Below are 56,591 nucleotides of genomic sequence, written 5' to 3'. Positions count from 1 at the left end.
GCCAGACCCGACCGGTGACAAGCTGGAACGGACGCGTCGAAATCTCGGCCCCTGCAGGGGCCACGCCGATAATCACGCTTTCACCCCAGCCCTTGTGCGCCGATTCCAGCGCCGTGCGCATCACTTGGACATTGCCGGTGGCATCAAAGGTGTAATCCGCGCCACCGCCGGTCAGTTCCACCAGATGGCCCACCAGATCACCCGAAACCTCGGTCGGGTTGACGAAATCGGTCATGCCGAACCGGGTTGCCATTTCGACCTTGGCCGGGTTCAGGTCAACGCCGACGATCTGATCGGCCCCGGCCATGCGCAGGCCCTGGATCACGTTCAGACCAATGCCGCCCAGACCAAACACGATCGCCCGCGAGCCGATTTCGACCTTGGCGGTGTTGATCACCGCGCCGATGCCGGTGGTTACGCCGCAACCGATGTAACAGATCTTGTCGAACGGCGCGTCCTTGCGCACCTTGGCCAGCGCGATCTCGGGCAGGACCGTGTGGTTGGCGAAGGTTGAGCAGCCCATGTAGTGCAGGATGGGCGTGCCATCGAGCATCGAGAACCGGCTGGTCCCGTCGGGCATCAGGCCCTGGCCTTGCGTCACGCGGATCGACTGACACAGGTTGGTCTTGGGGTTGAGACAGTATTCACACTCCCGGCATTCCGGCGTGTAGAGCGGGATCACGTGGTCGCCCACTTCAAGGCTGGTCACACCCGGGCCAACCTCGACCACCACGCCTGCGCCTTCATGACCCAGGATTGCCGGGAACAAACCCTCGGGGTCGGCGCCAGACAAGGTAAACTCATCGGTGTGGCAGATGCCGGTGGCCTTGATCTCGACCAGAACCTCACCGGCCTTGGGGCCGTCCAGGTTCACTTCCATCACTTCAAGCGGTTTTCCGGCCTCAAGGGCAACGGCTGCACGGGTACGCATGGTTTCGGTCTCCTCGCGAGTTTCCTGGACGTGTTTCTCGGCGCGAGACTGCGGCAATCGCGCACTGTTTTCAATATGAACTCACATGCACAGGCAAGATTCTCCGCTGCCGACACTCCAAGGTCTAAACTCGGCAATTCCCCGCCGCCCAGCCGAAACCCCGGCAATCTCCTTTCTTCCGCCGCGAACCTGCCCAATTTGTGCCGCAGGTCGAACCAACCCTTTGGGGAAGTACCTGAGGGAGATGAGGATGAACGCTGCCACGTTCGCACCGATCCACGATCATGACCTGAACCAGGAAAACCTGCGCCTGCCGGCAATTCTGGCCGGGCTTGTGCTGTTTGCAGGTGGAATGATCACACAACAGCCGTGGATGAGCTTCCTTGGCGTTGCGGCCTTCCTGGGCACCTACATGAGTGCCACCACAACGCCGCAGGCCGGGGCAGCCGACCCGGCGCGACGGGTGGTTTTCGATGGCGAACTTGTCGGTGAGGAAATCTACGCCCCGGTCGACATCACGGAAATTCTTGCCCGGGCCAACGCTGCAGTTGCTGACAACAGCAAAACCACCCCCGCACTGCGGGTGCTTCCAATCGTGCCGCTGCGTGGAGGCTTGGAAATCAACAGCTGGTTGGGTGGCAATCCCTATCTGCCGCAGGACGTCGACTGGCCCGTGCTTGATGGAGAGCCCGCGCTATTTCTTGCACAGATCAGCCTGACCCACGTGCCCGACGACATCTGGCAAGGTCAAGGTCCGCGCGATGGCTGGCTTGTTATGTTCGCTTCGCAATCGAACTTGGAACACACACATCTGCTGCACACCCATTGCTTTGGTGAAGAACGGCAGGCACCCGGTCCGCTGACCTATCCAGACATTGTGCCGAAACGCGCGGACCTACTGGAAAGGGCTGTGGGACGCCCGGCAACCATCCCGCGCTGGCCGGTCGAATTCTGCCGTCAGGACAATCAGGAAACCACACCGCTTGATCGCCCCAACAAGGCGGACAGCCCTTTGGCTCCTGTTCAGTGGGTGACCGGTCGGATACCTCTGACAGACCCTGGTCTTGTGCCGTTTGATTGGGGATCAGCCATGGTTTTGCTCGAAGTGGCGACAACAGATCTGGAATGGCAATACAGGGTGGTCTCGACCCTTGTCGAGACAGGGTCAGACGATCCCCAAGCTCTGGGCTTTCTCGAAACGCTGCGAGCGACGACGGACAACCTCCATGCCCTGCACAGCGAACTGGCGCAGGCCCGTGACAGCGGACTGCCATTTGATGACCAGGTGTGCGAGTTGATGATCCGGGGGCTTGGCGTGCTGCAGGTCGAAAGCGGTGAGAACATCGAAGAACGCGATACCGATCCGGGCATGCAGTCGCTTCTGGATCAGGACCAGATCCGGCGCGATTACATCCATTGGTTGGACCAATATGCGCGGGCGATTTACAGCGACAGACCGGATTCTCTGCCTCCGGAACACCGCGACCAGTTCGAGGAGCTATGGGCCTGGCACGCGCTGCACGAACGTGGATGGATCGGCGGGGTTATCCCTGGCACCTTCGCATCGGCCTCCAGCCACGATGCGGCGGAACGTGTCGCATTGTTGCGCCTGCAAAGCAGTGACTTGATGGGATGGGGCTTCGGCAATCAGAACGAGTTCTGTATCTCGATCGAGGTTGACGATCTGGCGCGCGGGGATTTCTCGCAGACCCGTGGCGAAGTCTCAGGCGGATGAATGGCGGGACATCGCCGGTTTTGTCGGCGGGGTGGCAACCCGGTTGAACCCGGGCACCGGTCGCCCCACGTTCGGGTATATGCCAGTTGTCAGGAGCCGCCATGCGCCGCCTTCGTTTTGCCCTTTCCGCCCTTTCTCCGGTTGTCTTTCTCGTGGCCTGCGCGCCGCCTTCGGACGTACCGCCCGTGGTGCCCTTGCCGCCGGAAAATGCCTGTGGTGCTGGGCAATACCAATCGCTGATCGGAACGGCGGTCGATGCGACGATGTTCAAGGGACATGACCAGCTGCGTATCATCCCGCCGGGCACGGCGGTGACGATGGATTACAACCCAACCCGGCTGAATGTGGAAACCGACAAAGCCGGGATCATCACCCGGATCTATTGCGGCTAAGCGGGGCGGCAAGATGGGTCTCGACTCCGATCCCGACTCGCGCCACAATAAGAACATATCATGAACATTCTTACCGCTGTCGCCAAGATCACACCTCATGTCCACCCGTCGCATCCTCTCGCTCTGGTTCCCCTGCCTTGGGGCGGAACGCCTCATCCGGCGGGACGGACTCGACCCGGACCTGCCCTTTGCGGTGGTCCGCGATACAGGGCAGATGCAAGTGCTGTCCTCGCTGTCGCCCGCCGCTTTTGCCCAGGGGCTGCGCCCGGATCAACCCTTGCGCGACGCGATGGCGATGTGCCCGGCCCTGCTCACCCGGCTGCGCAATGGCCCGACTGAGGCGGCGTTTCTGACCACACTCCGACGTTGGGCCACACGCTATTCACCCTGGATTGGTGAGGATGGCGAGGACGGGCTGATCGCCGACATCTCCGGTTGCGCCCACTTGTTTGGTAGTGAAGAGGGCCTGCTGACCCGGATCGACGAGGACACTGCGGCCTTGGGCCTGAGCGTGCGCTCGGGGCTGGCCGACACGCGCGGCGGGGCCTGGGCATTGGCCCGCTATGCCGGACGCAGCGCCGGACATGCCCGTTCCGGTGACGCGATTGACCAGGAGGCCCGCGCCACCCGCGCCCGAGCCACCAAGCGGCGGCACTGGACCCGGGGCGGCGCGGCACCCTCGGGGTCCCCGGCCACAACGCCACAAGGCCGCATCGCCGCCCCCGGCCAGACCCATTCTGCCCTTGCCCCCCTGCCGGTGGCGGCGTTGCGGCTGGATGCTCCCACGACCGAGGCGCTGGCCCGGCTGGGCCTGCGCCAGATCCACGCCCTGATCGGCCAGCCCCGCGCCAACCTCGCGCGGCGGTTCGGCAAGGGGCTGGTGCTGCGGCTGGACCAGGCACTGGGCGCGGTACCAGAACCCGTTACCCCGGCGGGACCCGACAGCCATTTCGCCACCCGGATGTCCCTGCCCGAACCGATCGGGTTGGAAAGCGATATCCTGGCCGGGCTGGACCGGCTGTTGCCGCGCCTGTGCACGCTTCTTGACGACAAGGGTCATGCCGCCCGCACGGTGCGGCTTGAAATGTTCGGCACCGATGGCAGTGTACAGGCGGTGTCGGTCACACTCGCGCGCCCCGGCACCAACCCCGACAGCCTGCGTCCGCTTTTCGCGATGAAACTGCCCGAGATCGACGCTGGATTCGGCTTTGACATGCTGCGCTGCGAGGCGGTGGTGACCGAGGCGGATAACCTTGCACATTCCGGTTCGGCCCCGACGGTCCGGCACTCGACCACCCGGCGCAACACCGGACCCGCACTTGACGACCTGATCAGCCGCCTGGGCGCGCGGGTGGGGATGGAGGCGATCACCCTACGCCACCCGGCAAGCAGCTATGTCCCCGAGAAAAGCGCCCTGACCCTGGCTGCGGGCTGGGCCAAGCCACATGAGCGCTGGCCCAAGCGCCACGGGGTCAGCCGGCCGCTACTACTGTGGCGGCCCGAGCCGGTGATGGCCCCGGACCACCCCATTCCAGCAGCAAAGTTCCGCTGGCGCGGCCGCGACCATGAGCTGTGCACCGCCACCGGGCCAGAACGCATCGCTCCGGAATGGTGGTTCGACGACCCCGACTGGCAAAGCGGCACCCGCGATTACTGGCAGGTGGTCACCGGTGACGGCGCGCGGCTATGGCTGTTCTTTGCCCATGGTGCGGCCCTGTCGCCCGGCTGGTTCTGTCACGGGTCCTTTGCCTGAGGGTTCGCGCCACTTGGGCAGCACCGGCAGTTTGAGGTTGCGCCGCTTTCGGCGTCGCCCCACTTTGCACGCGAGAGGCCTCGCTTCGCTCGGCCCCGTACGGGTCACTGGTGGCGCCGCGTTGTCGCACAGCGATACGACCAATCCGGGCGGACCAAAGCAAAAACTTGATTTCGACGGAAAACGCGGCAAACTGGCTGTATGAACGTCCAACACCCCAGCCCCTTTCCCGGGGCCCAGCAGACGCAAGTATCCTTTCACCGCACAGAGCTGAGCGTGATCCTGTCACTTTACGGACGCATGGTCGCCGCAGGAGAATGGCGCGACTATGGTATTTCCAGCCTCAGGGACTGCGCCATCTTTTCGATCTTTCGCCGTACCGCCGAGCACCCGCTTTACCGGATCGAGAAACACCCCAAGCTGCGCAATCGGCAGGGGCAATACTGCGTAATCGGCATGGATGGGCAGATCCTGAAACGCGGCCATGACCTGAAAACCGTGCTGCGGGTGTTGGAGCGCAAGCTGATCCGGTCAGTGGACTGAACACACCCTAGAAGGTCGGAATGTCCCCATCGGGGATCGCCAGGGGCGCACCGGTCACGGCCGCAACCTCGTCCACCCCGATCCCTTGTGCCAGTTCCCGCAGGGCGAACCCTCCCGCAGTGATGTCGATCACCGCCATGTCGGTGAACACCCGGGACACGCAGCCCGCGGCCGTCAGCGGCAAGGAACATTCGGCCTTGAGCTTGGGATTGCCCTTACGGTCCACATGCGTCGTCAGCACCGCCACGCGGCGCGCCTTCTGGGCCAATTCGATCCCGCCGCCTGCGCCGGGGGAAAACCGCCCCGGGATCTTCCAGTTGGCCAGATCGCCATGTTGCGAGACCTCGAAGGCCCCCAGCATCGTGAGGTCCAGCCGCCCACTGCGCACCAGGGCAAAGGACACGGCGCTGTCAAAGAATCCACTGCCGGAGATGGTCGAGATATAGGCTCCACCAGCATCGATCAGGTTACGATCAGCCTGATCGTAGGGCAGCACCGGGCCGATGCCCGACAACCCGTTCTCGGTATGAAGGCAGACCGGGAAATCGCTGGCCAAGTGACCAACAACCCGTTGCGGCAGCCCGATGCCGAGGTTCACCACCATGCCCGGCGCGATATCGCGAGCGGCCCGCGCCACCAGTCTTTGCTTAGCGTCGGACAACGGAATACTCCTCGGACAAATCGGACAGTTCGACCACGTGGTCGACAAACGGCCCCGGTGTGTGCACCGCATTGGGCTCAAGCTGACCCATCGGAACCACCTTTTCGCTTTCGGCAATCACGCAACCTGCGGCCATCGCCATCAGAGGATTGAAATTTCGTGCGGTTGCCACGTAAGCAAGATTGCCAAACGGATCGGCCTGCGCGGAATGTAACAGAGCTACGTCGGCGCGGATTGCGGTTTCGATCATCGCCTCCTGACCATTAACCTGCACCCGCGGCTTGCCATCGCCCAGCTCGGTCTCCATCGCGATATCGGTGACGATCGCCTTGAGGCCCGCACCCCCGGCGCGCACGCGCTCGGCTAATATGCCCTGAGCACAGAATTCGACCTCGAGCGTGCCCTTGTTCATCATGACAATCGCGCGGGCATTGAGCCCGATGTGAGTGGTGATCAGCCGCGCTACCTGACCATTGGCCAACAGGTGGTCGATCCCCATGCCGGTTTCGTTGGCATCGTTCTTGATCACGGTCAGGCCCGTCTGACCCTGCCGCACCAGCTCGTGGATCAATGTGAAAGGGGTGCCGGGCACGCCGAACCCGCCCACCATCACCGTGTCACCATCACGGATCTTGGCGATGGCCGCTTCCAGCTCGCAGGTCTTGTCGGGCAGGATCATGCCGGCCCCGCTTTCATCGAAACCAAGTCGCAGAACGCCACCTCTTTCAGCATCAATGGCGCATCATTGCCGCGATGCACAAAGCCCAGCCGGGCATAAAACCGTGCCGCACCCGGATTGCTGTGGTTAACCGTTAAACCCAAGTAGCCTGCATTCCAGGTTCGGGCCGCGTGCTCGGCCACTGCCGCCAGCAAACGCTGCCCCAGCCCGCTACCGCGCTGATCAGGCGAGACCCACAGGTCCTGCACATAGACACCCGGCAGGGCATAGGTGGTCGAGTAATGGCGGAGGAACAGGGCCAAGCCCTGCGGGGCGCCATCCCGCTCGGCAAGGATAGATTGGAAATGCGCCTGCGGACCGAACCCGTGCTCCTGCACGCTGCGTTCACTTGACACGAAATCCGCATCCCCCAGGTCCTTGGCCAGACGCCGCAGCATTTCGGCCACCACCCCGGCATCCTCTGGCTGCGCCAGGCGCAAAATCATACCCCTGCCCCCACGGCCAGTCCCGCCTCGTCAGCGAACTGGTCCAACGACGCGGTCAGCATCTCCATCAACTCGTCAATGCCATCCTCTGTGATGATCATCGGCGGGCAGACCAGAAAGTGATCGCCCGAAGTCCCGCCCCGCGTACGCCGTGAATAGATGATCAAGCCCCGATCATAAGCGATGTTGACCAGGCGGTCATGGGCGTTGAGCGCGACCGGCAGGGGCTCCATCGTGACCCGGTCCTCGACCATCTCGAACGCTGTTAACAGCCCCTTGCCGCGCACGTCCCCGATGAACGGGTAACGGTTCATCAACCCGTTCAGCCGCGACATCAGAACATCACCCATCGCAGCGGCATTGCCGATCAGGTCTTGGCGTTCGCTCTCTTCAATCACCGCCAGTCCAGCGGCACAGGCCAGCGGATTGCCCGCATAGGTATGACCATGGGCAAAGCCGCCCGCATCCAGCACAGCCTCGACAACATCTTCACGCGCGATCATCGCACCCAGAGGCACGTAGCCGCCCCCAAACCCTTTGGAGATGGAAATCAGGTCCGGCTCGACATCCCAATGTTCTGCCCCCCAGAAGCGGCCGGTGCGTCCACCCCCAGACATCACCTCGTCATGGATCAGAAGCACGCCATACTTGTCGCAAATCTCGCGAACCCGCTTCATGTAGCCTGCAGGCGGGACCAGCGCCCCGGTCGAAGCCCCGCCAACCGGCTCGTGAATAAAGGCCGCCACGGTCTCGGGGCCTTCCTCCAATATCTTGGCCTCCAGCATGTCGGCATAATGCACCCCGGTTGCGGGGTCATCCGCGTCCAACCCATCAAGATAGGCCCGTGGCGCCGGGATTTTCGGCATGCCGCGCATCATTGGATCAAACGGCACCGACAAAGGCGCGTATCCTGTGACCGCCAGCGCCCCAAGGGTCGAACCATGATAGGATGGTGCGCGCGAAATGATCTTGTAGCGCTGCGCCTCACCCTTGGCCAAGGCGTATTGCCGGGCCAGCTTGATGGTGCTTTCCACCGCCTCGGACCCGCCCGAGACAAAAAACACCCGGTTAAGCCCTTCGGGGCACAGCGCCGCCGTCTTCTCGGCCAAAGCCTCTGACGCTTCGGTTTGGAAGTGCAGCCGGTAGCCAAAGGTCGATTTCTCCATCTGGCGGCGCATTGCGTCCAGAACCATTGGGTTGGAATGGCCGATATTGCTGACCATCGCTCCCGAGGAGCCATCGAGGTAACGCCGACCCTCTTTTGACCAAAGGTATATCCCTTCGGCCCGGTCTAGCTCGGGACGGGACAAGCGGTTCTGATAGAAAAGTCGGCTGGTCACTGTTTCCCTCCACCAGATCGACGCAAGCGAGGCGAGTGTTACAGACCTCACCCAGCACAGCAAGCCGAACGGAGCCCGACAGTTGAAATGCTTGCCTGTTTCCGCCCGGTGCGGCAATTTGAAATCTGACTCCGTGATGCAAGGTTGGTAAGGTCCCCTGCATCAAAGAAAACGGAGAACAACCATGCGCATCACGGCAGTCCTGATGTCGATCCTGGTGTCGGTCACATCGGCTCAGGCCGACGAAAACGACAGTATCGAAACCCTGATGGGGGACCGCTGTGCCCATTGCCATGGCGAAGTTGGTGAAGCTTCGAGCCGGATTTACCCGCGTCTGGCCGGGCAAAACCGGGTCTACATAGAAAAGCAACTGCGAAACTTTCGTGATGGCACACGGGTGAGCGACGTTATGAACGACATGGCAACCGACCTCACCGATGACCAGATCAACGGGCTGGCCGCGTTCTTCAGCATGCAACCGGCCAAAACCCATCGCATCCGCAACTCGAAGAAATCTCTCGAAGCTGTCGGTTACTACATCTATCACGAAGGCAATAAATACGCCCAGATCCCGCCCTGCGCCGAGTGCCATGGGGATTTTGCGGCTGGTGACGAAAACTTACCACGCCTTGCCGGTCAGCACGCATACTATGTCGTTGAACAGTTGAAAGCATTTGAGGCCCGCACCCGGACTAACGACGCGGCCATCATGCACTCTATTGCTAAACGGCTGACCGAGTTGGAAATCAACGCAGTTGCCCTATACGTAAGCGGGCTCAAGGAAGAATCGCAATAACCAGCGCTCGGCAATCGGGCCTATCTCCTCCGCGCGCGACTGCAGACGGGCGAAGCACGCCTGTTCATCGGAATTGCACGGATGCAACCATGTGCCTAAAGTTGGAACAACACCAACTTCCTAAGCCCTCGGCACCTGAATGCAGATACGATCCATACGTCTACGTTTGCTGACAATGGCCCTGCTGCCATTGGTGGTTCTGATGCCCTTGGTCTTGTTTCTTGGCATTGCGCGCTGGTCGTCAGAATATGACAAAATACTGATCGCCAATGTCGAAAGCGACCTGAAAGTCGCCGAACAGTATCTTGGGCGAATATTGTCGGTCACCGGTGCCAACGTTCAAAGCGTTGCAAAATCGACCGAATTTCAACAGGCGCTGTTGCAAAGCGAAACTACGCAGCTCTCTTATCTCGCCGACGCATCCAAAGAACTTGAACTGGATTTCCTGTACTATCTGCCTCATGCCACAGCGCGCGAATCCGCAATCAAATGGCCTGTGGTCAACGCGGCGGTAGATGGGCAATCCACCGTTGAGATAGACATTTTTTCCGGCCCTGATCTGGCACCGTTTCCGGGCGATCTGGACCATCGCGCACGAATTGAGCTGATCGAAACAAAGGCCGCGGTCCCGACGGAACGTTCGGTCGAGGACCGCGGCATGGTGGTCCACACGGCCAGCCCGGTCGGCGTGCCCGGCCACGAAGGGGTTCTAATCGGCGGTGTCCTTTTGAACAGAAACCTTGATTTCATCGATACGATCAACGCGTTGGTGTATCTCAACGCGACCACAGGGGGCGAACGGCAAGGCACCGCCACCTTGTTTCTGGAGGATGTGCGCGTCTCAACCAATGTGCGGCTTTTCGAAGATGTGCGGGCGTTGGGAACCCGGGTTTCCGCCGTCGTTCGCGGCGCTGTTCTGGATGAAGGCAAGACTTGGCTCGACCGCGCATTCGTCGTCAACGACTGGTACATTTCCGGGTATCTGCCCATTACCGACAGTTTCGGGGCACGGGTTGGCATGCTTTATGTCGGTTTTCTGGAGGCGCCTTTTACCGCAACGAAGCGGATTGCGTTTCTGACGATCATCGGGATGTTCGGACTTGTTCTGGCGCTGACCGCGCCGATCTTTCTGCGCATGGCAAAAGGCATCTTTTCTCCGCTGGAAAAGATGACCCGCACGATGAAGCTTGTGGAGCAGGGAGACTTGGATGCACGCAACGGCGAAATCCGCTCAGCCGACGAAATCGGGCAGGTCGCAACCCACCTCGACACATTGCTGGACCAGGTGCAGGAACGCGACCAGGCCCTTCGTTCATGGGCCGATGAATTGAACACAAGGGTCGAGAAACGCACGAAAGAGCTACGCGAGGCCAATGCCAAGCTCGAAGATACCTATCAACAGCTTGTCATGTCGGAAAAGCTGGCCTCGATCGGGGAAATCACCGCAGGTGTCGCCCATGAAATCAACAATCCCGTAGCCGTGATCCAGGGCAATGTTGACGTTATTCGACAGACCCTGTCCGGTAACACCGACGCGGTCGAAACCGAGCTTTCACTGATCGACCGGCAGGTTCAGAGGATAGACGCAATTGTCGGCAAACTGCTGCAGTTCGCCCGTCCCACCGAATTTGGCACGTTTGAAGAAAATGTCGACTTGGCCGAGATCGTTCAGGATTGCCTCATTCTCGTCGATCACGTGGTTTCGAAAAAAGGCGTGCGGGTTGAAACCCGATTGGAAGAGACACCGTTCGTGCATGTGAACCCGGGCGAGTTGCAGCAGGTGGTAGTCAACCTGATCATCAACGCAGCCCAGGCAATGGACCGGGATGGCACGTTAAGCGTCACGCTGCAGCCTGACGCGCGCAATGGCATGGAAGGGGTGTGCCTGACCGTCGCAGACACAGGACCGGGAATAGACCCTGAGCATATCAACAAGGTATTTGACCCATTCTATACGACCAAGCTCGGTGAGGGTACCGGGCTGGGCCTTTCGATCAGCCAGACCCTTATTCAACGTGCCAACGGGCGGATTACCGCGCGGAACCGCCCCGAAGGTGGAGCAGAATTCTCTATCTGGCTGCCCAAGGGAGACGAAGCGCAACACATGCACGCCGTCTGACGCCAAAATCCCTCACTTACAGCCCCCAGGACGCGCATTTGCGGTCGATCGTCTTGCGTGACACGCCTAAACGCCGTGCAGCCTCGGCGCGATTGCCGCCACAGGCATCCAGAACATGCGCAATGTGGCGTTGCGTCACAAGATCAAGCGTTTCGATCGCCGGCGCACCGGTGATCTTTCCACTTCCGGAGAACTCTTCCGGAAAGCCCCCCAGAATGACCGACCGTTCGACCAGGTTTCGCAACTCGCGCACGTTGCCGGGCCAATCGTAGCGGCGCAGCTTGAGAAAAATTTCTTCGTTCAGCTCCAGGCCCGGCATCCGCAGCGCGGACGCGAACTGCTCGACGAAAAGCGCGGTCAGCTCGACAATGTCGTCTTCGCGATCACACAGCCGGGGCATTTCTATGCCGACGACGTTAATCCGATGGTAGAGGTCGGCGCGGAACCGTCCTTCGGCGACTTCCTGCTCTAGATCGGAATTGGTGGCGAAGAGTATGCGCAGATTGAGAGGAATCTCCCGTTCTGCCCCAAGTGGACGGATTCGCTGATCTTCCAACACCCTTAGAAACGCCGATTGCACCATGTCGGGCATCTGAGCGATTTCATCCAAGAACAGCGTGCCGCCATCGGCATGCAGCAACAATCCGTCCTTGCGGTGGTCGTGTGCATCAACTTCGCCGAACAGTTCACGGGCGATATTGTCGGACGATATTGTCGCGCAATTGATCGCAACGAAAGGGTTCTCGGCCCGGTCGGACAGCGAGTGCAGCGTACGCGCAGCAATCTCCTTGCCCGTCCCACTGGGGCCGGTGAACAGGACCGGCGTAGGAAGCGGTGCCAGGCGCTGCAGCATGGAGCGGACCTCGCTGATGGCAGGCGAACTGCCCAAAAGCCGGCCGCGCGCAACAGTGTTTTCGGCAGACAGCTCATGTTTGAGAAGATAGTTCTCACGCCGAAGGTTCTTGCGGTCCAACGCCCGGGCCACCGCATTGAGGATCTGGTTTGCGCGAAACGGTTTGAGCACAAAATCCGCCACTCCGATCCTGAGCGCCTTGATCGCCGTTTCCAGGTCGGCATAGGCGGTGATCAGGATGGTATCGGCAAAAAGTCCGACCTGATTTTGCTGCCGCGCCCAATCGAGCCCGGTCATTCCCGGCATGATGTTGTCCAGGATGATCAGGTCAAAATGCGCCTGGTCAAGGATGGCCGACGCCTCGATCGCCGATGCGGCCTGCTCAACCCGTTTGCATCGTGGCGTCAGGGTCTTGGTCAAAAAGTTCCGCATCCCCGGTTCGTCATCAATCACCAGGATCGAGGCACGCGCCAGATTTTCACCGAACTCGTCGGTGATTGCGGGCTTGGTCATGGTTACTGTCATCGGCTCACTCTCCTGCCCGTGTGGCCGACTTGAGATATGTAATCAGGTCGTCACGGTCGCTGTGTGCTGCAATTCTCTGCATCGGCATCTTTGACCCCGGAATATAGTGATCCGGCCCAAGATCGAACAACGCGTCAATGGTGCCTTCCGACCAGACGATATCAGACCCAACCAGGATCGGCGAATAGCGGTATCCTGGCACCGTGCCCGCGCGCCTGCCGAACAGCCCGTGAAGCGTCGGACCCGCCTTGCGCGATGCCCCTGCCTCCAATGCATGACAGATCGAGCATTTGCGCATGAACTGCCGTTCCCCGTTTGGCATCGTGTCCGCCGAACGTAGGAAACTGCGCTCACCCGACATGGCCGGTTCGTGTTTGTCTATCAGTGCGACGGGCCAGCCATACGCAACATCATCAAGCCCACCCGCGTAAATCGTTTCCCCTTCGGGTGAAAAGGCCAGTGCCCAGACGGGGCCGTGGCGTGTGGCGCGGAAATCACGAGTGATTTTCCAGGCATCCGTATCGATGATCATGATATAGCCCTGCCCGTCCCCGACAGCCAACTGCGACGTTTCGGAATGATAGGCCATGGCAAGGATCGGCCGGCGGTCGAGGGTGAAGTCTCGAATAACCTCTTCCGTGTTCATGTCGATGATGCGTGTAACCCCGTCCACCGCTCCATAGGCAAGCCAGCCCCGCGTTTCGTTCAAGACTAATTCGTTGATACCAAAACCATGAGAAACGATCACACGCGCTGTAGTCTCACTCAAAACGGCGTCCCACATGCGGATCGTTCCGTCCGCCGAGGCCGAGTAAAGCCGGCCCGCGTTGTCAAAGACAACGGCGTTCACACCCGCTGCGTGGCCTTTCAGAACCACCCGCTCGGTCGAAAGGCTCTCTTCGTCTGCTTTCCACACCTGCTCTATTCGACGCACGGCAACCGTTCCATCCCAACTGGCCGACGCAAAAAGACCCGCGTTGTCGTGATAAGCAACATCCGTGACCTTGCCTTGATGCCGGATCAGTTCCAACGGTTCCGTTTCAGGCCCCGACAACGGCCAAAGCAACACGCGAAAATCATCACCCCCTGATAGGCCGAACTCGTCGTTAAGCCACACAGTATTGACCGCCGCATCATGCCCTTCAATCCAGTACGGTACGCGCCCCGTCCACAGCCCGACCGAATTGTCAAAACTGGCGGTCACGATCTGTCCTGTGTCCGATATCGCAATATCCATGATCGGCCCACCATGCCCCTTGAGCGTGGTGAAGTCCTGCGCCAGCGCTACACTGGCACCGAGACTGAACAAGATCGCAAGCGCCGCGCGCATCGCGTTATTCAGCGGGTTTTGGATCATCCGCCAGCGTATCCGCGACAAGCTGTGCAAGCCCGATTACTTCGAACTCGTCTTCGCGGTCCAACTCGAACAACCCATCCTCGAACACACCGCGGCAATTGGCACATGGCACCACGACCGCTTCGATCTCGCCCAGCTCTTCGATTTGCTTCATCTTGTTGCCGAACGCGCCCACCATCAGCTCTTCTGCACGCGGGTTGGCCGAGACGCCGCCGCCGCCGCCACAGCAATAATTGGTGATCCCGTGATCCTTCATTTCGGTGAAATTCGAGCAGGACTCGTCCAGCAACCGGCGCGGCTCATTCAGCAACCCGCCACGGCGAACGATCTGACACGGGTCATGCATGGTCATTTTGCGGCTGTCGCGTTCGCCCTTGGGGATACGCCCTTCGGCGCGCAGCTGGTCAAGCACTTCCAGAATATGCATCACCTCGAAATCGAAGGTGCGGCCGATCATGTTCGGACCGGCCCAGCGGATTGCGCCATAGGCGTGGCCGCATTCGGGACTGATGACATATTTCACTCCCAGCCGCTCAGCCTCGTCAACCACGCGCTGCACCAACTGTTTTGCCAGCGGACCTGAGCCGATCTGAACTCCGACATTTGTAGCCTCATAGGCCTTGGTCGACAGGGTCCAGCTGACCCCAGCGCGTTCAAAAATCTTGGCATAGGCGCCCATGATCTCCGGGCTGGCCATGATTTCATGCGACGACAGCAGCGCGAGGTAATCGGCGCCTTCCACGTCGACCGGGATCTTCAAACCGGTCTCTTTCTCTTGTTTGCCGACCTGTACCAGAAGCGCTTTTTCGGTCACGCCCATTGGGCTGCTGGTGCGCTCAACATTCTTGCGCGCCTGCTTTAGACCGTCAGGATAAATCTCAGCCGCTGCATAACCCTCGCGCATCTTGCGAATGGTGCCTGCGATATCAATCCCCATCGGGCAGACAAGCGTACAGCGGCCGCACATATTGCAGCTGTCATAAACCAGCTCTTCCCAGTCACGCAGTTCCTCCTCGGTGATTGGTTCCGGCCCACCGAATATCTGCGTGACCCAGCGCAGCGGAGACTTGTGCTGCTTGTACACTTTGACCAGCGGCATCAGCTTGTAAGTTGGCGTGTATTTGGGGTCCTTGGTGGTCTCGTAGAAATGACACGCCTCGGCGCATTCGCCACAATGCACGCAGGCCTCGAGATAGGAGGCGATGTCACTGTCGATCTGGTTCACCAGAGTGTCGACGGCGATTTGGGCGGTATTGGAAGTCTCGCTCATGGGTTCATCCCCTTGCGGCCATAATTCGCACCGGTTGCCCCGCGCGACAGGACAAATGTGAAAGCATGCATCAGGCGGCTGAACGGGAAGTAGATCAGCCAGATATTGACGCTGAACATGTGGATCGCCCGCAGTCCATCGTGCGCCTCTTGCAGCGCGAGACAACCTGTCAGCATGGCAATGAAGGTCAGCCAGCTTCCGATATGGTCGTCCCAGTCGGAGATCAGCCGCATCACCGGGTCAGAGAACCGGCGCACCCACAAAACGATCAGCCCGGCAAAGGCGATTTCAGCGGCGATGATGAAGCCCCAGCGCGGCAGGGCAGGCCAGCTGAGCCCGGTGAATTTCTCGATGAACAGAATATGGGGTGCCGCAAAGAAGAACAGCGCGAACAGGCCAAGGTGAAAACCCCAGCCACCCAGCACATGCATCCAAGTGCGTTGCGCAAACCCGGCGCGTGGCAGAAAGTGGCGCAGGTTACCCTTGATGAAACCCATCGCGGCAGACCCACGCGCCGGGGCCAGGTCGGGCTTCTTGCCGATGCGCAGGATGCCGATCACCCGCACCAGAGCTGCGGCGACGAAAATCGCGACCGCGAGGTAGAACATCGGCCCTTCAGTGAATTCCAGGAACGTCATGCCGAGCCCTCCGCCGTTTCGGCCGCTTCGGGCTCGTCTTCATGCGTCACCTTTTTGCCGGTAACCTCTTCATACCACAGATCATGGTGCTCCTTGGCCCAGTTTTCGTCGACCTCGCCGCGCAGCATCGAATCCAGTGAGCCTTCCATACCGATTGAGCCGACATAGGCGTGACCCAGCGCGAACGCGATCATCAGGATCGCACCGCCTGCGTGCAGAACGGTCGACAATTGATGCCAGGCCAGCACGTCAGTGATCCACGGAAACAGTAGCAGCATGCCGGTGGCCGACATGATCAAACCAACGATCACCACCACCCAGTACCAGGTCTTTTCCCCGAAATTGTAGTGGTGTGACGAGGCGTGACCCCATAGAAGACCCCCGCCTTTTGCGATCCACTTGGCGTCTGCCCATTGGAAAAAATTGCCCTTCATAAATTTGAAGATCACGATCAGCAGCGACAGGATGAACACCGGACCGAACAGGTTGTGCCCCTGCAACATCGCGCTGGTAAGAACCGCATTGGCGTCCTTACCGATGAGAGGCACTAATACCGGACGTCCCAGCAGGATTACCAAACCGGATATCGCCATCAGAATGAAGCTCGCCGCCAGGAACCAATGGGCGATGCGATGCGCCATGGAAAAGCGGAAAATGTACTTGCCCGAGCGCCCATCGCGGATCTTGATCCGGCCGCGGACGATGCCAAAGAGCGCAATGAGCGCCAGTACCGCGACCAGGACCCAGCCCGCATAGGGCAGGATATAATCGCGACGCAGCAACCGCCACTCCTCGCCCAACACCTGCATGACGCGGGGCGTTCCGGAGGTTGCGCTGGCATCACGTGCCGGGGCGGTGATTTCTTTCCAGAAGGTTTCGGCCACGTTATCCGGGCGTCCCGGGGCCATCGGCAGCGGTATGTCGCCTGACGCAGACGGGGTACCGATGCCGCCCTGTTTCAATTGCCGCCAGATATCGGCATCCGACTGGCTGCCCAAGGGCGCGGTCAGGCCCTGGTTCACGGCGTTGTCCGGCGGGCGCACGCTGCTTTGCGCGTCGGCCATCGTAGTGCCAAGCGCGAGGCCGAGCAACATGCTGAGCACCGCCAGCAACCGGATGAAAAACGGCTGCGAGGAGGTCATGGTCATGACTGTCCCTGACTTTTTTGGTGTAGGGTGACAGGCCGCAAAACGCGGCCTGCCTTGTTTTCAAATCATAGGACGGTGATTAGCCGTCTTTCTGATCATAGGCCGTGCCCCAGCCCCAGGCGCCCGAGCCGAAGCCGCGGGCGACCACACGCTCGCGGTAAATGGCCGACACAACGTCGCCATCACCAGCCAGCAGGGCCTTGGTCGAGCACATCTCGGCGCAGATCGGCAGTTTGCCTTCAGCGATCCGGTTGCGGCCATACTTGGCGAACTCGGCGGTCGAGTGGGTCTCTTCCGGGCCACCGGCGCAGAAGGTGCACTTGTCCATCTTGCCACGGCTGCCGAAATTGCCCGCCTGCGGATATTGCGGCGCGCCGAACGGACACGCGTAGAAGCAATAACCGCAGCCGATGCACAGGTCCTTGGAGTGCAACACGACCCCTTCTTCGTTCTGATAGAAGCAGTCGACCGGGCACACCGCCATGCAGGGCGCATCCGAACAATGCATGCAGGCCACGGAAATCGAGCGTTCGCCCGGTTTGCCGTCCTGGATCGTCACCACGCGGCGGCGGTTGATCCCCCAAGGCACTTCATGCTCGTTTTTGCAGGCCGTGACGCAGGCGTTGCATTCAATGCAGCGCTCGGCGTCGCAGAGAAACTTTGCTCTAGCCATACTCTTTTCTCCTTATGCTGCACTGATTTTGCAGAGAGAGACCTTACTCTCCTGCATTTGAGTGACCGAGTCATAACCGTAGGTCATGGCCGTGTTGGCGCTTTCGCCAAGCACGTAAGGATCCGCCCCGTCGGGATACTTGTCCCTGAGGTCGGCACCCTGGAAATGACCGCCGAAGTGGAACGGCATAAAGGCAACGCCTTCGCCCACCCTCTCGGTGACCATCGCCATGACCTTGACCTTGGCACCTTCGGCACCTTCGACCCAGACCTGCGCGCCGTCCCGCACACCAAGGTTGTTGGCGTCACGCGGGTTGATTTCGACGAACATGTCCTGCTGAAGCTCGGCCAGCCACGGGTTCGAACGGGTCTCGTCGCCGCCGCCCTCGTATTCGACCAGACGGCCGGAGGTGAGGATGATCGGATACTCTTTCGAGAAATCGTTCTTCTGGATCGACGCATACATGGTCGGCAGGCGGTAATGCTGCCGGTCTTCGTATGTCGGATAATCCGCTACCAGATCGCGCCGCGGCGTATAGAGCGGTTCGCGGTGCAATGGGATCGGATCCGGGAAGGTCCAGACGACCGCGCGAGCCTTGGCATTGCCGAAGGGCGCGCATTCATGGTCGATCGCCACCCGCTGGATCCCGCCCGAAAGGTCGGTTTTCCAGTTGGTCTTGGGCCCGGCCACCGCGTCGATTGCAGCACGCTCCTCATCGGTCAGCTCGCTGTCCCAACCAAGGTCCATCAGCATCTGCATGGTGAATTCCGGATAACCGTCCTGGATATCGGAATTCTTCGAGTAGACGCCTTCGGCCAACAGGTTGTCGCCATCACGTTCCACACCAAAACGGGCGCGGAAGGTCAGGCCCCCCTCAGAGACAGGTTTGGACATGTCATAGAGGTTCGGCGTGCCCGGGTGACCCATCTCGGCAGTGCCCCAGCATGGCCACGGCAGACCGTAGTAGTCACCATCCGCCGGACCGCCCACCGCCTGAAGCGTTGTGCGATCAAAGGTATGCTGATTGGCCATGTGCAGCTTGATCCGGTCAGGATCCTGCCCAGTATAGCCGATGGTCCACATGCCGCTGTTGATTTCGCGCAGCACGCTTTCGGGGTTGGGCGTGTTTTCGTCTTCCATCTCGATATTGCGGAAGAAACGATCACCCCAGCCGAACTTGTTGGCGAACATCCCCATGATTTCATGGTCCGGTTTACACTCGAACAACGGGTCAACCACCGGTTCGCGCCACTGGAAGCTGCGGTTCGAGGCCGTGACAGAGCCACTGGTTTCGAACTGCGTCGCCGCTGGCAACAGGTACACCCCATCGGTGCGGTCATGCAGAACGGCGGAAACGGTCGGATACGGGTCAACCACGACCAGCATGTCCAGCTTTTCCATCGCCGTTTTCATTTCCGCGCCACGGGTTTGGCTGTTCGGGGCGTGACCCCAAAGCACCATGGCCCGCACGTTGTTGGGCTGATCAATGTTGTCCTTGTCTTCAAGAACGCCGTCGATCCAGCGCGACACCGGAATACCCTTCAGGTTCTGAAGGCTCTTTTCCTTGCCATCCGCGCCTTTGAGCATGTCAAACTGACCGTTTAGCCAATCGCCATCTTCACCCCAGACACGTGCCCAATGGGCCCAAGCGCCTTTCGACAAACCGTAGTAACCCGGCAGGGTGTGGCTCAGAACACCGAGGTCCGTTGCACCTTGCACGTTGTCATGGCCGCGGAAGATATTGGTGCCGCCACCCGAGGTGCCCATGTTGCCAAGGGCCAGCTGCAGGATGCAGTAGGCACGGGTGTTGTTGTTGCCGTTGGTGTGCTGTGTGCCACCCATGCACCAGATCACGGTGCCGGGGCGGTTGTTGGCCATGGTGCGCGCCACGCGGCGCAGCTGGCTGCCCGGCGTACCGGTCACACGCTCGACCTCTTCAGGGTTCCATTTGCGCACTTCGTCGCGAATCTGGTCCATCCCCCAAACACGGGTGCGGATGAACTCTTTGTCTTCCCAGCCGTTTTCAAAGATGTGCCACAGAAGACCCCAGACCAGCGCCACGTCGGTGCCGGGCCGGAAGCGGACGTATTCGTCCGCGTGGGCCGCCGTGCGGGTAAAGCGCGGGTCACAGACGATCAGCGGTGCATTGTTCTGCTCTTTCGCTTTCAGAACGTGCAACAGCGAGACGGGGTGCGCCTCGGCCGGGTTTCCGCCGATGATGAAAATGGCCTTGGAATTGTGGATGTCGTTGTAGCTGTTTGTCATGGCGCCGTAGCCCCATGTGTTCGCAACGCCCGCAACCGTGGTCGAGTGACAGATACGCGCCTGGTGATCCACGTTGTTCGTGCCCCAGTAGGCAGCGAACTTGCGGAACAGGTAGGCCTGTTCATTCGAATGTTTGGCCGATCCCAGCCAGTAGACGCTGTCAGGTCCGCTTTCGTCGCGAATCTTCATCATGCCGTCGCCGATCTCGTTGATCGCCTGTTCCCAGCTGATGCGCTTCCACTCGCCACCCTCTTTCTTCATCGGATATTTCAGGCGGCGTTCGCCGTGGGCGTGTTCACGGACCGATGCGCCCTTGGCGCAATGGGCCCCAAGGTTGAACGGGCTGTCCCAGCCGGGTTCCTGCCCGACCCAGACACCGTTTTGAACTTCGGCCACGACCGTACAGCCGACCGAGCAGTGGGTGCAGATAGTTTTCACTGTCTCCACGGCACCAGCGGCCGCCGTTGCGGCATTGGCGCGCCCGACCGTTCCACCGGTGGCGCTGATTGCGGCAAGGCCACCAATGGCCAGACCGCTGCCACGCAAAAACGCGCGGCGGTCGACGCTCGTCGAAGCGGCGTCAGACAGGATACTTGTCCGCTGGGGGCGTCTCGCTACCCCGTTGGTCTTTTTCCTAAGCATTGCAATTCCTCCCTTTGCGCAGTCTTTGCTGCGCGGAGTTGACGAAATCCTCGGGCAGTTGGGCCAATCGCAACCGGTCGCCCTCGGGTGACAACAGCGCCTTTAGAAACGGGCGCTGTCGAAATACGCACGGGTGTGCGCGGTGTCCTGCATCTTTTCCGATGTCAGGTCGGGTTCTGCGGCTTCAACCGCCCCCCCGGTGGTCGCAACAGCCACTGCAGCAGCAGGGGCGGTTTTCGCGGCCAGTTTCAAAAAATCGCGTCGGCTTGTGGCCTCTTCGGTCTTCTTTGCCATGTGAGAGTCCTCCTCTCCTTCAGGTTTTGGCGGTTTCCCGCCGGTGAGTTGCGGATCGCTCCGCCTGCATCCACCGCGCACCCGAGGGCCCGCAGCGGTATTCAGTTTATCCGTCTCCGCTCATGCGGAACGCCTCGGATTCAATCTCCATGAACACCCGGCCTACCTGGCCAAGGGCCGCGTAAAGAACCGAGTTCTTGGCGCCTTCGAGGTCGGTGTAGAAATGCCGTGCCCAGGGGGCGATGTGACGGTTGAAAAAGGTCTTCTGATCTTCAAGCGTTGCCGGATCACCGAACCGACCGACGATCAGAGCACCCATCATCTCCATCAGCGAGGCGATGTTGTCTTCCGGTTCATAAACATTCTCGGCCCGGGTCAGCCCGCGCGCGGCCATGTCCCGGCGCAAGGTCGCCAGTGGTTTTTCGTTCAGAAACCCGGTCAGGTAGTAGCTAGCGTAGGGAAGCAATTCGCCCCGGCCAAGGCCGATGAATAGCTTGTTGAACTCGCGTTCCGCGGCTTCAGATTTGGTCAGCGCGGCGACCTTGGCCAATGCGGTAATCCCCTGCCCCAACGGGCCGTCATCGCCGCTGAGACCCGCCGTTTGGCTGAGCAGCATTTCGCCCGGCGGTCCGGCCAGCATAACACCGAGATAATTGTAGAGATCGGCGCGCAGGCGGTCTTCCTCGCTCACCTGCGGTGCTGTGGTTTGTTCGGCCAGTGCGCTCATCGCGTCTTCCTCATTCATGCTTCTGCACCTTCGGGCTCGAACCGGAACCGCATGCGACGGATCGGCGAGGGGGCTTCATCGGGCTCATGTTCCGATGCCGACGCCTCGGCGGCAACTAGAATATCTTCGGGTTCTTCTAAACGTATGGGCTCTGGCCCCGCCTCCGTGGCCCCCACTTCGACTTCGGCTGAAAACTCGTCGTCGACATCATGTTCACCCACCTCATCCTCGATCGCTTCGGACTCTGCCGCCTGCCGGGCCAGTTCGTCGACATGGGCGGTCATGCCCTTTCCAACCTGATAGGCGGTCTGCAGGTTCTCGATAGCGCATGCCGCATCGGTAAAATCCTCGCCATAGTCGACCAACCCATCGACATTGGCCAAGATCGGGTTGCTGCCCCACAACCGGCGCAGGGCACGGGTGCGAATACGCGCCGGCACGGTTTCGGTCAGGAAGACCTTGAAGTCGTCCCCCTTTTCCAGCGTGTCCGGATCCGGCAGGCCCAGCTCTTTCAGGATTTCCTCGTCCGGGCGTTCAGCCAGTTCGGTCTCGCGGGCCTCGGTGGCGGCGGCTTCTTCAAGACGCTGCTCTTCGAGCGTTTCGGCCTCGACGGCGGCACGGCGCCGGGTCCAGAAATCGCGTCCTCCGCTCATTGCAGCCGCTCCTTCTTGGCCTGCACCGGCGAGCGATAGACATCGGCCATCTGCGTGATCCGCGCATCGCCAACGCCGTCCTCGATCAGTGTGATATCCTTTCTGTCGCGGCGGCGCTTCTTGAATTCTTCGGCCTTGTGATGGGTCTGGGTGAAATCATGCAACCATGCAATGACAGCCGGTGGCATCGCCACCTTCTCGACAATGTCATCGCCGGTATCGGCATAGTCCTGAGCCTCGTAGGGTGAAGCAGTCACCAGATCGACGTCAAGCGGATGGTCCTCGTCGTCGTTTTCCCGCAGGATCACGTAGAGACACGGCACTTGCGCGCTCATCCCATGCAGATAGGCCTCTGTCTCAGCCCCGTGAAGTTCCAGCATCAAAGTTGCCGCGTGGTATTCGGTGACATCGCCATCCTGGCGCAACACGACCCAATCTGCCGCGGCCGCCCCCGGCAGCACACCAACCGCATTCCACACCCACTTCGCCCACCGGGTCGCTCCCGGAGCGCGGCGCAGCACGATGCCCATTGGCATGGTCTCGAACTTCTTCGGGTTTCGGATCACATCATCCCCAGGCTGCAAACTTCTCCACCAGACTGCCGTGACGCTATGGCAATCGCCAAGCCCCAATGCCCCACCCACGCATCTTTGTTTTTATTTCGGTCAAATTGGGCAGATCGCCCCCCGGAACAGGCCAAGGTGGGACGATTTGTCCAATCTGACTAAAACAATCAGCTATTTAGCTTCCTGTTCCGGCGCCCGAATCACTGTCGCCGAATCACCCCGAGCCGCAACTTCCCGCCATCAGAAAACCGGTTTACTGCCCGCTGGAATCATGCCTAGTTGGCACGATCCAGGCGGACTGTACCGACTGAAAAATTGCCGAATTCGACAGGAGACCAACTTGGCCAAGCAATTGATTCTATGTGATTGTTCGGGATCCATGGCACTCGACTCCAAGGCCCTTGAAAAGGCCACCGGAATTGCTTGCTCAACCTGCCACTCTAACCTCTGCGGCACCCAAGCCGAGATTGCAGCCACCGCCATCGCCAAGGGCGAGGCCACGATTTGCTGCACCCAGGAACAAGCTTTTTTCGAGGCTCTGGCCGACGAAATCCAAGCCCCTCTGCCGGGGTTCCTTGACCTGCGGGACCGCGCCGCCTGGAGCACGGACAAGCGGTCAAAACTGCCCAAAATGGCCGCCCTCGTAGCTGATGCGGCCATTTTACCCGCGCCGGAAAAGATGCTGGACGTCATTTCTGAGGGCCAATGCCTGATCCTTGGAGGCGATCTGGCAACTGAGGCCGCCGAGCAATTGCACCCTCATCTGGCCGTCACCGTGCTCCTCGATCCGGATAGCGAATTGCCCCTGACCCGAAGCTACGACGTCATTCGCGGCCAACTGCGGAACGCCACAGGGGCTCTTGCTGGCTTTTCCGTTGTTATCGACCAGTTGCAGAGCCTTGAACCCGGCGGTCACGGCGCATGGCAGATGTCCTCTCCTCGCGATGGCGGGCGTTCGCAATGCGACATCATTCTCGATCTTTCAGGTCGTGATCCGCTGTTCCCGGCACCGGAAAAACGCGAGGGCTATCTGCGCGCCGATCCCGGTGATCCCAAAGCGGTTGCCCGGGTCGTTCTGCAGGCCTCGCACTTGGTGGGCACGTTCGAAAAACCGCTTTATGTCAAAAGCGAACCGGTGCTCTGCGCCCATTCCCGGGCCACCCAGACCGGTTGCACCCGCTGTTTGGATGCCTGCCCCACCGGAGCGATCACCCCGTCCGGCGATCACGTGAGCGTCGATCCGATGATTTGCGCCGGTTGCGGGGCCTGCGCGGTGCTGTGCCCATCGGGCGCCATCACATATGACGCCCCAACCACCGATCACACAATCCGCCGAATCCAGGTTCTGGCCCAAGCCTATCGCGACGCCGGAGGCAGCGCGCCACGCCTTCTGGTCGTGGATGCCCACGGTACCGAAATGATCGGCCTTTCCGCCCGGTTCGATGCCGGTCTGCCCGCAGATGTAATCCCGCTGGAACTCTCTTCGCTCAACAGCTTTGGCCATGCCGAAGCCTTGGCGGCACTGGCGGCAGGGTTTGCCGATGTATTTATTCTACTGGCACCCAAAACCGACCGCGAAGTGATGGAACAAGAGGCGGGCCTGACCCGCGCCATCGGCGGCCTCAAGCTCCACCTGCTGGACATTTCCGACCCTGCTGCGCTGACAGAATCATTGATGGATCACGCCGTACCAATGCCCTGTGACACGCCTGTACGACCGATGGGCACCCGGCGGCAGATCACCCGCACTGCAGCCTTGGCGCTCAACCCCGAAGGTACGGTCTTGTCTCTGCCGGATGGCGCGCCCTATGGCGCCGTTCTTGTTGACAGCGACGCCTGCACACTCTGCCTGTCCTGTGTCTCCCTCTGCCCATCTGGCGCATTGGGCGACAATCCCGACCACCCGCAACTTCGGTTTCAGGAAGACGCCTGTTTGCAATGTGGACTTTGCGCCAATGTCTGCCCAGAGCGGGCGATCTCCTACGAGCCACGCCTCAACCTTGCCCCGTCGGCGTTGGAACAGGCCGTGTTGCACGAGGAAGAACCCTTTGCTTGCGTCGAATGCGGGGCGCTTTTCGGGGTTAAATCCACCATCGAAAAAATCACAGAAAAACTGGCTGGCAAGCATGCGATGTTTGCCACCTCGGACGCGGCGCGGATGATCCAGATGTGCGACAACTGCCGGGTCAACGCGCAGTACCACGCCGAAAACAACCCCTTTACCGAGGGTGAACGCCCTCGGGTGCGCACGACCGAGGATTACCTCAGCAAACGCCGGGATCACTGATGCTGAATCGGTTTGCCCAAATCGGCCGGGGTCAGCCCGGCCACATAGGCGACAATAGCCTCGAGATCGTCCAAGGTCATTTCCACCGGCACGATCGGCGACGGCCGGTCCTGCGGAAAGGGCGGCGTCACCGCGTCCACCTGGGTAAAGGCCGGGTGCGGATTGAGCGCATAGAACCGCTCGAACCGCTCGCTCCAATCCGGCAGCGAGCGCAGCACGAAGAACGACGGCGTCGAGCCGATCGAGTTAATCCGCCCCTCTTGCGTAACCGCGTGACAGCGCCGGCAATGCTGCTGCGACACTTCCAACCCCTTGGCCGGGTCTCCATCGAAACTCAGCTCGACCTCGTGCACCACTTCCTGTGTCGGCGCAGTAAAGCCAGCTCCATCGTCCCCCTTGAAGGCGGTAATGGTGCGCAAGCCCACTTCGCTGCCGATCCAGTCGGCAAAGCGTTTCACGCCGGGATGATCGGGCTGCTTGGCGTCAAGCTTCCACTGACGCCCCAAGCCATCGAAGACCGGCTCGCCCTTGTGCCCCAGAATGGCTTCGGCCGTCTCACCCGGAGCGACAAGCGTGATGCGTGTCTGCATCTTCAGCGAAAACCGGGGCAACAGGTGTTTCAGGAAACCACTGTTCTCGAGGTCAGTCGGCACAGCGAGACGAAAGTCACGGTCGCCGCTACGCGCAGGCAGCGCAATCATCGCAATCAGACCAACTGTCACAACCAATATGCGGGCAATTGAAACCATGGGAAATGGTAGGAACAACCTCCACGTTCCGTCAATATCTACCAAAGGAGGCCAAGAATGAGCAACACACAGGCAACGCGCGAGGCAGTGCTGGCCGCCCTCAAGGCCATCAAAACACCGGATGGCGGAGACGTGGTTTCCGCCGGAATCATGCGGGCGTTGACGGTCGATTCCGGCACGGTACGCTTTGTTCTTGAGATACCGGCATCGCAATCCGAAGCCTTTGCCCCGATCCGCGATGCGGCCGAGGAGGTGGTCAGGGGGCTTCCGGGTGTTGACAGTGCGACCGTGGTAATGACGGCCGCTGCCGCCGCGCCGCCGGACCTCAAACCCAATAAGCCCGCCGCGCCCAAGGGCCCGCAAAAGGTGCCCGGCATTGACCGGATCCTTGCCGTGGCCAGCGGCAAGGGGGGCGTTGGCAAATCCACCGTTTCGTCGAACCTGGCCTGCGCCCTGGCCGCCGAAGGCCGCCGCGTCGGACTTCTGGATGCCGATGTCTATGGCCCCAGCCAACCACGTATGCTGGGGGTGTCCGGTCGCCCGGCCAGCCCGGATGGCAAGACGATCCTGCCAATGCGCAACCACGGTGTGACGATGATGTCGATCGGGTTGATGACCAATGACGATCAGGCCGTCGTCTGGCGTGGGCCGATGCTGATGGGGGCCCTGCAGCAGATGCTGACCCAAGTGCAGTGGGGTGCTCTGGATGTGCTGATCGTTGACCTGCCGCCTGGCACGGGGGATGTGCAGATGTCACTGGCTCAGAAGACGATTGTTGATGGGGCGGTGATCGTGTCTACCCCGCAAGATATGGCGCTTCTGGATGCCCGCAAGGGGATCGACATGTTCCGCCAGCTCGACGTGCCGCTTGTCGGCATGATCGAGAACATGTCGACACATATCTGCTCAAAATGCGGTCACGAGGAGCATATTTTCGGCCATGGAGGCGTGGCCGATGAGGCCGCCAAGCTGGGTGTTCCACTGCTGGCCGAAGTGCCGCTGAACATGGACATTCGCCTCGCCTCCGACGGCGGCGCACCGATTGTGGTATCGCAACCCGACAGCGCGCAGGCACGGGTCTTCGTTGACGTCGCCCGCACCTTGGTGGCAAAGGGAGTGGCATGAGCGACTTGCACTTCCCTCCCTTGATGTCCGGCCTTGCAGTTGACGGTCAGGACGACCCTTTCGAGTCCGCCCAACAACAGGCCATTCTGGGCTGTGATGCAGGGCTGATCGTTCACGATCTTGGGGCAAACATACTGCGCGCGGCCATCGTCTTTGCCCCCGAGATCGCGCTGGAAAAGGCATTGGTGATGCTGCCACTTTGCGGGGTTGGCTTTCAAAACGCATTGGGCGCTCTGGCCCCACCCGAAGTCGCCGTCCATCTGGAGTGGGACGGCGGGCTGCGCATCAACGGTGCGCGTTGCGGACGTTTGCGCGTAGCGGCAGGTGGCAACGATCCGAAGGACGTGCCGGATTGGCTTGTCGTCGGGCTGGAACTGCCACTTTGGCCCACCTCGGATGATCCCGGCACTAGCCCGGACGATACCGCGCTTTATGCAGAAGGCTGCGCCGATGTCGAAGCCCCACGCCTGTTGGAAAGCTGGGCTCGGCACACGCTCAACTGGCTCTCGCGCTGGGAAGATGAAGGCACCCGCGCCCTGCACGCCGAATGGCGCGGGCTGGCCCACGGTATCGGTGAACCCATCTCCCGGAACGACCAGATCGGCACCTTCCTTGGTGTTGACGAGGATTTCGGCATGCTCTTGCGGGACGAGAGCGGCGAAACCTGTCTGATACCACTCACCATGCTTCTTGAAGGTTCGTGATCCATGAAACTTGCCCGTGCCATTCATTTCGACGAAAGCGATACCCGCGTCTATGCCAACCCGGCGCGCACCGGCGAGTGGTGTATCTCGGGCGGGTTCGAGTTTTCCAACTGGTCCGAGGCAGATCTGACTGGCAAGGCGCGTCAGGCCTTTGCCAATGGCTGGTTCGGGCTGGAAACCTCGGGCCGCGTTACCTTCGTCGCCGTCACCGTCATCGAACCCTCCGAGGTCGAAACGTTGACCGACCTTCTGGCGCAACATTTCGTGACCTATTACGGCGCACCGTCAGCCGACGCCGCCCGCCCAGTCGCCGCCGAAGAAATCGCCCAGATGGTCGGGCTCTGTGAAGACCATGATGCAAACACCATGCTCACCATTGCCCGCGAGCTGACCGAGGCTGGCGTGCGCGAAGCTTACAGGATCATCGAGCCGCAGGATGCCGGTCTCGATCAATTCGCGGTGCACGGCGAACTCGACGAGTAATCAGACGGCCCCTTCAGGCTGCTGCCGAGGATGGCTGGGTTAACTTCAAGCGATCATTCGAACTCCCCGTCCACCCCTTTATCTGACCAAAAACACTCTGGGGCCGGCGGCCTGGCCCTCGAGCCGGTCGGATTGCGAAGGCAATTCGAAAGTCGGCTCAAGATCAACCCGTCAGTCTGACGGGTTGGAGAACCGACGTTAAAGCACGCTCCCGCAGAGCCCAATCACTCTGTAGATGCGTTGAATACGAACAGAGTCTCACCGTTGATTTTGTAATCGTTGATCAACGTCTTGGCCGTATCCGACACCAGCCAAGCCTCAAGCCTGACTGCCAGATCGTTTTTCACATGGCCGTGCATGGCCGGGTTCACCGGAATGTAGGCATATTGGTTGAACAGCACCGGATCGCCGGAAAACAGAAGCGCCAGATCACCTTTGTTGCCGAAATTCAGCCAGCTGGCCCGATCCGACATGATATAAGCATTCATACCGCTTGCGGTATTGAGCGCCTTGCCCATGCCCGCGCCCACCGCGCGGTACCAGCTGCCGAATTTCCCGGCATCCTTCCCTGCAGCCTTCCACAGGCTGAGTTCCTTCTTGTGTGTACCGCTTTCGTCACCCCGGCTGACAAACACTGCCGCGGCGTTGGCGATTTTCGAAAGAGCATCTCTGGCATCAGTTGCCGTGGCCACCCCGGCCACGTCTGTTTTGGGACCGATAAAAACGAAGTCGTTGTACATTATCTCGCGCCGGTGCGTGCCGTTTCCAGCGGCCAGGAACTTCTCTTCTGCCTCGCGCGAATGTACCAGGATCGCATCCACATCCCCCGCAGCCCCCAGTTTCAGCGCCTGCCCCGTGCCCACCACCAGCAGCTGCACCTCCAGCCCAAGATCTTCCTTGATAGCGGGCAACAGGATGTCCGACAGTCCGGAATTGTGAAACGAGGTTGTCACCGCCAGCTTCATTTGATCGGCCCAAACCGCTGTCGACAAACAAACCGCGGCGATCATCCCGAAAAATACATGCTTCATTCCACGATATCTCCCTTCAGAAACGCGCGGGCCTCTTTCGTCGTCGGCCCGGCGAAAAACTCCTTTGCCCTCGCGAATTCATGGATTTTTCCATGCAGAACAAAACCCACCTCGTCCGCCAGCCGTCGGGCTTGGCCCATGTCATGGGTCGACATTATGATCCGGGTGCCGCTTTCCGCCACTCCGGCCAGAATGCTCTCGATCTCGCGGGTCGCGCGCCCGTCCAGTGACGCGCAAGGTTCATCCAGAAAAAGCACCTTGGGAGCCCGAACCATCGCCCGAGCAAGGGCAAGCTTCTGTCGCTCCCCACCAGACAGCACGGTCGCCTGACGATCCAGCGCATCCGTCAAACCAACCTTGCCAGCCCAGTCCTCGACAATGCGAATGGCCTCAGCGCGAGGCGTTCCAATCAGCTTGAGTGGATAGAGCAGGTTTTCACGCACATTCCGACGCAGCACAACCGGCGTCTGAAAGACAAACGCCTGATGGTGACGCGCGATGTCCTCGGAACAGGCCCAGCGTACGGTGCCGCCACCAAGGCGCGCAATCCCGTGCAGCATTTTCAAAAGTGTCGTTTTGCCGGCACCGTTGGGGCCGATCACGATCGTCGTGCCTGTGCCTTCAAGCGTCAGGTCCACCGGCCCGATCAACACCTTTCCGCGGCGGCGCACCACGGCGTTCTTGGCGACAAGAGGCAGGATCTCGGTCATTACCAACGCCCCTCCCGCTCGGTCCTGCTCAGCGCATGTATTGCCAGATTCACCAGGATCGCCATGGCGATCAGAACAAAGCCAAGCGCCAGCGCCAGGGCGAAGTCCCCCTTGCCAGTTTCCAGCGCAATCGCCGTGGTCAACACCCTTGTGGCATGGTCGATATTGCCGCCCACAATCATGATCGCGCCAACCTCGCCGATGGCACGGCCGAACCCGGCCAAAACGGCAGTCAGCAACGCCCGGCGCCCATCCCACAACAGCGCCGCCATACGCTGCCGTTTGGTCGTGTTCAGCGAAATCAGAAGGTCATGGTATTCCGCCCACAATTCACGCAGCGCCTGGTGCGCAAGTGACGAAATCAGCGGTACGATAATGATGACCTGAGCAACGATCATCGCGGTCGGAGTGAACAACAAGCCGAACACGCCAAACGGCCCTGATCGACTCAGCAAAACGTAAACGATCAGCCCCACCACGACTGGCGGCAAGCCCATCAACGCGTTGAGTATGGCAATCGTCACACGGCGAAACGGAAACCGGCGTACCGCGAGGATTGCACCGATAGGCAACGCGATACACGAAGCAATCAGCAACGCGCTGAGCGTGACTTGAAGCGATCGCAAGCTGATCTCGACAAGATCCGCATCCAGTCGGATCACCAGAAGAAAGGCCTGGGTCAGTGCTTCCCAAATGGTCGACATTATCTGTTTGCCACGCCTTGTCCCGAGGATCCGTTCCACCGAACCGAAGCACAGCCAGATCAGAATGAAAATGCTGTTGAACAGGGTGAGGCGGAAAAGGACAAATTGTCCAGATGCGAATTGGCCGGGCCACCTTCCGGCTGCAAACTTGTCCAGATCGGCGGATGGACGGCAATCAGAATGAACCGGCGCGATGGGCGTGCTTGGCGAGGTAGGTAATCCGGTCGCTTTGGTTATTTTCGGCAGCACCGCAGGGTTGACGCGCGCCCCCTTACCTAGGGCGTTTCGAAACCACTTTGCCAGTTACGTCGATTTCGATGCGTTTTCTACGGCCCCGGTGAAGCGCTGCCAGCGCAGCGAATCACCAGGCGCCACAGTGGCGGATGAAGCGGACACAATCGCCAACCCGTCGGCCTCGACCATTGGGAATAGCGTGGCGGACACGCTGTTGCCCAAACGCTCGAGGATGGGTGTGCCTTGCTCGTCATGGTCAGCGACGCACACCGGGAAGACCTCGGCCCGGCCCGGCCTGCGGGTCCAGTCGAACCCGGCCTTGGCGCGGCGCATAGCGAAAGACTCCGGCGTGGCGCCGGACAGCACGGCGATCTGGGGCCTGGCAAACAGGTGGAATCCGACAAAGGCGGCAAAGGGGTTGCCCGGCAGACAGGTCAGAACGGTTTTGCCTATCCTGCCAAAAGCGATCGGCTTGCCAGGTTTGATGGCGACGCGCCAGCCGTCAAGGGTGCCGCCTGCCGCCATCAACGCGGCGCGGACATGATCGCGCCCACCGATTGACACCGCACCCGAGGTGAACACGAGGTCGAATTGGTCACCCAGCCTCTCGAAGGCCTGCGTGGTGGCCTCCAGGTCGTCGGGCAGCACGCCAAGGTCGGTCACATCCACCCCTGCCGCACGGCACAGCGCCATCAGCATCGGACGATTGGCATCAAAAATCGCACCTTGCGCATGCGGCCCACCGGTCAGCTCGTCCCCGGTCGAGAAAATGCCAACACGGGGAGTACGGGTGACCTTCAGGTCGGTAACGCCGTTGGCGGCCAGCAGGCCGACATGACGCGGCGCAATCACCTGACCGGGGTTCAGCAGGCTCGCACCTTTGGGCTGGTCGCTGCCCTTGCGGCGGATATTTGCGTCAGGTTTGGGCCGGGCGTGGACGCGCACCGTGTCGCCCATGTCGGTGCAATCCTCGGATTTCACCACCGCGTCGGCGCCAAGAGGCAGCGGCGCTCCGGTGTAGATTCGCGTGGCCGCACCCGGGGCCAACTCGCCCGCCGCCGCCCCGGCCGCCACGGTACCGGCAACCGGAAGCGTATCGGTATCAGCAAGGTCCGCCACGCACAGGGCAAACCCGTCCATCGCGGAGTTGTCGAAAAACGGCATCGCTTCGGGGGCGAGAACACGCGCGCCACTGACGCGACCCAAGGCGTTATCCAGCGAAATGTTTTCACCGTCAGGGATGGGCGAGACCTGTTTTTGCGCCAAAGCAATTGCGCGCTCAAGAACGATCAGTTCGGGCGCGGGATCGGCTGCGGCCTCCTGGTCTTTTAGTTTGTCCGACATGTCTGGAAGTCCCCGAATCGAAAAGGGCGGCCAGCAGATGCCAGCCGCCCCTCTTATCTTAGTGCGCGTCAGCCGCACGTTCCATCAGGAAGGCTTCGACCGTTGCCATTTCAGCCTCTTCCAATCCGGCCCGTTCGAACATGGACGGCAGGATCCCTTTCCACTGCAACTTGGTGTAGTGGCTGGGTTCACGCGGTGCGTGGCAGACGGTGCAGCGTTCGTAGAACAACCGCTCGTCCGGGGTCATGTCGGCCATCAGCCGCTCGGCCACACCCTCAATCCGGTCGAGGCCCATCTTGTCCTCGTCGACCTCTGCGTAGGCGAACTCTTCCAGGATCGGCGGTTTCTCGTATGCCATGTTCGGACCATCGGCGTCTTCACACTTCTTGATCGACGCAAGGCAGGTGTTGGCCGAGGTCGCGTTGGACAGGCCGGACGAGCGCTGGGTCGAAGTCACGAAGTTCACCAGTCCTGAATTGCAACGCCCCTTGCTGTCGACCGACGGCCAGGCCCCTTCGTAGATCGAGATAACGCCGGGCATGATTTCGTCCGAGAGAACCGCACCGGCGATGCAGGCGCCGCGATCATTGTAGATCTCGACCAGGTCGCCGTCGGCGATGCCGCGTGCTGCCGCGTCTTCTGCGTTGATCCGGACCGGTTCGCGTCCCTGCACCTTGTAAAGGGCCTGCAGGTTTTCGGATTGGTCCATCTGGCTGTGGATGCGGAACCATGGGTGCGGGCTGACCACGTGAACCTGGCCTTCCTTGGCGTTGCGCAGATACTCATGCTTCTCGATCCAGGTTGGCATGCCGGGGCAGTCTTCCAGCTCCAATTTGGCGATGGTGTCACAGAACATCTCGATCTTGCCGGACACGGTGTGCAGCGGGCTGCCGTCGGGATCGTCGTAGAAGGCGCCGTGGCGGTTCCATTTGCGAGCCACGTCGGGCACCGGCATCCGGGCATAGCCCTTTTCCCAGAACTCTTCGAACGGGGTTTCCGCCGCTGCGCTGGACTTGGCATAGGCCGCCTTGACGTGGTCCATGTATTCCAAGGAGTCGGTGAATTGCGCCCAGACACCCATCTTGTCGGCCATCGCTTCGAAGATCTCATAGTCGCTCTTGGCTTCGCCAAGCGGTTCGATGACTTTCTTCATCGCGTAGACCTTGTCGTTCGAATAGGTCCCACCCGAGGTGACGTCGTCGCGTTCCAGAGTTGACGACGCCGGCAGAACGATGTCGGCCCAGCGGGTTGCCGCCGTCCACCAGACATCGACGCTGACAACCGAGTCGACCTTGGCCAGCGCCCGGACAAGCCGCGTGGTGTCCTGTTGGTGCGACATGAAATTGTTGCCCGCGTTCACGATCATCTTGATGTCCGGATAGACGTATTCGTGACCGTTGTGCTTGAATGCCATGCCGGGGTTTTCCAGCATTTCGGTGATGCGGCTGGCCGGGCAGATCGTCTTGACCGGGTTGCGGCCCTGGCCCAGGCCTGCGGGGGTCGAGTTGCCGCCCTGCGGCATGCCGCCATTGCCATAGTGCCACGAGTAACCGATACCTTCGCCGGGTTTGCCGATCTTGCCGCAAAGCGCAGCAAAGTTGGCAATCGCCCAATAGGCCATTTCCCCGTGCTGGGCACGCTGGATGGCCCAGGAGCCGGCAATCTGGGCTTTCGAAGTTGCCAGAAGCTCGGCCAGTTCCTTGATCTGGGCTTCGTCCATGCCCGTGATTTCGGCGGCCCAGGCCGGAGTTTTGGCGACGCCGTCGCTCTCACCTTTGACATAGGCAATCCATTTGTCGGACCCGACAGTGTATTTCGCCATGTAGTCCTTGTCGTCGAGACCCTTTTCCATGACGTGATAGGCCATGGCGAGGAACAGCGCGGTGTCGGTGTTGGGAACGATCTTGATCCAATCGGCATTCAGGAACTCGTCCGACGCGGTGCGCTGCGGGTTGATCGAGATGAACTTCACGCCAGCGTCGCGGATGTCTTCCCAGTGGGCATACATGCCATGGTCGGCGACGCGGTATTCGATCCGGTTGTTCTTGATCGGGTCAGCGCCGACCAGAAGGAAGACCTCGGTATTGTCGCGGATCACTTCCCAGGCTGTCTGGGCGGAGTAAACCTCCATGTCGCCGATCACATGCGGCAGTACGATCTGACCGGCCCCAGCCGACCAGTCGCCAACAGTTTGCGAGTTGCCGCCGATCAGGTTGAAGAACCGGCCCTGCATCACGTTCGGGCGGAATGTCCCGGCGTTCGACCAGCCGCCATAGGACGAACTGAAAATCGCTTCGTTGCCGCCCTTGTCGATGGTGTCGAGGATCGCCTTGGAAAACAGGTTCATTGCAGTGTCCCAATCGACACGAACATATTCTTCCTTGCCGCGCAGTGCGGGCTTGGTGTCGCCGCTTTCCCAACCGGCAAGGTAGGATTTGCGCACCATCGGATAGTCGATCCGGGTTTTCGAATAGACTCGGTCGACAACGCCCAGGCTGAGCATTTCGGTGGGCCGCGCGTCCAACTCGATCATCGGACTGACCGAGACGATCTTGCCATCGCGGACAACCGCTTCAAGAGGCCCCCAATGGGTGGCATGGAAAACCCGGTCCGTGAACGAATTGGGGTCGATCGAGGCCATCGCAGTGGTGTTCCACAGCGATGAAAGACCAACGGCCCCGGTCCCGATTAGGAAACCGCGACGTGTGGGGGAATGGAATGACATGGGGTGCTCCTATGCAAAAGGGGTTTCTTCATTGGCCCCAATTCTAAGGCTGCGGTGTGAACCGGTCTTGTCACTCGGATGAACGGGCTGTAGGATTTTGTAACAGAATGTAAAAGTCAGGCTGCCCCATGACCCAGCACATCGTCATCGTCGAGGACGACGTGGTTACACGCCGCCGCCTTGCGGCACAGCTGCGCCAACAGATGTACCGGGTCAGCGAAGCCCCGGACGCCACCACGATGGAAGAGATCGTAGCGCGTGATCCGGCGGATGTGCTGCTGGTCGATATCAACCTTGATGGCAAGGACGGGCTGACCATCACCCGCGAACAGCGGGCGTTCTCGAAGGTGGGTATCATCCTGATCACCAGCCGGACCGATCAGATCGACCGAATCGTCGGGCTGGAGCTTGGGGCAGACGATTATGTCACCAAACCCTTCGACAAGCGCGAACTGTTCGCCCGCATCAAGAACCTCGCCCACCGGGTCGAAGATTGCCGTAAGGCCGAGAAGGATCATCAGCCCGTGGTGACCCGCTTTGGCGATTGGCAGCTTGACCGGATGCGGCGACGGCTGGTGGACGGTGCTGGCGCGGTCGAACACCTGACCCGGGCTGAGTTCGAACTGCTGGCAGCCTTTGCCGATCATCCCGGCATGATCCTGTCACGTGACCGGCTTCTGGACATGATCCAGAACCAGAAATGGGCGCCGGACAACCGCACCATCGATGTGCTGGTAGGACGCTTGCGCAAGAAGATCGAACCGGACCCTTCGGCACCAGAATGGATCATCACCATCCATGGCGAGGGTTATATGCTGGCTAGTGCGGGTTAGGTCAAAACGGTCACCAGACATTCACAAGGTTTGACAAAAATGCCCTTGACCCCACCCTTGCTAAACCCTCAACCCCAGATCTCTCGCTATAGCTTTGAGGGTGGCGACAGCCTCGACGATGCCCTGATCCAGCCCCTGAACTGCACCCGACACATCCTCGCCGTCGTGCGCCGCCTGTTCAATGGTGCCCAGCTGATCGCAGAGCGCCGTCAGGGCAAAATTCGACGCCGCCCCCTTTAGACGATGCGCCTGTTTCGCCAGCGCGGAACGGTCCGAAGAGGCGACGGCGGCCTGCATCGTAGCAAGTGCCGGATCGACTTCGTCAAGAAAGGCTTGGACGATGCCCGCGGTCTCTTCCGCGCCGATGTCCTCGATGTCACCGGCAATGGCATCGCGCACACCGTCCGGCACCGGCGTGTCGGGTATATCCACGCCACCACCCAGCAGTTCGGACAGGGCACGCGGCGATAGGGGTTTGTGCAACAGGTAGTCGACATTGAGGTCGCGCCGTTTCTCCGGACTGTCCTCGATCCGGTGCGCCGTTAGCGCGGCGATGGGCGGCGGTGCAGGCAACGTGGCTCTGATCTGCGCTGCCGCCTCGCTGCCGGAAATATCGGGCAGGTCAATATCCATCAAGATGAAATCGAACGCCTCGCCACCGGCCAGCCGCACCCCCTCTTCGCCGGTTTCCGCCTCGCGAACGGTGCAGCCCAGCCGTTCGAGATAGCCGCGCGCCACCATGCGGTTGACCGGTTGATCCTCGACTACCAGTACACGCAGACCAAGGTCCGCGCGGATCAGACGGTCGCCCTGTCGTGTCACCTGTTCCGGGTCGCCGGGAGCCAGCGGCACTGTAAGGGCAAACCGTGAGCCGGTGCCCGGGGTGCTTTCTAGCAAGAGCGTGCCTCCCAAAGCCTCGGTCAGGCGGCGACAGATCGACAGGCCCAGCCCCAACCCCTCAATCGCGTCCCCGGCGTGGGCCGGGCCCCGGGCATAGGCATCAAAGATGCGGTTGTGGTCCTGGGCGTCGATGCCGATACCAGTGTCGCTGACTGTAAAGCTGACCAGGTGTACGCCGCCATCGCCGGTAGTTGCATGATCGACTTCGAGCGTGACCTGCCCGGCCTCGGTGTATTTCACCGCGTTCGACAACAGGTTCACCACCACCTGCCGGATTTTCTGCAAATCGCCACAAAGCACCGGCGGCACATCCGCGCCCATGTCGACACCGATACCCAGCCCCTTGGCAGCAGCATTGGCGCGCAGATACCCGGCCAGTTGCCCCATCAGGTCGCGTAGATCGAAATGCACCGGCTGCAGCAGCGGCCGATGCTCCTGCGTGGCGGCATAATCAAGGATGTCATTCGACAGGGTCAGCAGGTTTTCGGCGTTCTGCCGAGCGATGGTGGCACGCTTCCGCTCGGCTTCGGTCCCGGCCTCCTGTTCCAACAGCCGCAACATGCCGACCACGCCATTCAGCGGCGTGCGGATCTCGTGGCCCATCATCGCCAAGAACTCGGACTTGGCGCGGTTGGCAGCCTCGGCCTCTTCACGGGCGCGGTCATGGGCGTGCATTTCGGTCACAACCTCGCTGGTGCGCTGGGCGACGGCCTCTTCTAGTTGATCGCGCAGCTGACGGGCCTCGACGGCACGAAGGCGCAGCACGTGCAGCGCCTGTTCCATGCGACCGATCTCATCGTGGCCGGTGACGGGTATATCGCGGTCATAGTCGCCACGGGCCACTGCTAGGATGTGGCGCGACACCGCCTTGAGCCGCGACACGGTGCGGCGGATGGTGACGATGCGGGCCAGAACCGCGCCGGTGATTGCTGCCACCAGCACCACAGCCAGCGCGACGGAAACCCACAGCGATACCCGTTCGGTGCGGGCCTGGCTAGCGGCGGCCTCAGCCCCCATGCCGCTGAAAAGCAGGTCGGCATAAGCGACAAGCGCATCGGTATGGGCCTGCAGCGCATCCAGTGCCACAGTGAGTTCAGCGTCGGCCTCAAGGCCGCGGGCGCGCAACCCGATCATGCCGTCCGGCATCAACTCGCCCCCCAGCACTTTAAGCAATTCGTCGGAGCGCGTGCGTGCGCTGGCCGACGGCAGATAGGCGGTGCGGCGACCGGCAATTTCCAGCGCCTCCTCGAGCTCGGTCCGCAGCGTTGCTAGCGCATCAACATCCGGCGCGCGTTCCACCTGACCCAGTGCCACGCGCAGGGCTTCGATCGCACGCAAGAGTTCGTAAAGCCGGTCATAGGCGAAGAAATTCACGTCGGCCAACTGGTCGAGCCGATCGGCAAGATGTTCGGCTGGGACGTCGTAGAGATCAGCAATAGTAGCGGTGACCTGCACCCGGGCAGTGTCGGCCTGCCGCGATATGATGTCTTCCAGTTCCGCCTGCAGCACAACCGCGTCGGCCTGTCGCGCCGCAATCTGGTCGCGGGTCTGCAACCGGATGCGTGCGGCCGCGGCCTGAACCTTGACCGCTGCCTCAAGATCGCTGAAGGCGGGCGCTTGCGGCCCCTTGAAGTCGGGGGCCTTTTTGGCCAAAGCGCCCACCTGCCCGCGAAGCAGGGCCACGCGTGTCGACAACTCGCTGGTCAGCGCGGTCAGGTCGGTGACATTTCCGATATCGGGATAGCTACGCGCCAGCGAGGCGATATGGGTGCTGCCAGATTGGATATCGCGGGTCAAGGCGGCGGCCGGCAGGTTGTCCTGAATCAAGGTCCGATGGCTTTGGACCAGATAGCGGTTCGATAGGATGGCAACAACGCCGACCATGACGGTAAGACCGGTGATGAAGGTGAACACCCTGCGAAGCTGCTTGTCAAAACGTGCCCGGGCCATGCGACACCTCTGCGCCCGCGCGGGTTTCGTTGTGGTCGCGGCGCTTCTGCTGCTTTGTATCACGGTTTCGACGGGCATGGCGCAGGAAAGCGCCGCGCGGGTCTGCGTGATCGTGCCGCATTTCAAGGATGAGTACTGGTTGTCCGTTGGGTTCGGGTTGCAACAGGCGGCCGATGAAACCGGCACCGAGCTGCGCATCTATGAATCTGGCGGCTACCATTCCCTTGCCCGGCAGATCGACCTACTCGAAACCTGCCGGAATGGAAGCAGTAACGCGGTGTTGATCGGGGCTGTGTCGGCGGATGACCCGACCCTTCTTGCCGCAGTGTCCGAAGCCGCTGCAACGCAGCCTGTCCTGGCCCTGGTCAACGCCCTGACCTCTCCCGATCTGTCAGGATGGGTCGGGGTAGACTGGCACGGCATGGGGACGGCTGTTGGCGGCTTTCTGACCCTGCGCCACCCGTCCGGCTCCGCCCCCGCACGCGCGGTGCTGATCACCGGCCCCGATCAGTCCGGCTGGGGGCCGATCCTTGATGGCGGGTTATCCGCAGGACTGGCCGGGTCCAGTGTAACGATCGTTGCAACCTATCGCGCCGATACCGGGTTGCGCGAACAATTGCGTCAGGTCGAACGCGCCTTGGCGGATCACCCCGACGTCGATTACCTGATCGGCAGCGCCCCGGCGATCGAAGGCGCGATGGCACTCTATCGGCGGCTACCCGATGGGGGCCACCGCCCGACCCTTGTCGCGACCTATATCAGCCACTCCGTCCTGCGCGGACTGAAGAGTGGCAAGGTCGAAATGGTCCCCTTCGACGATCCGATCGCGCAGGGGCGTCTGGGTCTTGAACTGGCTCTCAGATCAACCCGGGGGCAAAGTTTCCCGGGCGTATCGGGCCCCAGGATCACGACGGTTATCGCGGGTACGGAACAGGTCCGTGACATCCGGCTTTCGCCAGCCGGGTTCTTTCCGGTGCTTGAATAGAGCATCCCGGCTTTCGACGTCATGGCCTCAGAATTTTTCGAGTTTAACTCGACGCACAAGACAATTTCGAGATGCCTAGTTTATCCCAGCCAAAGCCCGTGTCTGCGCCCATACCGCGTCTTCCAACGTAACAGGGTCAGTTTCGACCTTGCCCTGCCCCGGCATCCGCGCGCCTTCATCCAGCGCCACCCCCTCGGCCACCTGCGCCAGCCGGTCAAAAAACTCGGGCGAGGTACCCGGATCCATTAGCAGGTAGTATTGCCCCAGATCATGCGGCGGGCCTTCGGGTGCCTTCAACGGCTTCACATCCCGGCTGACCACACCCCCGGTCATCCCAGCCGCCAGCAGCTCGGCCATCAGGCCAAAACCCCAGCCCTTGTAGCCCCCCATGCTGACCAGCGAGCCGCCCAACGCCGCCGCCGGGTCGGTCGTGGGATTACCATCCGCATCCACGGCCCAGCCCTCGGGGATGCGTTCACCCGCCGCTTTGGCCATGGTGATCTTGCCCAGCGCAACGGTGGTGGTCGACTGGTCGAACTGCATCGCGATCCCGCCATCGCCGTCGGGCACCGAAAACGCAATCGGGTTGGTCCCCAACACCCGCGTCTTGCCACCCGGTGGTGCCACAATGGGCGAGGCATTGGTCATGCCCAGAACGATCATCCCCTTCCGCGCCAGTTGTTCGGTGAAGTACCCCAACGAGGTACAAGTATGCGCATGGCCCACGGCAAAGCTCGCCACGCCGCACTCATGCGCCGCCGCAATTGCCTTGTCCAACCCGCGTGAAAACGCCGGCTGGGCGAACCCCAGTTTGGCATCCACATGCACCGCCCCGGGCTTGGGCCGTGTCACCACTGGTTCCGCCTTGCCGTCCACCCGGCCGGTCTGCAATTGCTGGCAATAGCTCTCAAGGTAATAGAGGCCACAGATCTTGTTGCCCACCGCCTCGGCCTTGCGTACCGCACGGGCCACCTCATCGGCAATCCAAGGAAGCGCGCCGTGCCGCTCCAGTGCCGCCTTGGTGGTCTGTTCGATCTCGTCGAGTGTAATGTCCGGCATGCTGCGCGCCTCTCTCAATTTCGGCGTCCATCACGCCCCTTGATACTCTCGGTGATTTTTCGCTGCCTTGGCAACCACATCGTGGTCCAGCTCAAAACCAAGCGCTTGCCACTTTTCAAGCGACAGCGCCCCTTTCTTTGGCTCAAGACAGGGCGAAGCAATCACGTTGTCGCGCAGCAATTGCCACTTGATCTGGTTGCCATTGTCCAACTTCGCCACCCTGCGGCCAATATCATGCTCAGCGCAAGTAGTGATGCCAGTAGTCATGCTGGAGTGAATACACAGGGTCACACCCGCCCCCTCGGAAATCGCCACTGCCGTCATCATCGCCGGTGGCCCGCCAAGCGACAAAACCTGCAAACTGCACGATTCGTTTTCAACGGGAGACCCCCTGCCTCCCGCGTTGTCGACATATGTTCAACAACCCCCCCGAATTGTCCGGCAATGTCCGCGGAACTCAACCAATTCAACACAATTTCGACGCATCCCATACTGGACCGGTTTTCCTCTCGGTCCTATCCTGATCCGCATGATGCGCCCAATGATCTACACTCTGGCTATTCTTGCCCTGCTCGGTCTACCGCTTTCGGATCAGCCGATTTCGGCCAAGGAACAGGCCCAGCCACGCATCCTGGTGATTGGCGACAGTCTTCTGGCCTCGCATTCCATTTCCGGACGCTCCGTCGGCCACTACCTGTCGCGCATCCTCAGCGAACCGGTGCGCAATAACCCGGTGGCTGGAGCACGAATGATCTACAACCTGCCAATCTCCGGTGCCATGGGTATGTCGATCCCGAAACAGTTCCGCCCCGGCCAATATGACTGGGTGGTGCTTAACGGCGGCGGCAATGACCTCTGGCTCGGCTGCGGCTGCAACAAATGCGACCGCAAACTCAATCGCCTGATTTCCGCCGATGGCAGGCGCGGAGTCATCCCCGGTTTGGTCAGCCGCATCCGCAAATCCGGCGCACGGGTGCTTTATGTCGGCTACCTGCGCAGCCCCGGTTTCGACACGCCCATTGAAAACTGCAAGGATGAAGGCGACGCGCTCGAGGCCCGCATCGCCCGCCTGGCCGCGCTCGATCGCGGCATCGTCTTTCACCCGATTACTGATCTGGTGCCCAGCGGCGACCTGTCGTTTCACGCTGTCGACCGCATTCACCCGTCTCTCAAGGCCAGCCACGCCATTGCCCGGCGCCTTGCACAGGTGATCCGGGCGAACTAGGCTTTCGGCATTCATCCCATTTGATTACCGGAGTTTGCCGTGAAATCCCTGTATACCATACTTGCACTTACCCTCGGCATCGCAACCCCCGCCGTTTCCGATGACGATGCCTTTTACGTCTCGTCGGGTGGCGACGATTACACCATCTCGGTGAATGCAAGTGGTTTCGTGTTGACCAGCCGCTATCCCAAGGCCCGGTTTGTCGAACAAGGCACCAACTCCTATGTGGTACGCGGGATCGAGACCTTCTATTTCGGCACTTCCTGCGATGCCTCGCACGAGGTTTTCGGCACAGGCAAATGGAGCTGGGCCAATGGCGGCTTCCGTGCCGAATTCGAAGACGGGTTCATCCTGGGCTTTCCCCGTCAGGAACTGCCCGAAGGGCATGGCAGCATCTGCCGCATGTAGTCACTCAATGTGGCCCGGCACAATCTTCGTGACTGCCAAAGGCGCGTAGCACCGAACACTCGGCCTCGCCCTCACCGGTGCAGCTTTTTGAAATCCGTATCAGCTCGCGCTCCAAAGCTTTCAGCCGTGCAATCCGGTCCCTGACATCATCCAGTTGATCCTCGGCGATCCGATGTGTGCTGGCATGGTCTTTTGGGTCCAGCGCCAGCAACGCGCGAATTCTTTCAAGTGGCAACCCGAGATCACGGCCGTGCCGGATGAAGGTCAGCCGTTCCAATCCCTCCGGACCATAGCGCCTCTGATTGCCAGCGGTGCGGCCATCCGGCTCTACAAGGCCTATCTGCTCATAGTACCGGATCGTGGGCACCTTGACCCCAGTCAGTCGCGACAGATCGCCGATCGAAAACATGGCAAAACCCTCTTGAACCTCTAGTTGCTAGAGACATTAGGTATAAGGCTGACCCAGAATCAAGAGGCCAGACATGACCACCGACTACGCCCATCTCCTGACCGAAACCCGCCTGCTCGACTTCTCCGCCCCACAGATCCAACAATTGATCACTGACCGGGGCTGGCGCGCCCTTGCCCCCTACGACCAGATTGGCGCGGTCCATGACTTTGTCCGCAATGAGATCGCCTTTGGCTACAACGCCGACGATGCCCTGCCTGCTTCCCGCGTGCTGTCGGACGGCTATGGCCAGTGCAACACCAAGGGCATCCTGCTAATGGCGCTCCTTCGCGTCCTTGGCATCCCTTGCCGCCTGCACGGTTTCACCATCGCCAAATCTCTGCAACGCGGCATTGTCCCGGAACTGCCTTACCGCTTTGCCCCCCGCGAGATCGTCCATTCTTGGGTCGAAGTCCTTCACCAGGACCGCTGGATCACGTTGGAAGGCTTCATCCTCGACGATCCTCTGCTGATCGCCCTGCAATCGCGTTTCGGCGGCGGCAGTCTCTGCGCCTATGGCGTCGGCACGGCCTGCCTCGAGGCTCCCGCGGTCACCTGGCACGGCACCGACACTTTCATCCAGTCTACCGGCATCACCCGTGATTTCGGCCTGTTCGACACGCCCGATGCATTCTTCGCGGACCACCGGCAACGGCTGGGCATTCTGCGCGTTACACTTTACCGTTTCGCCATCCGGCACTGGATGAACGCCCGGGTTCGTGCCATGCGCGCAGGCAACATTCCCTCAATCCCCGGCGGCCCCGACTCCGCACCGGCAAACTCCGATCGCAAAGGCCCGTCCAATGCCGCATGATCATCACCACCACCATCTCGCCACCGACCCCGACGGTGACAAGCGTGTCGCCTGGGCTGTGGCGGTCAACATTGTACTGACCCTGGCCCAGATCGTCGCCGGGGTAATCTCGGGCAGCCTGGCGCTGATTGCCGACGCAATTCATAACCTGTCCGATGCCCTATCGCTGGTCATCGCCTTTGCCGCCCGCCGCATCGCCCGCCGTCCGGCGGATGAAGAGATGACATTCGGCTATGGCCGGGCCGAGGTGGTGGCGGCGCTGATCAACTACACCACCCTGATTGTCATCGCCCTCTACCTCGCAGCCGAAGGAATCGAGCGCCTGTTCAACCCGGTCGATGTGACCGGCTGGATCGTTGTTGTGGTCGCCGGGTTGGCCCTCGTCGTCGATGCGCTCACCGCGCTGCTGATTTTCCGCATGTCCCGCGACAGCGTCAACATGCGTGCCGCCTTCCTGCACAACCTTGCCGATGCCCTGGGTTCGGTCGCGGTGATCCTCGCCGGGACCCTGATCCTGCTTTACGACTGGCGACTCATCGACCCGATCGTCACCCTGATGATCTCGGCCTATATCCTGTGGCACTCGGCCCTCGGCATTAAACCGGTTATCCGCATCCTGATGCTGGGCGCTCCGAATGATCCCGACCTGCGCGACCTGATCGCGGAAATGGAAGTCGTTCAGGGTGTCGCCAACGTCCACCATGTTCACCTGTGGCACATGCAGGAGCACGAGCTTGCCCTCGAGGCGCATGTGGTTCTTGCCCACGGCGCCGTCGCCGACACCGTGAAACGCGACCTCAAGTCACTGTTGCACGGCACCTACGGCATCGCCCATTCTACTCTCGAGATCGAAACCACGCGCGATGCCTGCGAAGACCCGCAGGTCATTGGCCATTGAAAGGCCCCCAATGTCGTCTGACACAGCCCAACCCACCCCGCAGCAACTGGCCGATGCGCTGGTCGGCATCCTCGATGTCGAACCGGTCGAACAGAACTTCTTTCGCGGAATCGCCACACCGGGTGGGCGCGGCCGCAGCTTTGGTGGACAGGTCATCGCCCAGGCGTTGATGGCCGCGATCAAGACCGTGCCCTCAGACCGCCCGGCCCACAGCCTGCACGGCTATTTCATGCGTCCCGGCGATGCCACCGCCCCGGTGCTCTACCAGGTTGAACGCGACCGTGATGGCGGCTCGTTTACCACCCGCCGGGTTGTGGCGGTGCAAAATGGCAAACCCATCCTCAATCTCGCAGCCTCGTTCCACGTGATCGAACCGGGGCTCAGCCACCAGGACGACATGCCCGACGTGCCCCCGCCTGAAGAACTGCGCACCGAGGCCGAACTCGCCAAGGATTACGCCGGAGAGCTGCCCGAAGCCTACATCAAGTGGCTCTCCAACACGCGGCCCGTTGAAATCCGCCCGGCGATCCTGCGCGCGCCCTTCGACCGTACCCCGCGCCGCGAACAGAGCTTCTGGTTCCGCGTTCCGGGCCAGATCGGCGACAATGCCGCGCTGCACCGCGCGGCGCTTGCCTATGCCTCGGATTTCGGCTTGCTGATCACCTCGGCCTTTGCCCATGGCAAGGCCTTTGCCGATACCGACATGCAGTTCGCCTCGCTTGACCATGCGGTCTGGTTCCATTCCGATCTGCGCGCCGACGACTGGCTGCTCTATACCATGGACAGCCCCTGGTCCGGCGGCGCCCGCGGCTTCAACCGCGGCCGCATCTTCACCCGCGACGGAGTACTGGTGGCCAATGTCGCCCAAGAAGGGCTTGTCCGGCAGGTGACGCCCAAAGCGTGATCCAAACACCACGCGGGCGCGCGCCCGCGTCTGGCGGGGCCGCGCGGCCCCGCAACCTGGCATAATACCAGATTGCCCGCTCCCTAAGACCAGTCTACAGTCCCTCCCATGGCGATTTCGGTAGAAACCTTCTTTCTCGACCCCCATGCCCAAGGCACGCTGCAAAGTCAGATCCAGCAGATGATCGCCCAGGGCATCCTCACCGGCCGTTTCCAGCGGGGCGAGAAACTGCCTTCGTCGCGCAAGCTTGCCAGCCATCTCGGTGTCGCCCGGATCACCGTGACATTGGCCTATACCGAGCTGGTCGCGTCGGACTACCTGACCTCGCGCGGGCGCTCGGGCTATTTCATCTCCGATACCGCACCCGAACCGCCACGCTTCCCGCTGCAACCGCCGCGCCAGGACAATGTCGATTGGTCCCGCGCTCTGGGGCAACGGTTTTGCGGCGGGGTCACCCCGTCAAAACCCAAGGACTGGTCGACCTATCGATTCCCCTTCGTTTATGGCCAAACCGACCCAACGCTGTTTGACCACGCCAACTGGCGACAATGTGCCCTGCGCGCCTTGGGCCAGCGCGATTTCGCCTCACTGACCTCGGACTATTACGATCAGGACGATCCCGAGTTGATCGAGTTCATCGCCCGCCACATTCTGCCCCGCCGGGGTATCCTGGCCGGTCGCGACGAAATCCTTGTCACCATGGGGGCGCAGAACGCACTTTGGCTCACTGCGCAGGTGCTTTTGACCCAGCGCCGCACCGCGGCCATCGAAGATCCCTGTTACCCCGCCCTGCGCGATATCCTGACCCAATCACGGTGTCACGTCAGCCCTATTGCGGTGGATGGCGACGGACTTCCGCCCGAGAATATCCCATTGGAAACAGATGTTGTTTTTACCACACCCAGCCACCAATGCCCGACCTCGTCGACTATGTCTCTGGAACGGCGGCACGATCTGCTGAACCGCGCCCGCGACATGGACGCACTAGTGGTAGAGGACGACTACGAATTCGAGATGTCCTTCCTTTCACCACCCTCGCCAGCACTCAAATCGCTGGATCGCGACGGACGCGTGATATATGTTGGCTCGTTTTCGAAATCGCTCTTTCCGGGCCTGCGCCTGGGCTATCTCGTCGGTTCTGCCCCCTTTATCCGCGAGGTTCGCGCGTTGCGCGCATCGGTGCTGCGCCACGTGCCCGGCCATATCCAACGTACTGCCGCCTACTTCCTGTCGCTGGGCCACTACGACAGCCTGATCCGCCGCATGGGTGACACCCTGCGCCGCCGCCGCGAGGTTATGACCCAGGCCATCGAAACCCACGGCCTCACCATCGACGGCAGCGCCCATTTCGGCGGCTCGTCCTTCTGGATGCGGGGCGATGTCAGCCTCGACACCGAAGCCCTTGCCGCCCGCCTGCGCGAGAAAAGCGTTCTGATCGAACCGGGTCACGCCTTCTTTGCGTCAGCCAATCGCGGCCGCTGTCACTATCGGCTGGGTTACTCCTCGATTCCGTCCACACGGATCGAAGAAGGCGTCGGATTGATCGCCGATACGATTGCCACAATGGGCTGACCCCTAAATTTTGGACCTAATTTACTTTTAGATTTGGCGCTAACCCCAAACGCACTCAACACGTAAATTCCAGTCCGACCGGGTCGCTGGCAGGCGACTCGCCCCTGATTCCCTGCTCAGAAGGACACCCGCCCCATGAAAATGACCACCGAAGAAGCCTTTGTGAAGGTTCTGCAACGCCACGGTATCGAACATGCCTTTGGCATCATCGGTTCCGCCATGATGCCGATCTCGGACCTGTTCCCCAAGGCCGGGATCACCTTCTGGGACTGCGCCCATGAAGGCAGTGCCGGCATGATGTCAGACGGCTACACCCGCGCCACCGGCAAGATGTCGATGATGATCGCCCAGAACGGCCCCGGCATCACCAACTTTGTCACCGCCGTGAAAACCGCTTATTGGAACCACACACCACTTCTGCTGGTCACGCCGCAGGCCGCCAACAAGACCATCGGTCAGGGCGGTTTCCAGGAAGTCGAACAGATGAAACTGTTCGAAGACATGGTTGCCTACCAGGAAGAGGTGCGTGATCCGTCCCGCGTGGCCGAGGTTCTGACCCGGGTGATTTCCCAGGCCAAACGCCTCAGCGCCCCTGCACAGCTCAACATTCCCCGTGATATGTGGACCCAGGTCATCGACATCGACCTGCCCGAGCCGATCGAATTCGAAATGTCCCCCGGCGGCACCAACTCCGTCGCCGCCGCGGCCGCGCTTTTGTCCGAGGCCAAGAACCCGGTTATCCTCAACGGCGCTGGCGTGGTCCTGTCGAAAGGCGGCATTGCCACCTCGATGGCCCTGGCCGAGCGTCTCGATGCGCCGGTCTGTGTCGGCTATCAGCACAACGATGCCTTCCCGGGCAACCACCCGCTTTTCGCCGGACCGCTGGGCTATAACGGTTCCAAGGCCGGGATGGAGCTAATCAAACAGGCCGACGTGGTGCTTTGTCTCGGCACCCGCCTCAACCCGTTTTCGACCCTGCCGGGCTATGGCATGGACTACTGGCCCGCAGACGCGAAAATCATCCAGGTCGACATCAACCCCGATCGGATCGGTCTGACCAAGAAGGTCACCGTCGGCATCGTTGGCGACGCGGCTAAAGTGGCGCAAGGCATCCTCGATCAACTGGCCGACACTGCAGGCGACGAGGGCCGGGACGAGCGCAAGGCGCGCGTTGCCACGGCGAAATCCACCTGGGCCCAGCAGTTGGCAGGCATGGACCACGAAGACGACGATCCCGGCACCACCTGGAACCAACGCGCCCGCGACGACAAACCCGAATGGATGAGCCCCCGCATGGCCTGGCGCGCAATCCAGCAGGCCCTGCCGCGCGAGGCAATCATCTCCTCGGACATCGGCAACAACTGCGCTATCGGCAACGCGTACCCGTCCTTCGACGAAGGCCGCAAGTACCTTGCCCCCGGCCTGTTCGGCCCCTGTGGTTACGGCCTTCCGGCCGTCATGGGCGCCAAGATCGGGTGTCCTGATGTGCCGGTTGTCGGCTTCTCGGGCGACGGTGCCTTCGGCATCGCGGTCAACGAACTGACCGCCATCGGCCGCAACGAATGGCCCGCCATCACCCAGGTGGTGTTCCGCAACTACCAATGGGGCGCGGAAAAGCGCAACTCGACCCTGTGGTTTGACGACAACTTCGTCGGCACCGAACTGGACGAGGATGTCTCTTATGCCGGGATCGCCAACGCCTGCGGTCTCAAGGGCGTTGTCGCGCGCACCATGGACGAGCTGACCGCCGCTCTCGATCAGGCCTGCAAGGATCAAAAGAAGGGCATCACAACCCTGATTGAAGCGATGATCAACCAGGAACTGGGTGAACCCTTCCGCCGCGACGCGATGAAGAAACCGGTCTCGGTGGCCGGGATCGACGCCGCCGACATGTGCGAACAAGAGGTCTGATCAAATGGCGAAGCCCGGCAAAGCGGAAAACACACTGGTCCTGAATGCCGGGTCTTCGTCGATCAAGTTCGCCGTTTTCAACAGCCAGCTTGAAGAAAAACTCTCGGGCATCGCCGCCGAAATCGGCGGTGCCTCCTTCCTGCGGGTGGCAGGTGACGACACGGCCATCCCGTTCATCGACCACCGCGCCGCGCTCAAGGCAATCCTGTCGGCGTTGGCCGAAAATGGCTTCCCGGTCTCGTCGATGAGGGCCGCAGCCCACCGGGTTGTACATGGCGGTCGCAAACTGACCGCACCGGTACGGATCAACCAAGATGTGCGCAACGAAATCGCCGCCTGCTCGCCGATTGCCCCCTTGCATAATCCGCACAATCTCGCCGCCATCGACACCTTGACCGAACTGCAACCGAACCTGCCGCAATTTGCCAGTTTCGACACCAGCTTTCATTCCACCAACCCCGACGTTGCGACGCGCTATGCCATCCCCAAGATGATGGAAACCTCGGGCATCCGCCGCTATGGCTTCCACGGCATTTCCTATGCGTCGCTGGTACGCCTTCTTCCAGAAGTCTCAGACGAACCCCTGCCTTCGCGCCTCCTTGCCTTCCACCTCGGTAACGGCGCCTCGCTCTGCGCCATCAAGAACGGTCAGTCGATCGCCACCACCATGGGCTATTCCCCGCTTGACGGTCTTACCATGGGCACCCGTTCGGGCGGGATCGACGCTAACGCTGTGCTGCGCCTGGTCGAGGATAACGGGCTTGAGCGGACCAAGGCGATTCTGAACCACGAAAGCGGGTTGTTGGGCTTGTCAGGCGGTAAGTCCGACATGCGCAAGCTGATGCTTGACCATACCGCGGACAGCGATTTCGCCATCGAGCACTTCTGCTACTGGTCCCTGCGCCATGCGGGATCGCTGATCTCCGCGATGGAGGGGCTCGACGCCATCGCCTTCACCGGTGGCATTGGCGAAAACGCCATTGGCGTGCGTGCCCGTATCCTACGCGGGCTCGAATGGATTGGCGCCCGCATGGACCCGGACGCCAACCACCGCAACGCCACGCGCCTGCACGGCGAGACCTCCAAAATTGCCATCTGGGTCGTGCCCGCCCGCGAAGAGGAAATGATCGCCCGCGACGCGTTGTCATTGCTGGCGGCATGAGCGCGCTTGCGTTCGAAATACCGTCTCAGGCCATCGCCACCGTCACAGCAGTCGCCGCAACAACATCCTCGACGCGCGCGCCCCGGCTCAGATCACAAACCGGTCGCCGAAACCCCTGCAGGAACGGTCCCAGCGCCTGCGCGCCCGCCATTTCCTGGCACAGTTTGTACCCGATATTCCCTGCGTCTAGATCGGGAAAGACCAATACATTGGCGTCCCCCACTCCCACCCCCTTCTTCCCGGCGATACCCGGGTTCAACGCCGCGTCCGCCTGTACCGGCCCGGCAAATCCAGTGGCCTCCGCCGCTTCGCGGACCAGATCCACGCTTGCCCCGGTTCCGCTTGTCCCGGTGGAAAACGACAGCATCGCCACCCGGGCCGCCCCCAGCAGCGCCTCCGCCGACCTTGCCGATGCCTTCGCAATGTCCGCCAAGGCCTGCGCATCCGGAGCCACGTTCACCGCACAATCGGCAAACACCATCTCGCGCCCGTCCGGAAACAGCATCACGAAGAACGACGACGGCGTCTCGACTCCTTCGTACAACCCAATCGCCATTCCCGCTGCCTCGATCACCCGCCGCGTCGGACTGTCTGCACCCGCAACCATCGCATCGGCCTCACCTGCCGCCACCATCGCCGCTGCTCGGTACAAGGGCTTATTCAAGAGCCGCCGCGCCATCGCCTCTTTCATACCCCGCGCCTCGACCAGCGCCGCAACCTGTGCATCTGTCACGTCGCCAAGGCCCAAAGGCTCACATATCCCTTCATCCGCCAGACGCTTTGCCGCCTCTCCCACACGCGGATCGTCAAGTTCGGGAAATACCACCCGCCCCCGGCGCGCCTTGGCAGCGCCATATATTTTTTCCATGAAGCTCATGCATACCTCCGTATGCATCGAAAGGAGCCAGCAATGAACGATACCGTCAAGATCAACCGTGGTCTAAAAGGCATTTATTTCGAACGCTCCGGGGTCAGCCATATCGATGGTCAGAAAGGAGAGCTCTCTTATCGCGGCTATTCCATCCATGATCTTGCCGCCCATTCAAGCTTCGAGGAAGTCAGCTACCTGCTGATCCACGGCGAACTGCCCACCGCGGATGAGCTGGCGGACTTCGACGCCAAACTCAAATCCGCCCGCGCGCTGCCAGCCGCGATCTACGACATCATCACCGCCTGCAAGGACGGCCACCCAATGGACGTGCTGCGCACCGCCGCCTCGGCTTTGGCCGCGCTTGACCCCGCCAGCCACGAGGTCGGCGAAGAGGCTTTCATCGCGAACGGTATCCGCCTGACCTCCCAGGTCCCGATGATCATCGCGGCGCATGAAAACATCCGCAATGGTCGCAATCCGGTCGCCGCCGATCCAGACCTTAGCCACGCCGCCAACTGGCTCTGGATGCTCAAGGGCGAAAAGCCGTCGCAGGACGCCGCTCACCTCGCCGATGTCGACTTCATCCTGCACGCCGAACATGGCTCCAATGCCTCCAGTTTCGCCGCCCGTGTCACCACCGCAACCGAGACCAACTTGCACGGCGCCATCGTCACCGCTCTTTCCACCCTTGCCGGCCCCGCCCACGGCGGCGCCGCCGAGGACGTGATGAAAATGGTCCACGAGATCGGCACCCCGGACAAGGCCGCCGAATACGTCAAAGCCAAGCGCAAGAACCGCGAGGCCGTCACCGGCTTTGGCCACCGCGTCTACCGCGCAGAAGACCCCCGCGCGCGCCACATGCGTGACGGCGTCAAGAAACTGGGTGACGAAATGGGCGCCCCCGAATGGTACGAAATCCTGCAAGCCGTGGTCGAGGCGATGAAACCCTATGCCCGCCATGGCCTCAACGTGAATGTCGATTTCTACTCGGGCGTCATCTATCAGCTTCACGGCATCCCGATGGACCTCTACGTGCCGATCTTCGCCATCGGCCGCATGCCCGGCTGGATCATCCAGTGCATCGAGCAACAGCGCCAGAACATCCTGATCCGTCCGCTGACGCTCTACAACGGACCCGAGATGCGCAATTATACCCCGATGGCCGAACGCTGACCGAACGCAACAAGGGGGCGAATTTCGCCCCCTTTGCCTCTATCCGAACTTCACAACCTGTCCGGTGCCCCCGCCCAGGGCGGCGTGTTCATACATACGCGCCACGTCAGCCACCGGCGCACCGCCTGCGCCCCAGCCCATCTTGATCGCGGTTTCGCGAACCAGCGGCGGGCTGACCGAATTGATCCGGATACCGCGTGGCGTGCCCAGCGCGGCCGCCCGCGCAAACCCGTCCACGGCCGAGTTGATTGTTGTCAGCAAAACCGTGGCCGCGTTCGGCTGATCGGCCAGAATACCGCTGGTCAACGTGATGCTGCCGCCATCGCTCACATGGTCCACACCAAAGCGTACCAGGTTGATCTGTCCCATCAGCTTGTTACCCAACCCGAACGCGTAATCCGCGTCGCTCATCGCCTCCAGCGGACCAAAGGCCGCGTCCCCGGTGGCGGAAATCACCGCGTCCACGGCCCCAACCTGTTCATACATCGCCCGGATCGTGCCTGGGTCGCTCAGATCGACCGTGACCTCGCCCTTGCGCGAGGCGCCTATCACTTCATGATCCGCTGCCAACAGATCAACAACTGCACCACCAATGGTTCCGGTGGCGCCGACTACGAGAATACGCATTGTTTGTTTCCTTTCATCACGTTTGTACGTCTCGCAAACAGATATTCTCCCCATTTGCCGTTGATAATTGGCTAATTTTGGAAATAATAATCCCATATAACGGGATAATATAATGGACAGACTCGACATGATGACGGCCTTTGCCGCTGTTGCCCGACATGGTGGGTTCGCCCCTGCGGCACGGCAGCTTGGCATCTCCACCTCAGCGCTCAGCCGTCACATTGCCGCGCTCGAAGACTGGTTGGGCGTGCAGCTTTTCCACCGATCCACACGAAGCGTCCGCCTCTCGGACTCCGGGCAGGGTTACCTGAGACGCTGCCAAAACGTGCTGGATGAGGTGCGGGAAATCGAACAGGCCGGGCAAGACGCACAAACAGCCCTGTCCGGAAAACTCCGCCTGTCAGCGCCGGTTTACCTTGGCCGAAATCGCGTTGCCCCGCTCGTTGCGCGATTCCTGCACGATCATCCGGCCATGAGGATCGACTTGTTTCTGACAGATCGTCTGGTCGACATGGTGACCGAAGGGGTCGATCTGGCAATCCGCGTGACCAAGCCGGCGGATTCTTCGTTGATCGCCCGACGCATTGGCGCAACTCAGATCAGTGTGGTTGCCGCTCCCGCTTACCTCGCGCGCCGGGGCACCCCGAAAGCAATCACCGATCTTACGAGCCACGATTGCATTGTCGACCGCAGCCCCGACGGCAGCAACCGCTGGCATTTTCAAACTCCGGACGGGCGCGTCTCTCGACCTGTCGACGGCCATATCCGCGTAAACGATGGGGAAACCGCGCGCGATTTCGCCATCGACGGGCTCGGCCTTGCCCATTTGCCACTATTCTTTGTTCAGGATGCGTTGGACCGGGGCGATCTTATCCGAGTGAAATTGGACGACCAGCCCGAACATATCGGCATCTACGCCATTTACCCGCCGTCCCGCCATTTGTCGCGCGGCCTCCGCGCGCTGCTCGACCATATCGCATACGAGCTTGCGCTCTGATGCACACTCCTGCCCCTACTTCTTCGACCGCCAGGTATCCAGCCACTGTGTAAGCCGCCCCTTCTGCTGAACAACACTCTCATGCACGTCTTCCAGCGTCGGATCGATGCTGCGTTCGCGGAACTGCCGCCACATGGCGCGTATCATGCCGATGGCCAGCAGGACAAAGGCAAAGAAGAAGATGTTGAACCACGGGATCACGGTCACGTCCGGCCCATCGACCTTCCTGATGCCAATCGCGTTGGGATAGACCGTGAAGAACCGGTTGCGCCAGCCATAATGGGTGATCACCGCCCATTGCTCCTTGTCATTGGTCGACAGCGCTGCCGACGCCTCGGCTTGCAAATCGGACGAGTCGAACTTGAAATAAGGCGGCCAGATCCAGCCGGTATCCTCGTTGCGATAGACCATCACCTTTTCGCGGTCGCGCCGGATGAACCCCAACAGCCAGGTCTGCCGCTTCACCGTATTGATCAGCCGAATATCCCGCGTCGCCAATTCCGCACTGGCGCTGTCCGCCTGGGCAAAGAAGATCCGGTTCACCCCGGAAAAGTCCATCCGGATGATCTCGGTCGAGGTAATCTTCACCACGTCATGCTGCGGCAGGACATAATGCAAAAGCCCCCCGACCAGCAGGAACACCAGAACCCTCAACGTGTTTTTCACATAGGCCATCACGCTCCCCACCTCAGTTGGAATTGGTCAGATACAGCGCCACCGCCACCAGGACGGCCGGCACCACGTAAACAAGCAACAAGAGCTTGGGGCGCAGCGAGTTATTATACTCGGCAATCCCCTTCTCGACAAAGGCATCGTGCTCGGGGCTGTCCCGCTCGCCATGCTCTTCGGCCCACTCATCCTCCAGCTTCTCGCGCCGGATCGAGCGCGAATAAATGCTGAGCAGGACATAGATCACGCTCAAACCAATGAACCCGAATATGACAAGCCGGATAAATCCCATCGTCTTATCTCCTTACGGCCCCCCACGGGCCCACCCGCTCGATCAACTCCTCGCGCGGCACCGCGCTATCATCCTTAAGCGGCGCGTCATGGCCAAACAGTGCCCGGCGCGTGCCCAGCTTGTCCACCTGATATTCCCGATCCAGGAAATCCGCCACGTATGATTTCTTGGTCTCGCTCCAATCGGCATAAAGCTTGTAGAACAGCTCCTTGTGGCAAATGAACAACTGCCGCACATCCTTGGGTGCCAACTCGCTCAGCGCCATGTTCACCAGGTCCGCATCCGGATGGTTGGCCGCGCGCAGCGTATAGAAATATGCCGGATGGTCGCTGGTGATCCGCGGCCACTTCCCCCCATCCTCGGCCCATTTCAACAGCTCAGCCAAGCCATGAAACTCCGCCGGCAGATCATGGGCATAGCGCCGCGCCAGCGCGCGGATATCGGCCCGTGTCGCACCGCTGAGGTCAATCCCCGCCTCCTGCGCCGCATCGACCACGATGAAATCCATCTTCTGGCCCAGGATCGCCGCCGCATCTATGCCGCGTGCCTTCACGATCGGCTCGACCAGGTCGTTATACTCGAAAAACTTGGCGATCTGGTTCCGGTCTTTCAGATCGAACGTATACTTGATCGGCAGCTTGCCCAAATCGTCCTTGCTGCCACTGGCAATCACCGCCGGGTGGTCCATCCCCCGGAACACGTAGAGCCCACCAAAATGCGCCGTCCAGAAATTCTGCTGCTCAAACTCCATATGCTTCAGCTTCACCGGATTGCGGCTCACATCGCCGGTCTTCTTCGCCATCGAAATCATCTCGGCAATCAGCACATCATCGAACCAGGCATCTTCTTCGCTCTTGAACCGATCCACCATCGCGCCCAGCTTGTCGGCCTGCCGCACCGTGCCCTCGGTCGTATCCGCCTCGATCACCACCCGGCGAATATCAAACAGCTTCACCGGCTCCTCGACGCTATAGACCGAGTTCACCAATTCGCCCGCCACCGCATCCCGCGCGGTCAGCGCAAAAAGCTGCGCCTCGTTCTCCTCGATGAACTGCCGCAGGATTCCCCGACTAGTCGAGAACTTGGTATTCAACAGAGGCGCCGCCTTCTGCTCGGTCGTCAGAAGAATGAACTGCCGGTTCACCCCGTTCTGATTGAGGTAAAGATGATCCCCCAACTCATGCCCGATCTCCGGCGAATACCCGCTGATATCGACATGGAAGTCCTCCAACGCCGTCCGTTTCCCCGTCAGGCTCTCCAACGCGCGATTGTAGCGTTCAATCAACGCCGGCGAGGCCACCTCGATCAGGTTGCCGAACATCAGTCCTTTTTCAATGAGGCGTTTCATTTTTATGTTCCTAAGCGGACAAACTGGATTTCATTTTCCACAGATGCGGTTGTTATTCTTCGTTTTCCGGCTGAGTTTGCCAACCTCGCAGGATGCCCGCGAGTTCAGCGATTTCTCGGTTTGCATCAACCCTATAGTTTTCCAGGTCTACTCCTAGGGTTTCATAGAGGTCGTTTATCGAGATTTCATACTTCCAAAGCAGTTTCGCCACACCCAACAAAATGTCTTCACGCGCAACTTTCATTTACCACCTCCATCAAATCTGTCCCGCCCGGCCTCAAGCCGGGCAGCGCCCGACCCGCCCCATGGGCGGGCGCTGCCCTAAGTTATCTGCCACAACCCGGTTCACTCGTTCCCCCGCATAACCCCCAACCGCATCCACTTCACCGCCCGCGCCTGCACCC

55 protein-coding genes (2 of these 55 running past the window's edge) are annotated in these 56,591 nt (G+C 60.9%); 22 read left to right on the top strand and 33 right to left on the bottom strand.

Annotated features, from left to right (window positions below):
* Window positions 1-931: the 5' portion of an S-(hydroxymethyl)glutathione dehydrogenase/class III alcohol dehydrogenase gene (locus tag RXV86_RS18455; RefSeq protein WP_316301833.1), read on the bottom strand. The gene continues 182 nt to the left of window position 1, outside the view; the window shows 931 of its 1,113 coding nt (coding positions 1-931); the start codon lies at window positions 929-931; the stop codon falls past the left edge of the window.
* 250 nt (window positions 932-1,181) lie between these two features.
* Here RXV86_RS18455 and RXV86_RS18450 point away from each other — a divergent pair, with 250 nt between their 5' ends.
* The 4 genes from RXV86_RS18450 to RXV86_RS18435 all read left to right on the top strand — a co-directional run bounded on the left by RXV86_RS18450 (window position 1,182) and on the right by RXV86_RS18435 (window position 5,354).
* Window positions 1,182-2,666, top strand: a complete 1,485-nt coding sequence (locus RXV86_RS18450; protein WP_316301831.1) for a DUF1963 domain-containing protein — start codon at window positions 1,182-1,184, stop codon at window positions 2,664-2,666.
* Between the two features lie 101 nt (window positions 2,667-2,767).
* Window positions 2,768-3,058, top strand: a complete 291-nt coding sequence (locus tag RXV86_RS18445; RefSeq protein WP_316301829.1) for an I78 family peptidase inhibitor — start codon at window positions 2,768-2,770, stop codon at window positions 3,056-3,058.
* Window positions 3,059-3,155: 97 nt separating this feature from the next.
* Window positions 3,156-4,811, top strand: coding sequence for a DNA polymerase Y family protein (locus tag RXV86_RS18440; protein WP_316301827.1), 1,656 nt, complete (start codon window positions 3,156-3,158; stop codon window positions 4,809-4,811).
* A 201-nt stretch (window positions 4,812-5,012) separates the two neighbouring features.
* A complete protein-coding gene (locus RXV86_RS18435) occupies window positions 5,013-5,354 on the top strand; it encodes a DUF2794 domain-containing protein (RefSeq protein ID WP_316301825.1) in 342 nt (113 codons plus the stop codon).
* Between the two features lie 7 nt (window positions 5,355-5,361).
* On the opposite strand, the gene RXV86_RS18430 is transcribed toward RXV86_RS18435, so the two are convergent.
* Genes RXV86_RS18430 through RXV86_RS18415 form a run of 4 tightly spaced genes read right to left on the bottom strand, consistent with a single transcriptional unit; the run spans window position 5,362 to window position 8,519 of the window.
* The gene (locus RXV86_RS18430) at window positions 5,362-6,015 is read right to left on the bottom strand and encodes a 3-oxoacid CoA-transferase subunit B (RefSeq protein WP_316301824.1); all 654 of its coding nucleotides are present in this window, start codon (window positions 6,013-6,015) and stop codon (window positions 5,362-5,364) included.
* Entirely contained in the window at window positions 6,002-6,694 is a 693-nt protein-coding gene (locus RXV86_RS18425) for a CoA transferase subunit A (RefSeq protein ID WP_316301822.1), read from the bottom strand. The genes RXV86_RS18430 and RXV86_RS18425 overlap by 14 nt, the downstream gene beginning before the upstream one ends.
* Window positions 6,691-7,179: a GNAT family N-acetyltransferase gene (locus RXV86_RS18420; protein WP_316301820.1), complete on the bottom strand. Its 489-nt coding sequence runs from the start codon at window positions 7,177-7,179 to the stop codon at window positions 6,691-6,693. Before RXV86_RS18420 ends, RXV86_RS18425 begins: the two co-directional genes overlap by 4 nt.
* Window positions 7,176-8,519 (bottom strand): aspartate aminotransferase family protein, encoded by a 1,344-nt coding sequence (locus RXV86_RS18415; RefSeq protein WP_316301819.1) that lies wholly within the window; start codon window positions 8,517-8,519, stop codon window positions 7,176-7,178. The genes RXV86_RS18420 and RXV86_RS18415 overlap by 4 nt, the downstream gene beginning before the upstream one ends.
* A gap of 184 nt (window positions 8,520-8,703) precedes the next feature.
* On the opposite strand from RXV86_RS18415, the gene RXV86_RS18410 reads away from it, so the two are divergent.
* Window positions 8,704-9,315 carry a c-type cytochrome gene (locus RXV86_RS18410; RefSeq protein ID WP_316301818.1) on the top strand — a complete coding sequence of 204 codons (612 nt, stop codon included), beginning with the start codon at window positions 8,704-8,706 and terminating at the stop codon, window positions 9,313-9,315.
* Window positions 9,316-9,490: 175 nt separating this feature from the next.
* Window positions 9,491-11,434, top strand: a complete 1,944-nt coding sequence (locus tag RXV86_RS18405) for a cache domain-containing protein (protein ID WP_316301815.1) — start codon at window positions 9,491-9,493, stop codon at window positions 11,432-11,434.
* A 16-nt stretch (window positions 11,435-11,450) separates the two neighbouring features.
* Here RXV86_RS18405 and RXV86_RS18400 read toward each other — a convergent pair whose 3' ends face one another.
* From RXV86_RS18400 to RXV86_RS18350, 11 genes are all read right to left on the bottom strand, one after another.
* A complete protein-coding gene (locus tag RXV86_RS18400; protein WP_316301813.1) occupies window positions 11,451-12,812 on the bottom strand; it encodes a sigma-54 dependent transcriptional regulator in 1,362 nt (453 codons plus the stop codon).
* Window positions 12,813-12,816: 4 nt separating this feature from the next.
* A complete protein-coding gene (locus RXV86_RS18395; protein ID WP_316301811.1) occupies window positions 12,817-14,169 on the bottom strand; it encodes a c-type cytochrome in 1,353 nt (450 codons plus the stop codon).
* On the bottom strand, window positions 14,147-15,439 hold the full coding sequence (locus tag RXV86_RS18390) for a (Fe-S)-binding protein (protein WP_316301810.1): 1,293 nt from the start codon (window positions 15,437-15,439) through the stop codon (window positions 14,147-14,149). Before RXV86_RS18390 ends, RXV86_RS18395 begins: the two co-directional genes overlap by 23 nt.
* Window positions 15,436-16,077, bottom strand: coding sequence for a hypothetical protein (locus RXV86_RS18385; protein WP_316301808.1), 642 nt, complete (start codon window positions 16,075-16,077; stop codon window positions 15,436-15,438). Before RXV86_RS18385 ends, RXV86_RS18390 begins: the two co-directional genes overlap by 4 nt.
* Complete coding sequence (locus tag RXV86_RS18380; RefSeq protein WP_316301806.1) at window positions 16,074-17,225, bottom strand: formate dehydrogenase subunit gamma; 1,152 nt, start codon at window positions 17,223-17,225, stop codon at window positions 16,074-16,076. The genes RXV86_RS18385 and RXV86_RS18380 overlap by 4 nt, the downstream gene beginning before the upstream one ends.
* A gap of 79 nt (window positions 17,226-17,304) precedes the next feature.
* Window positions 17,305-17,898: a formate dehydrogenase FDH3 subunit beta gene (fdh3B, locus tag RXV86_RS18375; protein ID WP_316301804.1), complete on the bottom strand. Its 594-nt coding sequence runs from the start codon at window positions 17,896-17,898 to the stop codon at window positions 17,305-17,307.
* 12 nt (window positions 17,899-17,910) lie between these two features.
* A complete protein-coding gene (locus RXV86_RS18370; protein ID WP_316301803.1) occupies window positions 17,911-20,805 on the bottom strand; it encodes a formate dehydrogenase subunit alpha in 2,895 nt (964 codons plus the stop codon).
* A 102-nt stretch (window positions 20,806-20,907) separates the two neighbouring features.
* Window positions 20,908-21,099 (bottom strand): twin-arginine translocation signal domain-containing protein, encoded by a 192-nt coding sequence (locus RXV86_RS18365; RefSeq protein ID WP_316301801.1) that lies wholly within the window; start codon window positions 21,097-21,099, stop codon window positions 20,908-20,910.
* Window positions 21,100-21,205: 106 nt separating this feature from the next.
* Complete coding sequence (locus RXV86_RS18360; protein WP_316302297.1) at window positions 21,206-21,826, bottom strand: molecular chaperone TorD family protein; 621 nt, start codon at window positions 21,824-21,826, stop codon at window positions 21,206-21,208.
* A gap of 14 nt (window positions 21,827-21,840) precedes the next feature.
* Complete coding sequence (locus tag RXV86_RS18355; protein WP_316301799.1) at window positions 21,841-22,479, bottom strand: DUF3306 domain-containing protein; 639 nt, start codon at window positions 22,477-22,479, stop codon at window positions 21,841-21,843.
* A complete protein-coding gene (locus RXV86_RS18350) occupies window positions 22,476-23,045 on the bottom strand; it encodes a DUF3305 domain-containing protein (RefSeq protein ID WP_316301797.1) in 570 nt (189 codons plus the stop codon). The genes RXV86_RS18355 and RXV86_RS18350 overlap by 4 nt, the downstream gene beginning before the upstream one ends.
* 379 nt (window positions 23,046-23,424) lie before the next feature.
* Between RXV86_RS18350 and RXV86_RS18345 the strand changes: the two genes are divergently transcribed.
* Complete coding sequence (locus RXV86_RS18345; RefSeq protein ID WP_316301795.1) at window positions 23,425-25,332, top strand: 4Fe-4S binding protein; 1,908 nt, start codon at window positions 23,425-23,427, stop codon at window positions 25,330-25,332.
* On the opposite strand, the gene RXV86_RS18340 is transcribed toward RXV86_RS18345, so the two are convergent.
* Window positions 25,326-26,081 (bottom strand): hypothetical protein, encoded by a 756-nt coding sequence (locus tag RXV86_RS18340; RefSeq protein WP_316301794.1) that lies wholly within the window; start codon window positions 26,079-26,081, stop codon window positions 25,326-25,328. The two genes, RXV86_RS18345 and RXV86_RS18340, sit on opposite strands and share 7 nt — an antisense overlap.
* A 57-nt stretch (window positions 26,082-26,138) precedes the next feature.
* Here RXV86_RS18340 and RXV86_RS18335 point away from each other — a divergent pair, with 57 nt between their 5' ends.
* From RXV86_RS18335 to RXV86_RS18325, 3 genes are read left to right on the top strand one after another with little or no spacing between them, the layout of a single operon-like run.
* Window positions 26,139-27,206, top strand: coding sequence for an Mrp/NBP35 family ATP-binding protein (locus RXV86_RS18335; protein WP_316301792.1), 1,068 nt, complete (start codon window positions 26,139-26,141; stop codon window positions 27,204-27,206).
* Window positions 27,203-27,910 (top strand): DUF4444 domain-containing protein, encoded by a 708-nt coding sequence (locus RXV86_RS18330; RefSeq protein WP_316301790.1) that lies wholly within the window; start codon window positions 27,203-27,205, stop codon window positions 27,908-27,910. The genes RXV86_RS18335 and RXV86_RS18330 overlap by 4 nt, the downstream gene beginning before the upstream one ends.
* A 3-nt stretch (window positions 27,911-27,913) precedes the next feature.
* Window positions 27,914-28,393 (top strand): DUF6505 family protein, encoded by a 480-nt coding sequence (locus RXV86_RS18325; protein ID WP_316301788.1) that lies wholly within the window; start codon window positions 27,914-27,916, stop codon window positions 28,391-28,393.
* 224 nt (window positions 28,394-28,617) lie between these two features.
* Here RXV86_RS18325 and RXV86_RS18320 read toward each other — a convergent pair whose 3' ends face one another.
* From RXV86_RS18320 to RXV86_RS18300, 5 genes are all read right to left on the bottom strand, one after another.
* On the bottom strand, window positions 28,618-29,424 hold the full coding sequence (locus tag RXV86_RS18320; RefSeq protein ID WP_316301786.1) for a substrate-binding domain-containing protein: 807 nt from the start codon (window positions 29,422-29,424) through the stop codon (window positions 28,618-28,620).
* A complete protein-coding gene (locus tag RXV86_RS18315; protein WP_316301784.1) occupies window positions 29,421-30,134 on the bottom strand; it encodes an ATP-binding cassette domain-containing protein in 714 nt (237 codons plus the stop codon). Before RXV86_RS18315 ends, RXV86_RS18320 begins: the two co-directional genes overlap by 4 nt.
* Window positions 30,134-30,838, bottom strand: coding sequence for an ABC transporter permease (locus RXV86_RS18310; RefSeq protein ID WP_316301783.1), 705 nt, complete (start codon window positions 30,836-30,838; stop codon window positions 30,134-30,136). The genes RXV86_RS18315 and RXV86_RS18310 overlap by 1 nt, the downstream gene beginning before the upstream one ends.
* 303 nt (window positions 30,839-31,141) lie before the next feature.
* Window positions 31,142-32,416, bottom strand: coding sequence for a gephyrin-like molybdotransferase Glp (gene glp, locus RXV86_RS18305; protein WP_316301782.1), 1,275 nt, complete (start codon window positions 32,414-32,416; stop codon window positions 31,142-31,144).
* A gap of 58 nt (window positions 32,417-32,474) precedes the next feature.
* On the bottom strand, window positions 32,475-35,141 hold the full coding sequence (locus RXV86_RS18300) for a molybdopterin-dependent oxidoreductase (RefSeq protein WP_316301781.1): 2,667 nt from the start codon (window positions 35,139-35,141) through the stop codon (window positions 32,475-32,477).
* 128 nt (window positions 35,142-35,269) lie between these two features.
* Here RXV86_RS18300 and RXV86_RS18295 point away from each other — a divergent pair, with 128 nt between their 5' ends.
* Entirely contained in the window at window positions 35,270-35,974 is a 705-nt protein-coding gene (locus tag RXV86_RS18295) for a winged helix-turn-helix domain-containing protein (RefSeq protein ID WP_316301779.1), read from the top strand.
* Window positions 35,975-36,034: 60 nt separating this feature from the next.
* Here RXV86_RS18295 and RXV86_RS18290 read toward each other — a convergent pair whose 3' ends face one another.
* On the bottom strand, window positions 36,035-38,824 hold the full coding sequence (locus tag RXV86_RS18290) for an ATP-binding protein (RefSeq protein ID WP_316301777.1): 2,790 nt from the start codon (window positions 38,822-38,824) through the stop codon (window positions 36,035-36,037).
* Here RXV86_RS18290 and torT point away from each other — a divergent pair.
* Window positions 38,823-39,809, top strand: a complete 987-nt coding sequence (gene torT / locus RXV86_RS18285; RefSeq protein ID WP_316301775.1) for a TMAO reductase system periplasmic protein TorT — start codon at window positions 38,823-38,825, stop codon at window positions 39,807-39,809. The two genes, RXV86_RS18290 and torT, sit on opposite strands and share 2 nt — an antisense overlap.
* Before the next feature lie 75 nt (window positions 39,810-39,884).
* On the opposite strand, the gene RXV86_RS18280 is transcribed toward torT, so the two are convergent.
* Both RXV86_RS18280 and RXV86_RS18275 read right to left on the bottom strand, forming a co-directional pair.
* Window positions 39,885-40,868 carry an Ldh family oxidoreductase gene (locus RXV86_RS18280; RefSeq protein ID WP_316301773.1) on the bottom strand — a complete coding sequence of 328 codons (984 nt, stop codon included), beginning with the start codon at window positions 40,866-40,868 and terminating at the stop codon, window positions 39,885-39,887.
* A 30-nt stretch (window positions 40,869-40,898) separates the two neighbouring features.
* Window positions 40,899-41,192 carry a hypothetical protein gene (locus tag RXV86_RS18275; RefSeq protein WP_316301772.1) on the bottom strand — a complete coding sequence of 98 codons (294 nt, stop codon included), beginning with the start codon at window positions 41,190-41,192 and terminating at the stop codon, window positions 40,899-40,901.
* A gap of 217 nt (window positions 41,193-41,409) precedes the next feature.
* Here RXV86_RS18275 and RXV86_RS18270 point away from each other — a divergent pair, with 217 nt between their 5' ends.
* Complete coding sequence (locus tag RXV86_RS18270) at window positions 41,410-42,093, top strand: SGNH/GDSL hydrolase family protein (RefSeq protein ID WP_316301770.1); 684 nt, start codon at window positions 41,410-41,412, stop codon at window positions 42,091-42,093.
* A 39-nt stretch (window positions 42,094-42,132) separates the two neighbouring features.
* On the top strand, window positions 42,133-42,501 hold the full coding sequence (locus tag RXV86_RS18265) for a hypothetical protein (protein WP_316301769.1): 369 nt from the start codon (window positions 42,133-42,135) through the stop codon (window positions 42,499-42,501).
* 4 nt (window positions 42,502-42,505) lie between these two features.
* On the opposite strand, the gene RXV86_RS18260 is transcribed toward RXV86_RS18265, so the two are convergent.
* Window positions 42,506-42,910 (bottom strand): helix-turn-helix domain-containing protein, encoded by a 405-nt coding sequence (locus RXV86_RS18260; RefSeq protein WP_316301766.1) that lies wholly within the window; start codon window positions 42,908-42,910, stop codon window positions 42,506-42,508.
* A 73-nt stretch (window positions 42,911-42,983) separates the two neighbouring features.
* On the opposite strand from RXV86_RS18260, the gene RXV86_RS18255 reads away from it, so the two are divergent.
* From RXV86_RS18255 to RXV86_RS18230, 6 genes are all read left to right on the top strand, one after another.
* On the top strand, window positions 42,984-43,763 hold the full coding sequence (locus tag RXV86_RS18255) for a transglutaminase family protein (protein WP_316301763.1): 780 nt from the start codon (window positions 42,984-42,986) through the stop codon (window positions 43,761-43,763).
* Window positions 43,753-44,661, top strand: coding sequence for a cation diffusion facilitator family transporter (locus RXV86_RS18250; protein ID WP_316301761.1), 909 nt, complete (start codon window positions 43,753-43,755; stop codon window positions 44,659-44,661). Before RXV86_RS18255 ends, RXV86_RS18250 begins: the two co-directional genes overlap by 11 nt.
* Before the next feature lie 10 nt (window positions 44,662-44,671).
* A complete protein-coding gene (locus RXV86_RS18245) occupies window positions 44,672-45,565 on the top strand; it encodes an acyl-CoA thioesterase II (RefSeq protein WP_316301758.1) in 894 nt (297 codons plus the stop codon).
* A gap of 108 nt (window positions 45,566-45,673) precedes the next feature.
* Window positions 45,674-47,137 (top strand): PLP-dependent aminotransferase family protein, encoded by a 1,464-nt coding sequence (locus RXV86_RS18240; protein ID WP_316301757.1) that lies wholly within the window; start codon window positions 45,674-45,676, stop codon window positions 47,135-47,137.
* A gap of 135 nt (window positions 47,138-47,272) precedes the next feature.
* Entirely contained in the window at window positions 47,273-49,048 is a 1,776-nt protein-coding gene (gene xsc / locus RXV86_RS18235; RefSeq protein WP_316301756.1) for a sulfoacetaldehyde acetyltransferase, read from the top strand.
* A gap of 4 nt (window positions 49,049-49,052) precedes the next feature.
* Entirely contained in the window at window positions 49,053-50,210 is a 1,158-nt protein-coding gene (locus RXV86_RS18230) for an acetate/propionate family kinase (protein WP_316301754.1), read from the top strand.
* Window positions 50,211-50,235: 25 nt separating this feature from the next.
* On the opposite strand, the gene RXV86_RS18225 is transcribed toward RXV86_RS18230, so the two are convergent.
* The gene (locus tag RXV86_RS18225) at window positions 50,236-51,087 is read right to left on the bottom strand and encodes a phosphate acyltransferase (protein ID WP_316301752.1); all 852 of its coding nucleotides are present in this window, start codon (window positions 51,085-51,087) and stop codon (window positions 50,236-50,238) included.
* Between the two features lie 33 nt (window positions 51,088-51,120).
* Between RXV86_RS18225 and RXV86_RS18220 the strand changes: the two genes are divergently transcribed.
* Window positions 51,121-52,254 carry a citrate/2-methylcitrate synthase gene (locus RXV86_RS18220; RefSeq protein ID WP_316301750.1) on the top strand — a complete coding sequence of 378 codons (1,134 nt, stop codon included), beginning with the start codon at window positions 51,121-51,123 and terminating at the stop codon, window positions 52,252-52,254.
* A gap of 39 nt (window positions 52,255-52,293) precedes the next feature.
* Here the strand turns inward: RXV86_RS18220 and RXV86_RS18215 are convergent, their stop codons facing one another.
* Entirely contained in the window at window positions 52,294-52,881 is a 588-nt protein-coding gene (locus tag RXV86_RS18215) for a short chain dehydrogenase (protein ID WP_316301748.1), read from the bottom strand.
* Window positions 52,882-52,993: 112 nt separating this feature from the next.
* Here RXV86_RS18215 and RXV86_RS18210 point away from each other — a divergent pair, with 112 nt between their 5' ends.
* Window positions 52,994-53,878: a LysR family transcriptional regulator gene (locus tag RXV86_RS18210; protein WP_316301746.1), complete on the top strand. Its 885-nt coding sequence runs from the start codon at window positions 52,994-52,996 to the stop codon at window positions 53,876-53,878.
* A 15-nt stretch (window positions 53,879-53,893) separates the two neighbouring features.
* Here the strand turns inward: RXV86_RS18210 and RXV86_RS18205 are convergent, their stop codons facing one another.
* The 5 genes from RXV86_RS18205 to RXV86_RS18185 all read right to left on the bottom strand — a co-directional run.
* Entirely contained in the window at window positions 53,894-54,553 is a 660-nt protein-coding gene (locus tag RXV86_RS18205; RefSeq protein WP_316301744.1) for a DUF1523 family protein, read from the bottom strand.
* Between the two features lie 13 nt (window positions 54,554-54,566).
* Complete coding sequence (locus tag RXV86_RS18200; protein ID WP_316301743.1) at window positions 54,567-54,839, bottom strand: hypothetical protein; 273 nt, start codon at window positions 54,837-54,839, stop codon at window positions 54,567-54,569.
* Window positions 54,840-54,843: 4 nt separating this feature from the next.
* Window positions 54,844-56,187: a DUF6638 family protein gene (locus RXV86_RS18195; protein ID WP_316301741.1), complete on the bottom strand. Its 1,344-nt coding sequence runs from the start codon at window positions 56,185-56,187 to the stop codon at window positions 54,844-54,846.
* A 52-nt stretch (window positions 56,188-56,239) separates the two neighbouring features.
* Window positions 56,240-56,431: a hypothetical protein gene (locus RXV86_RS18190; protein WP_316301739.1), complete on the bottom strand. Its 192-nt coding sequence runs from the start codon at window positions 56,429-56,431 to the stop codon at window positions 56,240-56,242.
* 101 nt (window positions 56,432-56,532) lie between these two features.
* Window positions 56,533-56,591, bottom strand: partial view of a hypothetical protein gene (locus RXV86_RS18185; protein ID WP_316301736.1) — the final stretch only. 277 nt of this gene lie beyond the right edge of the window; only the last 59 of its 336 coding nucleotides appear in the window; its start codon lies off the right edge, out of view; its stop codon occupies window positions 56,533-56,535.

The sequence above is a fragment of the Aliisedimentitalea sp. MJ-SS2 genome, from assembly GCF_032586155.1.
Classification (GTDB): Bacteria; Pseudomonadota; Alphaproteobacteria; order Rhodobacterales; family Rhodobacteraceae; genus JAWHTC01.
Note: the sequence above shows the minus strand (reverse complement) of the source record. Positions and strands in the feature narration are given on the sequence as shown.

Excerpts from the sequence above, each read along its gene's own strand:
- RXV86_RS18450 (WP_316301831.1), top strand. The coding sequence starts at position 1,182 with ATGAACGCTGCCACGTTCGCACCGATCCACGATCATGACCTGAACCAG.
- RXV86_RS18445 (WP_316301829.1), top strand. The coding sequence starts at position 2,768 with ATGCGCCGCCTTCGTTTTGCCCTTTCCGCCCTTTCTCCGGTTGTCTTT.
- RXV86_RS18440 (WP_316301827.1), top strand. The coding sequence starts at position 3,156 with ATGTCCACCCGTCGCATCCTCTCGCTCTGGTTCCCCTGCCTTGGGGCG.
- RXV86_RS18435 (WP_316301825.1), top strand. The coding sequence starts at position 5,013 with ATGAACGTCCAACACCCCAGCCCCTTTCCCGGGGCCCAGCAGACGCAA.
- RXV86_RS18425 (WP_316301822.1), bottom strand. The coding sequence starts at position 6,694 with ATGATCCTGCCCGACAAGACCTGCGAGCTGGAAGCGGCCATCGCCAAG.
- RXV86_RS18420 (WP_316301820.1), bottom strand. The coding sequence starts at position 7,179 with ATGATTTTGCGCCTGGCGCAGCCAGAGGATGCCGGGGTGGTGGCCGAA.
- RXV86_RS18410 (WP_316301818.1), top strand. The coding sequence starts at position 8,704 with ATGCGCATCACGGCAGTCCTGATGTCGATCCTGGTGTCGGTCACATCG.
- RXV86_RS18405 (WP_316301815.1), top strand. The coding sequence starts at position 9,491 with ATGGCCCTGCTGCCATTGGTGGTTCTGATGCCCTTGGTCTTGTTTCTT.
- RXV86_RS18400 (WP_316301813.1), bottom strand. The coding sequence starts at position 12,812 with ATGACAGTAACCATGACCAAGCCCGCAATCACCGACGAGTTCGGTGAA.
- RXV86_RS18395 (WP_316301811.1), bottom strand. The coding sequence starts at position 14,169 with ATGATCCAAAACCCGCTGAATAACGCGATGCGCGCGGCGCTTGCGATC.
- RXV86_RS18390 (WP_316301810.1), bottom strand. The coding sequence starts at position 15,439 with ATGAGCGAGACTTCCAATACCGCCCAAATCGCCGTCGACACTCTGGTG.
- RXV86_RS18385 (WP_316301808.1), bottom strand. The coding sequence starts at position 16,077 with ATGACGTTCCTGGAATTCACTGAAGGGCCGATGTTCTACCTCGCGGTC.
- RXV86_RS18380 (WP_316301806.1), bottom strand. The coding sequence starts at position 17,225 with ATGACCATGACCTCCTCGCAGCCGTTTTTCATCCGGTTGCTGGCGGTG.
- fdh3B (WP_316301804.1), bottom strand. The coding sequence starts at position 17,898 with ATGGCTAGAGCAAAGTTTCTCTGCGACGCCGAGCGCTGCATTGAATGC.
- RXV86_RS18370 (WP_316301803.1), bottom strand. The coding sequence starts at position 20,805 with ATGCTTAGGAAAAAGACCAACGGGGTAGCGAGACGCCCCCAGCGGACA.
- RXV86_RS18365 (WP_316301801.1), bottom strand. The coding sequence starts at position 21,099 with ATGGCAAAGAAGACCGAAGAGGCCACAAGCCGACGCGATTTTTTGAAA.
- RXV86_RS18360 (WP_316302297.1), bottom strand. The coding sequence starts at position 21,826 with ATGAGCGCACTGGCCGAACAAACCACAGCACCGCAGGTGAGCGAGGAA.
- RXV86_RS18355 (WP_316301799.1), bottom strand. The coding sequence starts at position 22,479 with ATGAGCGGAGGACGCGATTTCTGGACCCGGCGCCGTGCCGCCGTCGAG.
- RXV86_RS18345 (WP_316301795.1), top strand. The coding sequence starts at position 23,425 with ATGGCACTCGACTCCAAGGCCCTTGAAAAGGCCACCGGAATTGCTTGC.
- RXV86_RS18340 (WP_316301794.1), bottom strand. The coding sequence starts at position 26,081 with ATGGTTTCAATTGCCCGCATATTGGTTGTGACAGTTGGTCTGATTGCG.
- RXV86_RS18335 (WP_316301792.1), top strand. The coding sequence starts at position 26,139 with ATGAGCAACACACAGGCAACGCGCGAGGCAGTGCTGGCCGCCCTCAAG.
- RXV86_RS18330 (WP_316301790.1), top strand. The coding sequence starts at position 27,203 with ATGAGCGACTTGCACTTCCCTCCCTTGATGTCCGGCCTTGCAGTTGAC.
- RXV86_RS18325 (WP_316301788.1), top strand. The coding sequence starts at position 27,914 with ATGAAACTTGCCCGTGCCATTCATTTCGACGAAAGCGATACCCGCGTC.
- RXV86_RS18320 (WP_316301786.1), bottom strand. The coding sequence starts at position 29,424 with ATGAAGCATGTATTTTTCGGGATGATCGCCGCGGTTTGTTTGTCGACA.
- RXV86_RS18315 (WP_316301784.1), bottom strand. The coding sequence starts at position 30,134 with ATGACCGAGATCCTGCCTCTTGTCGCCAAGAACGCCGTGGTGCGCCGC.
- RXV86_RS18310 (WP_316301783.1), bottom strand. The coding sequence starts at position 30,838 with ATGTCGACCATTTGGGAAGCACTGACCCAGGCCTTTCTTCTGGTGATC.
- glp (WP_316301782.1), bottom strand. The coding sequence starts at position 32,416 with ATGTCGGACAAACTAAAAGACCAGGAGGCCGCAGCCGATCCCGCGCCC.
- RXV86_RS18300 (WP_316301781.1), bottom strand. The coding sequence starts at position 35,141 with ATGTCATTCCATTCCCCCACACGTCGCGGTTTCCTAATCGGGACCGGG.
- RXV86_RS18295 (WP_316301779.1), top strand. The coding sequence starts at position 35,270 with ATGACCCAGCACATCGTCATCGTCGAGGACGACGTGGTTACACGCCGC.
- torT (WP_316301775.1), top strand. The coding sequence starts at position 38,823 with ATGCGACACCTCTGCGCCCGCGCGGGTTTCGTTGTGGTCGCGGCGCTT.
- RXV86_RS18290 (WP_316301777.1), bottom strand. The coding sequence starts at position 38,824 with ATGGCCCGGGCACGTTTTGACAAGCAGCTTCGCAGGGTGTTCACCTTC.
- RXV86_RS18280 (WP_316301773.1), bottom strand. The coding sequence starts at position 40,868 with ATGCCGGACATTACACTCGACGAGATCGAACAGACCACCAAGGCGGCA.
- RXV86_RS18275 (WP_316301772.1), bottom strand. The coding sequence starts at position 41,192 with ATGACGGCAGTGGCGATTTCCGAGGGGGCGGGTGTGACCCTGTGTATT.
- RXV86_RS18270 (WP_316301770.1), top strand. The coding sequence starts at position 41,410 with ATGATCTACACTCTGGCTATTCTTGCCCTGCTCGGTCTACCGCTTTCG.
- RXV86_RS18260 (WP_316301766.1), bottom strand. The coding sequence starts at position 42,910 with ATGTTTTCGATCGGCGATCTGTCGCGACTGACTGGGGTCAAGGTGCCC.
- RXV86_RS18255 (WP_316301763.1), top strand. The coding sequence starts at position 42,984 with ATGACCACCGACTACGCCCATCTCCTGACCGAAACCCGCCTGCTCGAC.
- RXV86_RS18250 (WP_316301761.1), top strand. The coding sequence starts at position 43,753 with ATGCCGCATGATCATCACCACCACCATCTCGCCACCGACCCCGACGGT.
- RXV86_RS18245 (WP_316301758.1), top strand. The coding sequence starts at position 44,672 with ATGTCGTCTGACACAGCCCAACCCACCCCGCAGCAACTGGCCGATGCG.
- RXV86_RS18240 (WP_316301757.1), top strand. The coding sequence starts at position 45,674 with ATGGCGATTTCGGTAGAAACCTTCTTTCTCGACCCCCATGCCCAAGGC.
- xsc (WP_316301756.1), top strand. The coding sequence starts at position 47,273 with ATGAAAATGACCACCGAAGAAGCCTTTGTGAAGGTTCTGCAACGCCAC.
- RXV86_RS18230 (WP_316301754.1), top strand. The coding sequence starts at position 49,053 with ATGGCGAAGCCCGGCAAAGCGGAAAACACACTGGTCCTGAATGCCGGG.
- RXV86_RS18225 (WP_316301752.1), bottom strand. The coding sequence starts at position 51,087 with ATGAGCTTCATGGAAAAAATATATGGCGCTGCCAAGGCGCGCCGGGGG.
- RXV86_RS18220 (WP_316301750.1), top strand. The coding sequence starts at position 51,121 with ATGAACGATACCGTCAAGATCAACCGTGGTCTAAAAGGCATTTATTTC.
- RXV86_RS18215 (WP_316301748.1), bottom strand. The coding sequence starts at position 52,881 with ATGCGTATTCTCGTAGTCGGCGCCACCGGAACCATTGGTGGTGCAGTT.
- RXV86_RS18210 (WP_316301746.1), top strand. The coding sequence starts at position 52,994 with ATGGACAGACTCGACATGATGACGGCCTTTGCCGCTGTTGCCCGACAT.
- RXV86_RS18205 (WP_316301744.1), bottom strand. The coding sequence starts at position 54,553 with ATGGCCTATGTGAAAAACACGTTGAGGGTTCTGGTGTTCCTGCTGGTC.
- RXV86_RS18200 (WP_316301743.1), bottom strand. The coding sequence starts at position 54,839 with ATGGGATTTATCCGGCTTGTCATATTCGGGTTCATTGGTTTGAGCGTG.
- RXV86_RS18195 (WP_316301741.1), bottom strand. The coding sequence starts at position 56,187 with ATGAAACGCCTCATTGAAAAAGGACTGATGTTCGGCAACCTGATCGAG.
- RXV86_RS18190 (WP_316301739.1), bottom strand. The coding sequence starts at position 56,431 with ATGAAAGTTGCGCGTGAAGACATTTTGTTGGGTGTGGCGAAACTGCTT.